Source organism: Pseudonocardia kujensis (genome assembly GCF_021283305.1).
Classification (GTDB): Bacteria; Actinomycetota; Actinomycetes; order Mycobacteriales; family Pseudonocardiaceae; genus Pseudonocardia; species Pseudonocardia kujensis.
This window is the reverse complement of record NZ_JAJSOK010000014.1, coordinates 1-57,671: the sequence shown is the minus strand read 5'-3', so window position 1 is coordinate 57,671 and position 57,671 is coordinate 1. Positions and strand designations below refer to the sequence as shown.

At 71.3% G+C, this 57,671-nt stretch carries 46 protein-coding genes; 25 read left to right on the top strand and 21 right to left on the bottom strand.

Going from position 1 to position 57,671, the window contains the following annotated elements; all coding sequences use genetic code 11:
* Nucleotides 1-159 precede the first annotated feature (159 nt).
* The 3 genes from LWC35_RS12575 to LWC35_RS12565 form a co-directional block, all read right to left on the bottom strand.
* Nucleotides 160-429: a hypothetical protein gene (locus tag LWC35_RS12575; protein WP_232870264.1), complete on the bottom strand. Its 270-nt coding sequence runs from the start codon at nucleotides 427-429 to the stop codon at nucleotides 160-162.
* Between the two features lie 164 nt (nucleotides 430-593).
* Nucleotides 594-1,238, bottom strand: coding sequence for a polyphosphate kinase 2 family protein (locus LWC35_RS39170; protein WP_308194533.1), 645 nt, complete (start codon nucleotides 1,236-1,238; stop codon nucleotides 594-596).
* 58 nt (nucleotides 1,239-1,296) lie between these two features.
* Complete coding sequence (locus LWC35_RS12565) at nucleotides 1,297-2,208, bottom strand: MerR family transcriptional regulator (RefSeq protein WP_232870263.1); 912 nt, start codon at nucleotides 2,206-2,208, stop codon at nucleotides 1,297-1,299.
* Between the two features lie 429 nt (nucleotides 2,209-2,637).
* Between LWC35_RS12565 and ppdK the strand changes: the two genes are divergently transcribed.
* The gene (gene ppdK / locus LWC35_RS12560) at nucleotides 2,638-5,358 is read left to right on the top strand and encodes a pyruvate, phosphate dikinase (protein ID WP_232870262.1); all 2,721 of its coding nucleotides are present in this window, start codon (nucleotides 2,638-2,640) and stop codon (nucleotides 5,356-5,358) included.
* Nucleotides 5,359-5,367: 9 nt separating this feature from the next.
* Here ppdK and LWC35_RS12555 read toward each other — a convergent pair whose 3' ends face one another.
* From LWC35_RS12555 to LWC35_RS12545, 3 genes are read right to left on the bottom strand one after another with little or no spacing between them, the layout of a single operon-like run.
* On the bottom strand, nucleotides 5,368-6,171 hold the full coding sequence (locus LWC35_RS12555) for an alpha/beta fold hydrolase (protein WP_232870261.1): 804 nt from the start codon (nucleotides 6,169-6,171) through the stop codon (nucleotides 5,368-5,370).
* 31 nt (nucleotides 6,172-6,202) lie between these two features.
* The gene (gene glgX, locus LWC35_RS12550) at nucleotides 6,203-8,332 is read right to left on the bottom strand and encodes a glycogen debranching protein GlgX (protein ID WP_232870260.1); all 2,130 of its coding nucleotides are present in this window, start codon (nucleotides 8,330-8,332) and stop codon (nucleotides 6,203-6,205) included.
* Nucleotides 8,329-11,022 carry an MGH1-like glycoside hydrolase domain-containing protein gene (locus tag LWC35_RS12545; RefSeq protein ID WP_232870259.1) on the bottom strand — a complete coding sequence of 898 codons (2,694 nt, stop codon included), beginning with the start codon at nucleotides 11,020-11,022 and terminating at the stop codon, nucleotides 8,329-8,331. Before LWC35_RS12545 ends, glgX begins: the two co-directional genes overlap by 4 nt.
* Nucleotides 11,023-11,169: 147 nt before the next feature.
* On the opposite strand from LWC35_RS12545, the gene LWC35_RS12540 reads away from it, so the two are divergent.
* From LWC35_RS12540 to LWC35_RS12525, 4 genes are all read left to right on the top strand, one after another.
* Nucleotides 11,170-11,604, top strand: a complete 435-nt coding sequence (locus LWC35_RS12540; protein ID WP_232870258.1) for a DUF7144 family membrane protein — start codon at nucleotides 11,170-11,172, stop codon at nucleotides 11,602-11,604.
* Between the two features lie 76 nt (nucleotides 11,605-11,680).
* Nucleotides 11,681-12,112 (top strand): SHOCT domain-containing protein, encoded by a 432-nt coding sequence (locus LWC35_RS12535; protein ID WP_232870257.1) that lies wholly within the window; start codon nucleotides 11,681-11,683, stop codon nucleotides 12,110-12,112.
* Nucleotides 12,113-12,133: 21 nt separating this feature from the next.
* Complete coding sequence (locus tag LWC35_RS12530; RefSeq protein WP_232870256.1) at nucleotides 12,134-13,729, top strand: MFS transporter; 1,596 nt, start codon at nucleotides 12,134-12,136, stop codon at nucleotides 13,727-13,729.
* Between the two features lie 120 nt (nucleotides 13,730-13,849).
* Nucleotides 13,850-14,230 (top strand): hypothetical protein, encoded by a 381-nt coding sequence (locus tag LWC35_RS12525; protein ID WP_232870255.1) that lies wholly within the window; start codon nucleotides 13,850-13,852, stop codon nucleotides 14,228-14,230.
* Here the strand turns inward: LWC35_RS12525 and LWC35_RS12520 are convergent.
* Nucleotides 14,191-15,933 (bottom strand): chloride channel protein, encoded by a 1,743-nt coding sequence (locus LWC35_RS12520; protein WP_232870254.1) that lies wholly within the window; start codon nucleotides 15,931-15,933, stop codon nucleotides 14,191-14,193. The genes LWC35_RS12525 and LWC35_RS12520 overlap by 40 nt on opposite strands.
* Nucleotides 15,930-16,394, bottom strand: a complete 465-nt coding sequence (locus LWC35_RS12515) for a MarR family winged helix-turn-helix transcriptional regulator (RefSeq protein ID WP_232870253.1) — start codon at nucleotides 16,392-16,394, stop codon at nucleotides 15,930-15,932. The genes LWC35_RS12520 and LWC35_RS12515 overlap by 4 nt, the downstream gene beginning before the upstream one ends.
* 48 nt (nucleotides 16,395-16,442) lie before the next feature.
* On the opposite strand from LWC35_RS12515, the gene LWC35_RS12510 reads away from it, so the two are divergent.
* From LWC35_RS12510 to LWC35_RS12490, 5 genes are all read left to right on the top strand, one after another.
* Complete coding sequence (locus LWC35_RS12510) at nucleotides 16,443-16,805, top strand: DUF1330 domain-containing protein (RefSeq protein ID WP_232870252.1); 363 nt, start codon at nucleotides 16,443-16,445, stop codon at nucleotides 16,803-16,805.
* 87 nt (nucleotides 16,806-16,892) lie between these two features.
* On the top strand, nucleotides 16,893-18,191 hold the full coding sequence (locus LWC35_RS12505) for an Nramp family divalent metal transporter (RefSeq protein WP_232870251.1): 1,299 nt from the start codon (nucleotides 16,893-16,895) through the stop codon (nucleotides 18,189-18,191).
* 186 nt (nucleotides 18,192-18,377) lie between these two features.
* Nucleotides 18,378-19,574: a cytochrome P450 gene (locus LWC35_RS12500; RefSeq protein ID WP_232870250.1), complete on the top strand. Its 1,197-nt coding sequence runs from the start codon at nucleotides 18,378-18,380 to the stop codon at nucleotides 19,572-19,574.
* A gap of 201 nt (nucleotides 19,575-19,775) precedes the next feature.
* The gene (locus LWC35_RS12495) at nucleotides 19,776-20,678 is read left to right on the top strand and encodes an MBL fold metallo-hydrolase (protein ID WP_232870249.1); all 903 of its coding nucleotides are present in this window, start codon (nucleotides 19,776-19,778) and stop codon (nucleotides 20,676-20,678) included.
* 456 nt (nucleotides 20,679-21,134) lie between these two features.
* Entirely contained in the window at nucleotides 21,135-22,448 is a 1,314-nt protein-coding gene (locus LWC35_RS12490) for an alpha/beta hydrolase (RefSeq protein ID WP_232870248.1), read from the top strand.
* Between the two features lie 603 nt (nucleotides 22,449-23,051).
* Here LWC35_RS12490 and LWC35_RS12485 read toward each other — a convergent pair.
* Nucleotides 23,052-24,581, bottom strand: coding sequence for a PucR family transcriptional regulator (locus LWC35_RS12485; RefSeq protein ID WP_308194536.1), 1,530 nt, complete (start codon nucleotides 24,579-24,581; stop codon nucleotides 23,052-23,054).
* Between the two features lie 100 nt (nucleotides 24,582-24,681).
* Here LWC35_RS12485 and LWC35_RS12480 point away from each other — a divergent pair, with 100 nt between their 5' ends.
* The 4 genes from LWC35_RS12480 to LWC35_RS12465 all read left to right on the top strand — a co-directional run bounded on the left by LWC35_RS12480 (nucleotide 24,682) and on the right by LWC35_RS12465 (nucleotide 29,544).
* Nucleotides 24,682-26,214: a CoA-acylating methylmalonate-semialdehyde dehydrogenase gene (locus LWC35_RS12480; RefSeq protein WP_232870247.1), complete on the top strand. Its 1,533-nt coding sequence runs from the start codon at nucleotides 24,682-24,684 to the stop codon at nucleotides 26,212-26,214.
* Nucleotides 26,215-26,237: 23 nt separating this feature from the next.
* A complete protein-coding gene (locus tag LWC35_RS12475; protein WP_232870246.1) occupies nucleotides 26,238-27,641 on the top strand; it encodes an aspartate aminotransferase family protein in 1,404 nt (467 codons plus the stop codon).
* Between the two features lie 448 nt (nucleotides 27,642-28,089).
* The gene (gene ald / locus LWC35_RS12470) at nucleotides 28,090-29,208 is read left to right on the top strand and encodes an alanine dehydrogenase (protein WP_232870245.1); all 1,119 of its coding nucleotides are present in this window, start codon (nucleotides 28,090-28,092) and stop codon (nucleotides 29,206-29,208) included.
* A gap of 168 nt (nucleotides 29,209-29,376) precedes the next feature.
* On the top strand, nucleotides 29,377-29,544 hold the full coding sequence (locus tag LWC35_RS12465) for a hypothetical protein (RefSeq protein ID WP_232870244.1): 168 nt from the start codon (nucleotides 29,377-29,379) through the stop codon (nucleotides 29,542-29,544).
* A 433-nt stretch (nucleotides 29,545-29,977) separates the two neighbouring features.
* Here the strand turns inward: LWC35_RS12465 and LWC35_RS12460 are convergent, their stop codons facing one another.
* Nucleotides 29,978-31,078 (bottom strand): serine hydrolase domain-containing protein, encoded by a 1,101-nt coding sequence (locus LWC35_RS12460; protein WP_232870243.1) that lies wholly within the window; start codon nucleotides 31,076-31,078, stop codon nucleotides 29,978-29,980.
* A 459-nt stretch (nucleotides 31,079-31,537) separates the two neighbouring features.
* On the opposite strand from LWC35_RS12460, the gene LWC35_RS12455 reads away from it, so the two are divergent.
* A complete protein-coding gene (locus LWC35_RS12455) occupies nucleotides 31,538-33,235 on the top strand; it encodes a PucR family transcriptional regulator (RefSeq protein ID WP_232870242.1) in 1,698 nt (565 codons plus the stop codon).
* A 25-nt stretch (nucleotides 33,236-33,260) separates the two neighbouring features.
* On the opposite strand, the gene LWC35_RS12450 is transcribed toward LWC35_RS12455, so the two are convergent.
* On the bottom strand, nucleotides 33,261-34,451 hold the full coding sequence (locus LWC35_RS12450; RefSeq protein WP_269804027.1) for an FAD-dependent oxidoreductase: 1,191 nt from the start codon (nucleotides 34,449-34,451) through the stop codon (nucleotides 33,261-33,263).
* 238 nt (nucleotides 34,452-34,689) lie between these two features.
* The gene (locus LWC35_RS12445) at nucleotides 34,690-36,159 is read right to left on the bottom strand and encodes an APC family permease (protein WP_232870240.1); all 1,470 of its coding nucleotides are present in this window, start codon (nucleotides 36,157-36,159) and stop codon (nucleotides 34,690-34,692) included.
* Nucleotides 36,160-38,175: 2,016 nt separating this feature from the next.
* Here LWC35_RS12445 and LWC35_RS12440 point away from each other — a divergent pair.
* From LWC35_RS12440 to LWC35_RS12425, 4 genes are all read left to right on the top strand, one after another.
* Nucleotides 38,176-39,522, top strand: coding sequence for a CitMHS family transporter (locus LWC35_RS12440; protein ID WP_232870342.1), 1,347 nt, complete (start codon nucleotides 38,176-38,178; stop codon nucleotides 39,520-39,522).
* Nucleotides 39,523-39,570: 48 nt separating this feature from the next.
* Nucleotides 39,571-40,245 (top strand): GntR family transcriptional regulator, encoded by a 675-nt coding sequence (locus tag LWC35_RS12435; RefSeq protein ID WP_232870239.1) that lies wholly within the window; start codon nucleotides 39,571-39,573, stop codon nucleotides 40,243-40,245.
* A 74-nt stretch (nucleotides 40,246-40,319) separates the two neighbouring features.
* Complete coding sequence (locus LWC35_RS12430; RefSeq protein ID WP_232870238.1) at nucleotides 40,320-41,699, top strand: acyclic terpene utilization AtuA family protein; 1,380 nt, start codon at nucleotides 40,320-40,322, stop codon at nucleotides 41,697-41,699.
* A 1-nt stretch (nucleotide 41,700) separates the two neighbouring features.
* Complete coding sequence (locus LWC35_RS12425) at nucleotides 41,701-42,012, top strand: DUF4387 domain-containing protein (RefSeq protein ID WP_232870237.1); 312 nt, start codon at nucleotides 41,701-41,703, stop codon at nucleotides 42,010-42,012.
* Nucleotides 42,013-42,050: 38 nt separating this feature from the next.
* On the opposite strand, the gene LWC35_RS12420 is transcribed toward LWC35_RS12425, so the two are convergent.
* From LWC35_RS12420 to LWC35_RS12385, 8 genes are read right to left on the bottom strand one after another with little or no spacing between them, the layout of a single operon-like run.
* Complete coding sequence (locus tag LWC35_RS12420; RefSeq protein WP_232870236.1) at nucleotides 42,051-43,481, bottom strand: MmgE/PrpD family protein; 1,431 nt, start codon at nucleotides 43,479-43,481, stop codon at nucleotides 42,051-42,053.
* A complete protein-coding gene (locus LWC35_RS12415; protein ID WP_232870235.1) occupies nucleotides 43,478-43,981 on the bottom strand; it encodes a LeuD/DmdB family oxidoreductase small subunit in 504 nt (167 codons plus the stop codon). Before LWC35_RS12415 ends, LWC35_RS12420 begins: the two co-directional genes overlap by 4 nt.
* Nucleotides 43,978-45,246, bottom strand: coding sequence for an aconitase/3-isopropylmalate dehydratase large subunit family protein (locus LWC35_RS12410; protein ID WP_232870234.1), 1,269 nt, complete (start codon nucleotides 45,244-45,246; stop codon nucleotides 43,978-43,980). The genes LWC35_RS12415 and LWC35_RS12410 overlap by 4 nt, the downstream gene beginning before the upstream one ends.
* Nucleotides 45,243-46,103: an isocitrate lyase/PEP mutase family protein gene (locus LWC35_RS12405; RefSeq protein ID WP_232870233.1), complete on the bottom strand. Its 861-nt coding sequence runs from the start codon at nucleotides 46,101-46,103 to the stop codon at nucleotides 45,243-45,245. Before LWC35_RS12405 ends, LWC35_RS12410 begins: the two co-directional genes overlap by 4 nt.
* Nucleotides 46,100-46,918: an ABC transporter permease gene (locus LWC35_RS12400; RefSeq protein ID WP_232870232.1), complete on the bottom strand. Its 819-nt coding sequence runs from the start codon at nucleotides 46,916-46,918 to the stop codon at nucleotides 46,100-46,102. Before LWC35_RS12400 ends, LWC35_RS12405 begins: the two co-directional genes overlap by 4 nt.
* Nucleotides 46,915-47,712 carry an ABC transporter permease gene (locus LWC35_RS12395; protein WP_232870231.1) on the bottom strand — a complete coding sequence of 266 codons (798 nt, stop codon included), beginning with the start codon at nucleotides 47,710-47,712 and terminating at the stop codon, nucleotides 46,915-46,917. Before LWC35_RS12395 ends, LWC35_RS12400 begins: the two co-directional genes overlap by 4 nt.
* The gene (locus LWC35_RS12390; protein WP_232870230.1) at nucleotides 47,709-48,488 is read right to left on the bottom strand and encodes an ABC transporter ATP-binding protein; all 780 of its coding nucleotides are present in this window, start codon (nucleotides 48,486-48,488) and stop codon (nucleotides 47,709-47,711) included. Before LWC35_RS12390 ends, LWC35_RS12395 begins: the two co-directional genes overlap by 4 nt.
* Nucleotides 48,485-49,492 carry an ABC transporter substrate-binding protein gene (locus LWC35_RS12385; protein ID WP_232870229.1) on the bottom strand — a complete coding sequence of 336 codons (1,008 nt, stop codon included), beginning with the start codon at nucleotides 49,490-49,492 and terminating at the stop codon, nucleotides 48,485-48,487. The genes LWC35_RS12390 and LWC35_RS12385 overlap by 4 nt, the downstream gene beginning before the upstream one ends.
* 189 nt (nucleotides 49,493-49,681) lie before the next feature.
* On the opposite strand from LWC35_RS12385, the gene LWC35_RS12380 reads away from it, so the two are divergent.
* The gene (locus LWC35_RS12380; protein WP_232870228.1) at nucleotides 49,682-50,440 is read left to right on the top strand and encodes an IclR family transcriptional regulator; all 759 of its coding nucleotides are present in this window, start codon (nucleotides 49,682-49,684) and stop codon (nucleotides 50,438-50,440) included.
* Between the two features lie 26 nt (nucleotides 50,441-50,466).
* Here the strand turns inward: LWC35_RS12380 and LWC35_RS12375 are convergent, their stop codons facing one another.
* Nucleotides 50,467-51,396, bottom strand: coding sequence for an IclR family transcriptional regulator (locus LWC35_RS12375; protein ID WP_232870227.1), 930 nt, complete (start codon nucleotides 51,394-51,396; stop codon nucleotides 50,467-50,469).
* A 92-nt stretch (nucleotides 51,397-51,488) separates the two neighbouring features.
* Between LWC35_RS12375 and LWC35_RS12370 the strand changes: the two genes are divergently transcribed.
* The 5 genes from LWC35_RS12370 to LWC35_RS12350 are packed head-to-tail and all read left to right on the top strand — an operon-like array spanning nucleotide 51,489 to nucleotide 57,349.
* Entirely contained in the window at nucleotides 51,489-52,850 is a 1,362-nt protein-coding gene (locus LWC35_RS12370) for an LLM class flavin-dependent oxidoreductase (protein ID WP_232870226.1), read from the top strand.
* Nucleotides 52,847-54,199, top strand: coding sequence for an acyclic terpene utilization AtuA family protein (locus LWC35_RS12365; RefSeq protein ID WP_232870225.1), 1,353 nt, complete (start codon nucleotides 52,847-52,849; stop codon nucleotides 54,197-54,199). The genes LWC35_RS12370 and LWC35_RS12365 overlap by 4 nt, the downstream gene beginning before the upstream one ends.
* Nucleotides 54,196-54,510, top strand: coding sequence for a DUF4387 domain-containing protein (locus tag LWC35_RS12360; RefSeq protein WP_232870224.1), 315 nt, complete (start codon nucleotides 54,196-54,198; stop codon nucleotides 54,508-54,510). The genes LWC35_RS12365 and LWC35_RS12360 overlap by 4 nt, the downstream gene beginning before the upstream one ends.
* Nucleotides 54,511-54,554: 44 nt before the next feature.
* Complete coding sequence (locus LWC35_RS12355) at nucleotides 54,555-55,955, top strand: MFS transporter (protein WP_232870223.1); 1,401 nt, start codon at nucleotides 54,555-54,557, stop codon at nucleotides 55,953-55,955.
* Nucleotides 55,952-57,349: an MmgE/PrpD family protein gene (locus LWC35_RS12350; protein ID WP_232870222.1), complete on the top strand. Its 1,398-nt coding sequence runs from the start codon at nucleotides 55,952-55,954 to the stop codon at nucleotides 57,347-57,349. Before LWC35_RS12355 ends, LWC35_RS12350 begins: the two co-directional genes overlap by 4 nt.
* Nucleotides 57,350-57,671: the final 322 nt, after the last annotated feature.

The window sequence follows — 57,671 nt, the reverse complement described above, 5'->3', positions numbered from 1 at the left end:
TGGTGGCGCACATCGTCAGCCACGAGGAGCTCGGGCGCCTCCAGCTGGTGGGCCGGTTCCTGCGCCGCGGGCCGGGGCGGGCGGGACGCCGGGCGTCTGGCGGATCCCCCGGTCCCCCGGTGCCACCGCCGCCGGGCTCGGCCCGGTCCCAGCCTGTCCCTACGCAGCGACCCGCTCGGAGACCCGTGCGGCCAGGTCGTCGGCGTGCACGCGGACGGGGTGGCGGGTGTGCCGGTAGCCGCACCACACGCAGCCGGGCCGCCGGCCCGCGCCACTGCGGCGGCGTTCGCCCCGCACCGCACGGGCGATCTCGGCGCCGACCCACGCGACCGCGACCGACGCGGTGAGGCCGCCGACGACAAGGGCACCGACCAGGCGGGCCCAGGCCCTCACGAGCCGCAGGCCCACGCCGGATCCCCGGACGGTCACGTCGGCCTCCACACCTGGGTCGGGCTCGGGCCGGTGGTCGGACGAGCTGCCGGCCGGAGAGTAGGCGCCGGGCCCGCGGGGGAGGTGGCTGCGAGCCGACCTCGCGGTGAACAGCCGGCCAGGGCTTCGCTCAGCCGTGGCGCGGCTGCTCCGTCCGGGGTTGACTACGGCTCCGTCGTCATCCGGACGGCGGTCGTCGACAGGAGGGGAAAGGTGGCGCTCGTGCCGAGGAGGTGGATCTCGCCGGCCCGGCGGCAGGCGGCCCTGGCGGCGGTGACCGACGTGATCCGCGACCTGATCCCGTTCGTCCAGACGGCGGTCAAGGCCGCCGACGAGCTGTGCGACCGGGCCGCCCGTACCCTGCGCCGACGGGCGGGCGGCCGTCGAGAGCTCCCGACTCGACGCGGTGGGTGGCCGGCCAGCGGCGGGAAGACCGCCCGGCCCTCGCCCGCCTCGAAGACCGACGCGGCGGGCCCGACGATCAACGGGTCGGGCGGGGCGGCCACCGTCAGGTCCTTGCCGGGATAGTCGAACAGCGCCAGCACGTGCCGAATGGCCTCCGGGCGGGCCCGCTTCTTGTCGTTGCTCTTGATCACCGTCCACGGGGCGTCCGCGGTGTCGGTGGGGAAGAACATCGCCTCCTTGGCCTCGGTGTAGTCGTCCCAGCGGTCGAGGGACGCGAGGTCCGTGGGCGAGAGCTTCCACTGGCGCACCGGGTCGACTCGGCGGATGAGGAAGCGGGTGCGCTGCTCGTTCTGCGACACCGAGAACCACAGCTTGACCAGGTGGATCCCGGAGCGAAGTACCACTTCTTCTTCGCGTGTCCGGCCTTCGCGGTGGCCTGAGCCCGGTCCGGGACCGAGCCGGTCACCCCGGCTCGTCGACCGAGCGTCGGACCAGGAACTCCTCGAGGATGCCTGCCGCTTCCCGGTGGCTCTCGCCGAGGTAGCAGCCGGGCACCCGGCGACGTGCCGGGCGGGTCAGGAAGGCGTTCCCGGCGTAGAAGACCGGCGTGCCCAGCGCCGCCACGGCGGCGAGGGCGTCGACCGCCGGGCGCCGGGCCGAGGCCAGGTGGGAGACCACCACGACCGCGGCCGGCTCCAGCGTGTGCACCGCGCTCGTCAGGGCCGGGACGGGGGTACGGGCACCGAGGACCCTGCAGGCCCGTCCGTTCGAGGCGAGGAGCATGCCGAACGCCTCGAGCCCCAGCGAGTGCAGGTCGCGCGGCCCGCAGGCGAGCAGGACCCCTCCACCGGGGCGCGGCTCGGGGGCGAACGCGACGAGCCGGGCGAGCCAGGTCCGCGCGGCCTCGGTGGCCAGGTGCTCGTGGCCGACGTCGCAGGTCCCGATCTCCCACCAGTGCCCGATCCGGCGCATGGCGGGCACGAGCACGAGGTCGACGGTGGCGCCCAGGCCCAGCTGCCGGGCGGCGTCGTCGAGGCAGGAGCGGATCCCGCCCTGGTCCATGGCGTGCGCCGCGTCCAGGAACCGGTTCACCAGCTCGCGGCCGGGCTCGGCGGACTCGACCAGGAGGCGGGCGGTGGTCGCCGCGTCGCCGGCGCGCCGGCCGCGGGCGATCTCGTCGCGGATGATCCGCAGCTCGTCGATCGCCCGCGCGGGGTAGCGGCGGTGCCCGCCCCGGGTGCGGACGATGCCGGGCACCGCGTAGCGGTACTCCCAGGTGCGCAGTGTGGAGATCGGCACCGCCAACAGCGCGCTCACCTGCTGGATCGTCAGCTGGCGATCCGGACGGTCGTGGGTGGCGGCGGCGACGGGCACGGGATCAGCGTGCGCCTCCCGGGCCGCGGCGCCGCCCGGCGTCGAGGTTTCGGATGCGTAGGTTCGGCCGTTGCCCGGCGGGGACCCCGCGCCGCACCCTGGAGAAGGGCCGGCCCGGTGCGCCACCGGTTGCCACCCCCGCGGAGGCGGACCGGGCCCGCGCCCACACGGCCGGGACCGACCCGGAGTGGCGCGCGACCCACCCCGGCCGCACGATCCGGTCCGCTCCCACCGCGGCGCCCGCACGGGACGTCGCCGCGCGTGGCCCGCCTCCTTCCGCACAGGAGCGAGGCGGGCCGCCTGCGCTGCGCGACCGGGGGTGTTCCCGCGTTCGGGTCTGGCCCCCACCCCCCGCGGCGCGGCAGCATCGGAGACCCCGGTTCGACCGCGGGGTGTGGACCTCCTGCCCGACGACGTGTGAGGTGGCCGATGGAGAAGTACGTCTACGAGTTCACCGAGGGCGGCAAGGACGAGAAGGACCTGCTGGGCGGCAAGGGCGCCAACCTCGCGGAGATGACCCGGCTGGGGTTGCCGGTCCCGCCGGGGTTCACGGTCACCACCCAGGCGTGCCGGCGCTACCTGGCCGACGGCGTGGTGCCGGCCGAGCTGCGGGTCCAGGTGACCCGCGCGCTGCGGGCGCTCGAGGACCGGATCGGCCGCCAGCTCGGCGACCCCGAGGACCCGCTGCTCGTCTCGGTGCGGTCGGGGGCCAAGTTCTCGATGCCCGGGATGATGGAGACGGTCCTCAACATCGGGCTCAACGACGCGTCGGTCCGTGGGCTGGCCGCCGTGGCCGGGGACGAGCGCTTCGCCTGGGACTCCTACCGGCGGCTGATCGCCATGTTCGGCAAGACGGTGCTCGGCATCGACGGCGAGCAGTTCGCCGACGCGTTGGACGGGATGAAGCGCGAGCGCGGCGTCACGCAGGACGTCGACCTCTCGGCGGGCGACCTCGAGGAGCTGGTCGAGGCCTACAAGAAGGTGGTGCAGCAGGAGACCGGCCGGCCGTTCCCGCAGCACCCCCGCGAGCAGCTCGACCTCGCGATCAAGGCCGTGTTCGACTCGTGGAACACCGAGCGGGCCCGCCTCTACCGGCGCCGGGAGCGGATCCCGCACGACCTCGGCACCGCGGTGAACATCTGCACCATGGTGTTCGGCAACCTCGGCGCGGACTCCGGCACCGGCGTGTGCTTCACCCGCGACCCCGCGACCGGCAAGCAGGGCGTCTACGGCGACTACCTGCCGAACGCGCAGGGCGAGGACGTCGTCGCCGGCATCCGCAACACCCTCACCCTGGCCGACCTCGCCGAGCGCGACCGGGCGTCGGCGAACCAGCTCTACGCGGTGATGCGCCGGCTGGAGACGCACTACCGCGATCTCTGCGACATCGAGTTCACGATCGAGCGCGGGAAGCTGTGGATGCTGCAGACCCGCGTCGGCAAGCGCACCGCCGCCGCGGCGTTCCGGATCGCCGCCCAGCTCGTCGACGAGCAGCTGATCACGCTCGACGAGGCGCTGCACCGGGTCACGGGCGAGCAGCTCGCGCGGTTGATGTTCCCGCAGTTCGACCCGGCCGCCGACCGCACGCGGCTGGCGACGGGCCTGGCGGCCTCGCCGGGGGCCGCGGTCGGGGCGGCGGTGTTCGACTCGGCCGCCGCCGTCGAGCGGCACGCGGCGGGCGAGCCCGTGATCCTGGTCCGCCGCGAGACCAACCCCGACGACCTCGCGGGCATGATCGCCGCGGCCGGCGTGCTGACCAGCCGCGGCGGTAAGACCTCCCACGCCGCCGTCGTCGCCCGGGGGATGGGCCGCACGTGCGTGTGCGGGGCCGAGGCGATCGACGTCGACGCGGCGGCCCGGACCGCCCGGGTCGGCGACATCGTGGTGCGCGAGGGCGACGTCGTGGCGATCGACGGCTCGACCGGCGAGGTCTTCCTCGGCGACGTCCCGGTGATCCCCTCGCCCGTCGCCCGGTACCTCGAGGAGGGGCTCGACGCCGTCCTGGACGGGGCGGACGAGGACACCGAGGAGCTGGTGCTCGCGGTGCACCGCATCCTGTCCCACGCCGACGCCACCCGCTCGCTGCGGGTGCGGGCGAACGCCGACACCGGTGCGGACGCGGCCCGGGCCCGCCGGCTCGGGGCGCAGGGGATCGGCCTGTGCCGCACCGAGCACATGTTCCTGGGCGAGCGACGCGCCCTGATCGAGCGGCTCGTCCTGGCGGACACGCCCGAGAGCCGCGCCGGTGCGCTCGACGCGCTGCGGCCGTTGCAGCGTGCCGACTTCGTCGAGCTGTTCGAGGCGATGGACGGCCTGCCGGTCACGGTGCGGCTGCTCGACCCGCCGCTGCACGAGTTCCTGCCCGACCGCACCGAGCTCGCGGTGCGCGTGGCCGTGGCCCGCGAACGCGGCGAGGACCCCGCCGCCGACGAGGCCCTGCTCGCCGCGGTGGAGCGGCTGCACGAGTCGAACCCGATGCTGGGACTGCGGGGCGTGCGGCTGGGCCTGGTGGTGCCCGGGCTGTTCGCGATGCAGGTGCGGGCCGTCGCCGAGGCCGCCGCCGAGCGGATCACGGCGGGCGGCAGGCCGGACGTGGAGATCATGGTGCCGCTCGTCGGCTCGGTGATGGAGCTGCACCTGATCCGCGACGAGACCGACGGCATCCTCGCCGAGGTCGCCGAGCGGGTGGGCGTCACGCTCGACATCCCGGTCGGGACGATGATCGAGCTGCCGCGGGCCGCGCTGACGGCCGGGCGGATCGCCGAGGCCGCGGACTTCTTCTCGTTCGGCACCAACGACCTGACCCAGACGGCGTGGGGGTTCTCCCGCGACGACGTCGAGGCCGCGTTCTTCGCGCTCTACCTGGACAAGGGCGTGTTCACCGTGTCGCCCTTCGAGACTCTCGACGAGATCGGCGTCGGCCGGCTGGTCCGCCTGGCCGTGGAGGAGGGCAGGCGGGCCCGGCCCGGGCTGAAGATGGGGGTGTGCGGGGAGCACGGCGGCGACCCCGACTCGGTGCACTTCTTCCACCACATCGGGCTGGACTACGTCTCGTGCAGCCCGTTCCGGGTCCCGGTCGCCCGGCTCGAGGCCGGCCGGGCCGCGGTCACGCTCGACGACACCGCCGCCGGGCTCGCCGGGCCGCGCTGAGGGGGGCGGTCAGCGCGGCGCGACCCGGGCGAGCAGGGCCTCGGCGACGACCGCGGGTGCTTCGTCGAGCGCGCCGTGGCCCTGCCCCGCCAGGCCGACGACCGTCGCGCGCGGGAGCGCGGCGGCGATCGCCGTCGTGGCCCGCCGCAGGGGGCCGGGGCTGCGGTCGCCCAGCAGGAGGAGCACGGGCACGTCGACACCGGCCAGGGCGTCGATCCGCGGGAGTCGGTCGACCTCCCGCATCTCGCGGGTCCAGGTGTGCACCAGGGCGACCCGTTCGGGCCAGGTGGGCAGGACGCGCATGCCGGCCACGGCGTCGGCCGGGACGCCGACGACCTCGGTGAGGGCTCGCGCGACCGCGCCGGCGCGGTCGCCGTCGGTGATCATCACGTCGAGGGCGTCGATCGTCGCCGGCGGCGTCAGCGGGCCGTCGACCGGCCACGGCGGCTCGTAGAGGAACAGCTCGGCGGCCGGCAGGCCGCCGGCCGCCGCGGCACCGAGGACCACGGAGGCGCCGCTGGAGTTCGCGCCCACGCTCAACGGGCCCAGGCTCGCCAGGCGCCCGGCCGCGGCCCGGACGTCCTCGAACTCCCGGGCGAACGCGTAGGGCAGGGTGTCGCCGGAGTCGCCCTTGCCGCGCCGGTCCATCAGCCAGCAGGCGTACTGGCCGTCGAGCAGGGCCGCGGTGCGGGCCCAGCGCCCCCGGCCCGCGGGGCCGCCCGGGACCAGCAGCAGCCGGCGGGGTCCGTCGGTCACCTGCTCGAGGGCGATCTCGGTGCCGTCGGCCGAACGGACGCGTTCGAGGACCGTCATGCGGCCATGGTCGCAGCGGATCTCCGCGGGGTTACTCAGGTCGATCCGGCGGCGGACCGTCCGAGGAGGCCCGCAGCACGACGACCGAGCGCGGCCGCACCCGCACGACGTCGCCCGCCCCCGGCTTGCCGTGCGCCGCGAGCTCGCCGGGGGCGAACGTGTCGATCTCGGGCGCCCAGACCTGGCCTTCGCGGAGGGCCGGCACGGTGAACCGCACGGGCTCCCACCACGCGTTGACCAGGACGAGGAAGTCGTCGTCGAGCAGCTCGCGGCCCTCGGCGTCCCGGTCGGGGGCGTCCCCGCCGTCGAGGTAGGTCGCGACGCTGCGGGCGGCCGGGTCGGCCCACTCGGCACCCGTGACGATCGTGCCGGCCGGGGTGTACCAGCGCAGGTTCCGCCAGTCGACACCGGAGAGGAAGCGCCGGCGCCGGAACACCGGATGCTGCCGCCGCAGGGCGATCAGCGTGCGGGTGAAGGCGAGCAGCTCCTCGTCGACGTGCGCCCAGTCGAACCAGGTCAGCTCGTCGTCCTGGCAGTAGGCGTTGTTGTTGCCCCGCTGGGTGCGGCCGAGCTCGTCCCCGCCCAGCAGCATCGGGACGCCGAACGAGAGCAGCAGCGTGGTGAGCAGGGCCCGCTGCTGCCGGCCCCGCAGAGCCCGTACCTCGGGATCGTCGGTCGGCCCTTCGACGCCGCAGTTCCACGACCGGTTGTCGTCCGTCCCGTCCCGGTTGTCGTCGCCGTTGGCCTCGTTGTGCTTGCGGTCGTAGGCGACCAGGTCGGCGAGGGTGAACCCGTCGTGCGCGGTGACGAAGTTGACCGAGGCGGTCGGCCGCCGGCCGCGGCCGCCGTAGAGGTCGGCGGAGCCTGCGAAGCGGGTCGCGAACTCGCCGAGCAGGCCGTCGTGGCTGCGCCAGAAGTCGCGGACCGTGTCGCGGTAGCGGCCGTTCCACTCCCGCCACAGCGGCGGGAAGCGGCCGAGGTCGTAGCTGTCCGCCCGCCCGACGTCCCACGGCTCGGCGATCAGCTTCGCCCGCGACACCACCGGGTCCTGCGAGACGAGGTCGAAGAACGCGGCGAGGCGGTCGAACCCGCCGTCGTCGCGGGCGAGGGTGGGGGCCAGGTCGAAGCGGAAGCCGTCGACACCCATCACGGTCAGCCAGTACCGCAGCGAGTCCATGACCAGCTGCAGCGTGAACGGGTCCGCCGTGTTCAGGGAGTTGCCGCAGCCGGTGGTGTCGAGGTAGCGGCTCGGGTCGGCGGGGTCGAGCCGGTAGTAGCCGGCGTTGTCGAGGCCGCGGTGGCACAGCGTGGGCCCGTGCGGGTCGCCCTCGCCGGTGTGGTTGAAGACGACGTCGAGCACGACCTCCAGGCCCGCCCGGTGCAGGGCGTCGACCATCGCCCGGAACTCCGCGACCTCCCCGCCCGGCCGTCCGCGCCGCACCTCAGCGGAGTAGCCGGGGTGCGGGGCGAGGTAGCCGATCGTGTTGTAGCCCCAGTAGTTCGTGAGGCCCCGCTCGGGGAGGAACGCCTCGGACACGTGGTGGTGCACCGGGAGCAGCTCGACGGTGGTCACGCCCAGCCCGACGAGGTGGGCCACGGCGGCGTCGTGCCCCAGCCCGGCGTAGGTGCCGCGCAGTTCGGGCGGCACGCCGGGGTGCGCCGCGGTGAACCCCTTGACGTGGATCTCGTAGACCACGGTGTCGGCGTAGGAGTGGCGCGGCGCCGGTTCGGACAGCGTCGGCGGCGGGCCGACGACCAGGCTGCGCGGCACGTGCGCCGCCGAGTCCAGCGTGCTCGGCCTCCCGGGGTCGTCCGGGTCGTGCCCGAGCACCTCCGGGCCGAACCGGACCCCACCTGCCACCGCCCGCGCGTACGGGTCGAGCAGGAGCTTGGCCGGGATGTAGAGCAGGCCGCGGGCGGGCTCGTAGGGCCCGTGGGCGCGGTAGCCGTAGGCCCGCCCGGGCCCGGCGCCCGGCACGAAACCGTGCCAGATCCCGGCGTCGTACTCCGGCAGCTCGAGCCGGACCTCGTCCGGCCCGTCGAAGAGGCAGAGCTCGACCGCGTCCGCCCGCGAGGCCACGGCGAAGTTCGTGCCGCCCGCGCGCACGGTCGCCCCCAGCGGGGCGACGGCGCCGGGCAGCACCCGCACCGGCGCGCTCACCGCTCGGGCTCCTGCTCACGCAGCCTGCGCAGCACGTCCCCGACGGGGTCGACCGCGCCGTGCCGGCGGCGGATCACGTCCGCGACCAGACCGGTCCAGCCGGTCTGGTGCGACGCTCCCAGCCCCGCGCCGTCGTCGCCGTGGAAGTACTCGTTGAAGAGCAGGTTGTCCTTCCACCGGGGATCGCGCTGCAGCCGCTCGACCCCGCCGAAACAGGGCCTGCGGCCGTGGTCGCCGACCAGGAACAACGACACCAGCCGCTCCCACAGGTCCGCCACGACCTCGTCGAGCCGCAGCCGCTTCCCGGACCCGGTCGGGTACTCGACGGTGTGGTCGTCGCCGAAGAAGCGGTGGTAGCGCTCGAGCGAGTTCACCACGAGGTGGTTGACCGGGAACCAGACGGGCCCGCGCCAGTTGGAGTTGCCGCCGAACATCGCGACTGTCGACTCGGCCGGCTCGTAGTCGATCTCGGCGTGCAGGCCGGGCGCGTCGAGCACGTACGGATGGTCGCGGTGGTAGGCCGAGACCGACCGCAGCCCGTGGGGCGAGAGGAACTCGGCCGGGTCGAACAGCTGGGCGAGGAGCCGGTCGAGCTTCTCGACGCCGACCACGCCGAGCAGCAGCTGGCGGTCCCCGGGGCCGCCGCGCAGCAGCCCGCGTGCGGCGAGCCCGTCCTCGTCCTCGAGGCCGTTCCGCCCGAACAGGGCGGCGACGTTCTTGCCCCCGGCCGCCGCCCGCCGCAGGGTCGTCTCGTCGGCGACCCCGGCGGCGAGCATCGGGATCACGCCGACCATCGAGCGCACCGCCACGGGCACGGCGGTGCCGTCGGGGGCCACGAGCCGATCGGCGAAGAGCCCGGTCTCCGGGTCCCAGAGCCCCTCCGACTCGACCGCGGTGCGAATGGCGGCGATGTGCTCGAGGAACTTGCGCACCAGATCGTTCGCGGGCCGGCCGGCGTTGCGCAGCACGGCGGCGATGGCGCCCATGGCCAGCGCGTACGAGGCCATCCAGCCGGTCGCGTCGGACTGCTCGAGCAGGTAGCCCGGCGGCAGGTGCGAGCGGTCGATCGGGCCGATGTTGTCCAGGCCGAGGAAGCCGCCCTCGAAGACGTTCGAGCCGTCCGAGTCCTCCAGGTTGACCCACCAGGTGAAGTTGAGCAGGAGCTTGTCGAAGACCCGGGAGAGGAACTCGACGTCGCGGGCGCCGTCGAGGGCGAACACCTCGAGCGCGGCCCAGGCCTGCACCGGCGGGTTGACGTCGCCGAAGTCCCACTCGTAGGCGGGCAGGGCACCGTTCGGGTGCTGGAACCACTCGCGGCACACCAGCAGCAGCTGGTACTTGGCGAAGGCCGGGTCGACGTGCGCGAGCGCGACGCAGTGGAAGGCGAGGTCCCAGGAGGCGAACCACGGGTACTCCCACTTGTCCGGCATCGACATCACGTCGAAGGAGTTGAAGGTCCGCCACCGGGCGTTGCGTCCGTGCTCCCGTGACGCGGGCGGCCGCGGCTGGCCCGGGTCGCCGTCGAGCCAGCGGGCGACGTCGTAGTAGTAGAACTGCTTGCTCCACAGCAGCCCGGCGAAGGCCTGGCGCATCACGTTCGCCTCGTCCGCGGAGGCCGCCGAGGGCGTGAGCTCCTCGTAGAACTCGTCCGCCTCCGCGCGCCGTCGGTCGCGGACCCGGGCGAAGTCCTCGCCCAGGTCGCCCGGCCGGTCCGCGGGTCGCAGGCGCAGCCGCAGCTCCACGGTCGCGCCGGGGTCGACCGTCACCCGGTACCGGACGGCGCACTTGGTCCCGGTGCCGTCCGGGTTCACGGTGTCCGTGCCGTCGACGACGTGGTCGTTGATCCCGTCCTTCGGGTACCGCGGTCCCGGTCGGCCGTAGAGGCGCTGCAGGTTGGTCTCGTTGTCGCAGAACAACAACTCCGGCGCGGCGCCGTCGGGACCCGAGGCCGCGACGAGCTCCAGGTCGCCGAGGAAGGGGTGCGGCACCGCGACCGCCGCCGGGCCGGTCGCGCGCAGGACCGGCGCCGTGGCGTCCGGGTCCCACGACCAGGTGTTGCGGAACCAGAGCGTCGGCAGGACGTGGAGCTCGGCCTGCTCGGGACCGGCGTTCGTGACCTCGACGGTGACCAGCAGGTCGTCCGGGTCCGCCTTGGCGTAGTGCACCTCGACCACCCAGTACCGGTCGTCGTCGAAGGCACCGGTGTCGAGCAGCTCGTACTCCGGGTCGCTGCGGCCGCGGGAGCCGTTGGTCGCCACCAGGTCCTCGTACGGGAAGGCCCGCTGCGGGTAGTGGTACCGCCAGCGGTTCCAGGCGTGCGACGGGACGGCGTCGAGGTACCACCAGTACTCCTTGGCGTCCTCGCCGTGGTTCCCCTGCGGCCCGGTGAGCCCGAAGATCCGCTCCTTGAGGATCGGGTCCTGCCCGTTCCACAGCGCCAGGCCGAGGCAGAGCCGCTGCTCGACGTCGGAGAAGCCGGCCAGACCGTCCTCGCCCCACCGGTAGGCCTGGGACCGGGCGCGGTCGTGCGGCAGGTAGGTCCACGCCTCGCCGTCGGGGCTGTAGTCCTCGCGGACCGTGCCCCACTGCCGCTCGCTGAGGTACGGGCCCCAGCGGTACCAGGGATCTCCCGTCCGCAGTCCGTCGTCGAGGCTGTCGAACCCCTGCACCCGCTCGCTCTCCGCGCCCACCGCGCGCCTCCTCCGTCGCCGTCGTCCACCCGGAGCGGAGTCTGCGGGGGCTCGGGCGGCGCGGATTCACCCGTCGCGGATGGGGCCGGAGGCAGGACGAAAGGTCAACCTGCTGTCGGAGATCGGGTCCGCCGAAGGGAGTCCACGATGAGTACGGACGCCACACGCCCGGCCGAGTCCGGTGGAGCGGCGACGCCCGGCGGCAGGGCGGAGTTCACCACGACCTTCGCCCTGTACGCCGCCATCCTGATGCTGCTGGGCGGGGCCGTCGGCATCCTCACCGGCATCGTGTCGATCGCCCAGAGCGAGGTCGTGGTGCGGACGCCGCAGTACACCTACGCGCTCGACGTCGGCACGTGGGGCTGGATCCATCTGGTGCTGGCCGTGCTGCTCGGCGTGGCGGGCTTCGGGGTGCTGCGGGGCGCGAGCTGGGCGCGTGCCCTGGGCATCACGGCCGCCGCGCTGAACATCGTGGCGCACTTCGCGTTCCTGCCGCACTTCCCGATCTGGGGCCTGATGCTCATCGCGCTCAACCTGATCGTGATCTGGGCGCTCGTCCCGTACCGGGCCGAGAAGGCCTGACGGCCCGGACCGGCTCCGGCCCCGCACACGGCACGCCCGACGGGCGGACCGGCACACCCGAGAGAAGGGGTTGGACATGTTGCTCGCACAAAGTGGCTACCCGCTGCTGGACCTGTTCTGGACGATGCTGGTGTTCTTCGGCTTCGTCGTGTGGTTCTGGCTGCTGTTCGTGATCTTCGGTGACATCTTCCGGCGCGACGACATCGGAGGTTGGGGTAAGGCCGGCTGGACGGTGGTGATCATCATCCTGCCGATCGTGGGCTCGCTGGTGTACCTGATCGCCGAGGGCCGGAAGATGGGCGAGCGGAGGCAGGCGGACGCCGCGGCGGCCCGCAAGGCCTACGAGCACGACGTGCGCCGGATCGCCGCCGTGAACGGCGACACCGGCGGACCCACGGCCCAGATCTCCGAGGCGAAGCGCCTGCTCGACCAGGGCGCGATCACCCCGGAGGAGTACGAGTCCCTGAAGGCCAAGGCGCTCGGCCGCGCGGTCGGCGAGCCGGCCTGACCGGCGCCGGAGCGGGGACGGGTGAGTACCGACGGGGCCGCCGCGCCCGTGCCGAACGGGAGCCAGAGCCGGGTTCTCGGGCTCCTCCTCGCGATGGCGATGTTCGTGCTGGTGGTCGACACCTCGCTGATGAACGTGTCGATCTCCGCGGTGGTGCACGACCTGGGCACGACCGTCAGCGGGGTGCAGTCCGCCATCGCGCTCGAGGCGCTCGTCTCCGCCGCGTTCATCCTGATCGGCGGCAAGGTCGGCGACCTCGTCGGGCGCAAGCGCGCCTACGTGCTCGGCCTGCTCGGCTACGCCGTGGGCGCGGCCGCCATGGCGCTGGCGCAGGGCCTCACGGCGGTCATCGTGTTCTGGGCGGTGATCGGCGGGATCGGCGCGTCGCTGCTGCTGCCCGCCATGCAGTCGCTGATCCACGGCAACTTCGACGGGGCGGCGCGCAAGAAGGTCTACGCCCTGGTGGGTGCCGCGGCGGCGATCGCCGCCGCCGTGGGCCCGCTGCTCGGCGGTTTCATCACGACCTTCCTGTCCTGGCGGGTCGGGTTCGTGCTCGAGGTCGTCGTGATCGCGGTGGTGCTGGGCGGGGCGAAGCTCGTGCGCGACGTCCCCTACACCGGTCCCCGGGGCGTCGACGTCGTCGGTGCGGTGCTCTCGGTCGTCGGAATGGGTGCGCTCGTCCTCGGCATCCTGGTGTGGCAGGAGGGCGGCGAGCGGGTCGGCCTGGTCCTGGCGATCGGCGTCGCCGGCCTGGTGGGCCTGGTGTTCTGGCTGCGCCGGCGGGCGCGCCGCGCGGAGCCGGCCCTCCTGGACCCGGCGCTGTTCACCTCGGCGCACTTCCGGGTCGGCGTGTCCCAGCAGCTGCTGCAGCAGGTCGCGCTGGGCGGCGTCATGATCGTGCTCCCGATCTTCCTGCAGATGGTGCTCGAGTACAATGCGATGCAGGCCGGCCTGACGATCGCGCCGTTGTCGCTCAGCATGTTCGGGCTGGCCCTGCTGGCGGGGAGGCGGAGCGGGCACCGGCGGCCGAGCACGGTCGTCGGCGTGGGGTTCGCGCTCGTGGTGATCGGGATCGTGATCCTGCTGCCGCTGGTCCCGCGCGCCGGGACGGGGTGGGTGCTCATCGGTCCGCTCGCGATCGCCGGCGCGGGGCTCGGCCTGCTGGTCTCGCAGCTGAACAACTACACGCTCTCCCCGGTCCCGGAGGAACGGGTCAGCGAGGCGGCCGGGGTCAACTCGGCGGCCGGGTCGTTCGGCCTCTCCTTCGGCCTCGCCTTCGCCGGCGCGATCATGCTCGCCGCCCTCGCCGCCACGTTCACGGCGGAGACGGACGCGAGCACGGTGCTGCCACCGGCCGAGAAGCAGCAGGTCGCCCAGGTGCTGGAGGAGGACGCCGAGCTGATGAGCAACACCAAGCTCGCAGGGCTGCTCGTCGGCCAGCCCGAGGAGATCCGGTCGGAGATCATCCGGATCAACACCGAGGCCCGCCCGTTCGCCCTGCAGGTCGGCCTGCTCGTGCCGCTGCTCGCCGCCGCGGTCGGCCTCGCCAACTCCCTGCGGATGCGGCGGCTCCCGGACCCGGAGCCCTCCGGCGCCGCGGAGACGACGCTGGGGTGAGGGTCGCGGTGTCCGGCAACGCGTCCGAGCCGGCCCGCGGCGTGCCGACGGGACCTTGCGGTGCCGTGAAGAGTCTTCCGGCCCCTCGTCCCGGTCACGGATCCGTCGCACCATGTTCGGATGCCGTCCATCGGGCTCGGAGCAGGCGGGGCGACCGACCAGCACGAGGGTTTCGTCGCCGGTCGCTACCGCAACGGTGCGTTGTCCGACAACTGGACCGACGTGACCCGCTGCGCCCCCGGCACGTTCACCGCGTTCGTCCCGGCGTGCGGGTGCGGCTGGCGGGGGACACCGCAACGGCCCGACCGGAGGGGGCTCGAGCGGTGCCGGGACTCGTGGTCGACCGACCACGTCGCGTGCCTCGCCGCGCCCGCGCCCGCGCCCGGTGGTGCCCGGCGGGGCACGGTCCGGTCCGGGGCGGGCCGGGCCGGGCCGCGGGTGCCGCGGCGGCGCCCGGTGCGCTACGGCACCGCGGGCGTCGAGGACCCGGCCCGGCCGTAGGCGGCGAGCACGTCGCGGTGGTCGAGCCAGCCGAGGAGCGGCCCGTCGGGCCCGGCGCGGACCGGGAGCCCGGTGTCCTCGTGGTCGACCAGGATGCGCAGGGCCGCGTGCAGCGACGTCCCCGGGGCGAGCTCCGGCAACGGCGCCGCGACGTCCCCCGCCGACCTGCCGTCGCGTCCGGACAGGTCGAGGCCGGCGGCGGTGACCGCGCCGCGGTAACGGCCGTCGTCGTCGCGGACCGGCAGTGCGCCGTACCGGGCCGTGCCGAGCCGGGCGGCCAGGTCGTCGAGCAAGGTGCCCGCGGGAACCGGGTCGGGCGGGGTCCGCATGGCCTGGGCGACGGTGAGCCGCCGGACGAGCGCCTCGGCGCGGCTGTCGGCGTCGACGTCGATCCCGCGGCGCAGCAGCTTCAGTGTGTAGATGTTGTCGCGGGAGATCAGGTGTGACACCCCGGTGGCCAGGGCGACGGCCGCCATCAGGGGCAGGATGACCGAGTACTGTCCGGTCAGCTCGAACACGATGAGCACTGCGGCGATCGGGGCGTGGGAGGCGGCGGCGAACACCGCTGCCATGCCGACCAGACCGAACGCGCCGGGCGAGAGGTCCAGGCCCGGGAACAGCGCCTGCGCCGCGAACCCGAAGGCGGTGCCCGCCATGCCGCCGACGAACAACGACGGCGCGAACACCCCGCCCGAGCCACCGATGCCGATCGTCAGGCTGGTGGCCAGCATCTTCCCGAGCATCAGGACGATCAGGAACCTGACGGCGTACTTCCCGGCGATGCCGGCCTCGAGGACCGGATAACCGACCCCGTACATCTGCGGCAGGGCCAGCAGCACACCGCCGAGGAGCAGTCCGCCGACGGCGGGGCGCAGCCACTCGGGCCCCCGCCACACGTGGTCGCACAGGTCCTCGATCAGGTACAGGATCCGGGCGAACCCCCAGCCGACCACCCCCGCGAGCAGGCCGAGCACGGCGTAGAGCGGGAACTCGGTCGCCGAGCCCAACGAGTAGGCGGGCAGCTCGATGATGTGGTCGTTCCCGACGACCGCGCGGGCGACCACGTTGGCGGTCACCGAGGAGATCACCACGACGCCGAACGCCTCGGCGGTGAAGGCGCGCAGGATGATCTCGAGCGCGAAGAACACCCCGGCGATCGGGGCGTCGAAGGTCGCGGAGATCCCCCCGGCGGCGCCGCAGGCGACCATCAGTCGCAGACGGTGGTCCGGCACGCGCAGCCACTGCCCGATGGACGAGCCGAGCGCGGACCCGATCTGGACGATCGGCCCCTCGCGACCGACGGACCCGCCGGTGCCGATGCACAGGGCCGAGGCGAGCGACTTGACGGCGGCGACGCGGGCCGGAATGCGTCCGCCGTTGCGGGCCACGGCGACCATCACCTCGGGGACGCCGTGCCCGCGGGCCTCGGGGGCGAACCGGTTGACCAGCGGGCCGTAGACCAGCCCGCCGACCACCGGCGCGAGCAGGAGGAACCACGGGCCGAGGGCCGGCAGGTGCAGGCTCGCGACGCGACCGGCGGCGCTGTAGTCGTCCCGCCCGGTGACCAGGTTCGTGATCCCGATGATCAGGAAGCGGAACACCACGGCGCCGAGCCCGGCCCCGGCGCCGACGACCAGGGCCAGGCCGACCAAGCCGGACGGCGTCCCGACCAGCCATCCGTGCGCCCGGCGCAGGGCGCTCACGGGAGCATCGCCCACTCGGGTTCGGGCACCTCGCCGGCCGCGGCGGCGAAGGTGCGCAGGGCCTCGACGACCGCGGTGCGGGACTCGGCGGGCAGGCCGCCCAGCAAGGTGGCCAGCTCGGCCCGGCGGCGCCGGGTGACCTCCTCGACCAGTGCCCGCCCGCGCTCGCTCAACGCCACCCGGACCTCCCGGCGGTCCTCGCCGGTCCGGTCGCGCTCGATCAGCCCCTTGGCCACCAGTCGGTCGCACATCCGCGTCGCCGACGACGGCGAGACGTCGAGCGCCCCGGCCAGGTCGGCCGGACGGCGCGCACCGTGCTGGGCGAGCACGATGAGCGCCCGGTACTGCGGCAGCGTCACGTCCTCCTCGACCGCGGCGAGCGAGCGGGCCGCCACGGCCACCAGCGCCCGGCTCGCCGACATCACGGCGTCCACCACCTCGTCCGGTGTGGGTTCTTGCACCAGGACATCATTGCACAGAGCAATTATTAGCCATGGCAGACTGCGGGGATGGCGATCGATCCCACCGGTGCGGACATGAAGGCCTTCCTCGCCGCGGCTCCGGACGAGCCGGTCACGATGCTCAACCTGCTGCGGTTCGTCGAGGGCGGGCGCGCCCGCTACGACGAGTACATCGCGCACTTCCGTCGCACGTCGGAACCCTTCGGTGCCCGGGTCGTCTACTACGGGTACGGCGGCGCCCCCGTCGTGGCCGAGCAGGGCCAGGACTGGGACGCCGTGCTGCTCGTGCACTACCCGAGCCGGCGGGCGTTCTCGGACATGGTCCGCGATCCCGAGTACCAGAAGGGCACCCACCTGCGCTCGGAGGCGCTGGTCGAGGCGGTACTGCAACCGACCACGCCGGCGGGGTGACGGAGCGGCCCGGGGCGTCCGCGTCGCTGTCGTCTCAGAATGAAGCGATGGCTATCGCTTCGTGTTAGCCGCCTCTACCCTCGCGGCATGAACCCTCCTGCCGGCCCCTCCGCGTCGTCGGCCCTGTCGTCGACCGAGGGGCCGGAGCGCGGTGACGGTCAGCGCCTCCTGGGCACGGGGCTGCGGGCCCGGCTGGCGATCGCGGGCCCGGCGTTCGTGGCGGCGATCGCCTACATCGACCCCGGCAACTTCGCGACGAACTTCGCGGCGGGCTCGCGGTACGGCTACCTGCTGCTCTGGGTGATCGTCGGGGCGAACCTGCTGGCCATGCTGGTGCAGACGCTGTCGGCGAAGCTCGGCCTGGCCACCGGGCGCAATCTCGCCGAGCTGTGCCGCGAACGGTTCCCGCGCCCGGTGAGCCGGGGCATGTGGGTCCAGGCGGAGGCGGTCGCCGTCGCCACCGACCTGGCGGAGGTGCTCGGCGGGGCGATCGCGCTGCAGCTGCTGTTCGGGATCCCGCTGTTCGTCGGCGGCCTCGTCACCGGCGTGGTGGCGTTCGGGCTGCTCGCCCTGCAGACCCGTGGGCACCGGCCGTTCGAGCGCGCGATCGTCGTGCTGTTCCTGGTGGTGCTCGTGGGGCTCTTCGCCACGGTGTTCCGGGTCGACGTCGACGGCGCCGGCGCGGTCGGCGGGCTGGTGCCGCAGTTCGCAGGCACCGACAGCCTGCTGCTCGCGACCGGGATCCTCGGCGCGACCGTGATGCCCCACGTGATCTACCTGCACTCGGCCCTGACGCAGCGCCGGCTGCGGGCGGAGGGGCCGGAGCAGCAGCGGTTCATCCTGCGCACCACCCGGGTCGACGTCCTGGTGGGGATGGGCACCGCCGGGTTGATCAACGCGTCGATGCTGCTCATCGCCGCCGCGGTCTTCGCCGGCTCGGCGCTCTCCGGGACCGACAGCCTCGACGGCGTCTACACGGGGCTCGAGGTCGCGGTCGACAAGTGGGCCGCGCTCGCCTTCGCGATCGCGCTGCTGGCCTCCGGCTTCGCCTCCTCGGGCGTCGGGACATACGCCGGACAGGTGGTCATGCAGGGCTTCCTCCGCCGGCGCATCCCGCTGCTCCTGCGGCGCGCGCTGACCCTGGCCCCCGCCCTCGTGGTCCTCGCCGTGGGTGTGGACCCCACCCAGGCCCTGGTGTGGTCCCAGGTCGTGCTGTCCTTCGGGATCCCGTTCGCACTCGTGCCGCTCGTGCTGTTCACCCGCCGGCGCGACGTCATGGGGTCCCTGGTCAACCATCGGCTGACCACCGCCGCGGCGGTCGTCGTCGCGGCCCTGATCATCGCGCTGAACCTCTTCCTGCTGGCCGACTTCGCCACCGCGGGCTGACCCGGCCGGCCCCGGCGAGGACCACGAGGGCGGGGCGTGCGGGGACGCCGCCCGTCGCGGCCGGGCACGCGGCCGGCCCGCCCGCGGGGTGAGCGCGTAGCCGCGATGAAGGCGCCGTGAAACCGGCGGCCCCGACGCTCCTGGTCGACGCGGCAGGCGCCGCCGGGAAGGGAAGACAGAACGACCATGGACCACACCGTCACGACGCTGCCGACCACGCGTCCGTCCGGCTGCCCGTTCGACCCGCCGCCGGAGCTGCTCCACGCCCGGGAGCACGGCCCGATCAGCCGCTACACCTTCCCCGGGGGCGAGCCCGGCTGGCTGGTCACCGGGTTCGACCTGGTCAGGGCGGTCCTGGCGGACCCACGGTTCAGCTCGCGCAAGGAGCTCATGCGCCACCCGACCCTCGACATCACCGGCCTGGAGATCCCTCCGGCGCCGCCCGGCGAGTTCCTCCTCATGGACGAGCCGCAGCACGGGCGCTACCGCAGGCCGCTGGTGGGCCGGTTCACCGTGCGGCGGATGCGACTGCTCACCGAGCGCCTGGAGAAGATCACCGCGGACCACCTGGACGCCATGGAGCAGGCCGGGCCGCCCGCGGACCTGGTGACCGCGTTCGCGACGCCCGTCCCGGCCGTCATGATCTGCGAGCTGCTGGGGGTGCCGTACGAGGACCGGGGTGCCTTCCAGAAGCAGGTCGAGCGGTTCACGAGCGGGGAGACGAGCGACGAGGACCTCGTCGCGGCCTACACCGCGACCCAGCAGTACCTCGCGGGGCTGGTGGCCGCCAAGCGCGCGAACCCCACCGACGATCTGCTCAGCGACCTCACGGACAGCGATCTGACCGACGAGGAGCTGAAGGGGATGGGTCTGCTCCTGCTGGCAGCCGGCCTCGACACGACCGCGAACATGCTGGCGCTGGGCACCTTCGCGCTGCTGCGCAACCCGCCACAGCTGGCTGCCCTGCGTGCCGAGCCCGCGCTCGTCGACGGGGCCGTGGAGGAGCTGCTGCGGTACCTGAGCGTCGCCAAGACGTTCATGAGGACGGCGCTCGAGGACGTCGAGCTGGGCGGGCGGACCATCGAGGCCGGGACGACGGTGATCCTCTCGTACCACACCGCCAACCGGGACCCCGAGCGCTTCGCCGACCCGCACGTGCTCGACATCCGGAGGCAGGACGGCGGTCACCTGGCCTTCGGCCACGGCATCCACCAGTGCCTGGGGCAGCAGCTGGCCCGCGTCGAGATGCGGGTCGCGTTCCCCGCGCTGCTCGACCGCTTCCCCACGCTGCGCCTCGCCGTCCCGGCCGACGAGGTCGCCCTGCGCCCGGAGACCGCGGACATCTACGGGGTGAAGCGCCTCCCGGTCACCTGGGACGCGTGACCGCGCGTCCGTCCCCGTCCAGGACGTCGAGGTCGCGCTCGGCGTAGGGGCGTGCTGCCACTCCCCGTGGAGCACCGTGCGCAGGCACTCCGCGACCGGGTGGCGGCCCGGCGGGGCGCGACCCGGCCCGAGCCGATTGACGTGGGCCGCGGCCACAAGGCAGAACTACGGGAAGCCGATGGTGCGCGACGGGAGGCGTCGATGGGGACGACGGGCTGGACACCCGAGGAGTACGGGCAGGTCACGCTGCTGCGGGCGGCGAACGGCGGCGGCTACCCCTACGGGAACTCGCTGCTGGTCCGCGGGAGCGCGGGCACACTCCTCGTGGACCCGTCGCTCGCGTTGATCGAGCAGGACGCGCTCCCGGAGGCCGACGCCGTCGTCGTCAGCCATGCCCACGAGGACCACCTCGTGGCGATCGAGGCGTTCGACGCCCCGGTCCACGTGCACACCGCCGACCTGCCCGCGGTCCGCGACACGCAGGTGCTGCTCGCGGCCTACGGCCTGCCGGCGGAGGCCACGGCGGAGCTCGCGGAGTCCCTGACCGCCGACTTCCGCCTCGGCAGCCGCCCCGATGCCGTGGGCGTGCCGGACGGTCACCGGTTCGACCTCGGCGACCGCACGGCGACCGTCGTGCACCTTCCCGGGCACACCGTGGGGCACTCCGGGCTGCTGATCGAGCCGGACGGATTCCTCTACATCGCCGACATCGACCTCACCTCGTTCGGGCCCTACTACGGGGACCGGGTGAGCAGCCTCGAGGGCTTCGAGCGGTCGATCGAGGTCTGCGGCTCCGTCGACGCGCGCTGGTTCGGCACGTTCCACCAGAAGGGCGTGGTCGAAGGGGCCGAGGAGTTCCGGCGCAGGCTGCGCGCGTACCGGGAGGTGATCGGGCGGCGGGACGAGGCGTTGACCGAGTTCCTCGCCGAGCCGCGGACCCTCGCCGAGGTCGTCGACCACCGCTTCGTCTACCGGCCGCACGTCGAGGCCCCGCACGTCGAGAGCGTCGAGGCGCGCACCGCGGAACAACACATCGCCCGGCTCGTCCGCACGGGGGTCGTCGCCGAGGTGGAGCCGGGTCGTTACCGCGCCGTGGCGGGCTGACCGGGGGGCCGCCCCGCCCCGGTCCGGCTCTCCGCACCGGGGCGGTCTTCGCCCTCTCCGGGTTCCGTCCGACCACGGCCACGCGTGCGCCGAGCTCGGCGAACCGACGCGCGATGCCGAGGTCGATGCCGCACGTGCCGCCCGCCACGAACACCGTGCGATCCGCCATGAGGCCGTCGCTGAACGCGCTCATCGTCAGGTCCTCTCCGCCGGGTCTCCGGGGCCACCACGGGGTGCTGAACGCGCGTTGAGTCCGGTCTCGATGGGTGATCTCGACCACCGCCGGTCACACCCGCGACCCGCTCACGGCGCTCATACCCCGCCGTGGACGAGGATGGCCGGGTGTCGTCAAGCCCCGGCGCCGTCACGCGCGTCGTCCGTGACCACCCGTGCCCTTCGCGGCCGGGTGCGGGTGCCTCCTCGCCCGGTCGCGCCGGGATCACCGGGTAGCGGCCGATGGACCTGTCGCGGCTGCTGGACGCCCCGCTGATCGCGGGGCCGTTGCCGACGACCGTCACCGTGGTCGGTGCGGTGGCGGGGGTGGCGCTGCTGGTCGGGCGCGGGCGGCGCTGGTGGCTCTGGTCCGTGCCGGTCGCCGCGATGGCGGGGGCGGTCGCGGTGGGGCTCGTCCTGCTGGTCATGGCGGTGTTCCGGCCGTTCCCCGATCCGTTGCCGCCGCGCGTCCTGGTCTGGATCGGCGTGGTCGTCGCGGCGTTCGCGCTGGCGGCGCCCACGCTGCGGCGGCGGTGGTGGCGGGCCGGCACGGCCGTGCTGGCCGCACTCCTCGTGCTCGCGACGGGCGCGATCAAGGTCAACGCGGTGTACGGCTACCGGCCGACGCTGAACGCGGCCCTCGGCCTGCCGTTCAGCAACCAGGTGGACCTGGCGGACGTCCCGGCCGCGCCGCTGCTGGCGGCCTCCCCGGCCGGCCCGCTGGCATCGGCCTGGACGCCCCCGGCCGACATGCCGCGCCGCGGGAGGATCAGCGAGGTCACGGTGCCCGGCACCGTCTCGGGCTTCGCCGCCCGGCCCGCCTGGGTGTACCTGCCTCCCGCCTATCTGACCTCGCCCCGTCCGCGGCTGCCCGTGCTGGAGCTCGTCGCCGGCCAGCCCGGCGGACCCGAGGACTGGCTGCTGGCCGGGAGGCTGGCCGAGGTGATGGACTCCTTCGCCGCCGCGCACGCGGGGCTCGCCCCGGTCGTGGTCGTCCCCGACGCCACCGGGTCCGACCTCGCCAACACGCTCTGCCTGGACTCGCGGCTCGGGAACGCCGAGACCTACCTCGCCCGCGACGTCCCCGACTGGGCCGCGGCCAACCTGCAGGTCGCACCCGGGCCCCTGGCGATCGGCGGGTTCTCCTTCGGCGGGACGTGCGCACTGCAGCTCGCCCTGCGCCACCCGGACACCTTCCCGACCTTCCTCGACGTCTCCGGTCAGGCCGAACCCACCCTCGGCGACCGCCCGTCGACGGTCGCCGCGGCCTTCGGCGGCGACGACGGCGCGTTCGACCAGGTCACCCCGCTGTCCGAGCTGCGCCGGCGGACCTACCCGGCCCTGCACGGCACGCTGATCGTCGGGCGCGACGACGACACCTACCGTCCGCAGGCCGAGCAGGTCGCCGCGGCGAGCCGCGCCGCGGGCGCCACACTCGCGCTCGTCGAGCTTCCTGCCGGGCACAGCTGGAGCCTGGCCTCGCAGGCGCTCGGTGCGGCACTGCCCTGGCTCGCCGGGCGCCTCGGGATCCTCGCCCCGGTGCCGCCGCCCTCCTGACGCCCGGCCGACGGTCCCGGTCAGCGGCCGAGGAGGGCGCGGGCGAGGGCGGCGGCTTGGGTGGGGCGCAGGTCGGGCAGGTAGGCGCGGCCGAGGGCGTTGCCGATCGCGGGCAGCGCCCCTCGGGCCTCGAATCCAGCGCGGACGCCGTCGCGGGCAGCGTGGCGAGCGGCGTGGTGAAGACGATGAGGGTGAGGAAGGTCGCCGCGGAGGCGACGATGACCGTGGCCCGGTCCGTCTGCCGCATCCACACACTCCCCGTCGGCGCCGCGCGCTCCGCGGCCGGCCGTCGCCACGCGACGATGCGCCCCCTCGTCCGTTGCCGCACGTCGCCGTGCTGGTTGATCGTCTCGTAGGTGAGGGTGACGCCACCGCGGCCGGGGCGCGAACCGGAGTAGGTGATCGTGCCGACGGAGATCTCCAGGTGCAGGTCAGCTCGGCGCGGATGTGCTCCTCGCGTTCGACGAGCTCGCCATCGCGCCGCTCGCGGACCTCGGCAGTGATCCGCGCGTCGTGGGCAGCTCGGCGCGTTCGCCCACGTAGCGCCCAGCTCGGCGGTCAGGGTGCGACCTGGTTGGCGTGGCCCCCGGCACGGCGACGAGCTCAGTGGCCGTCGCCGCTCATCACCAGTCCGAGGAGAGCGGCGGCCAAGGAGAACCGGACCATCGGCTCGCGGACATCTCGACCGAGAGTCTCGGAGAGTCTGTTCACCCTGCCGTAGGCCGCTGCCCTGCTCACCCCTATCCGCTCGGCGAAGCCGGCCACGACTCCGTCCGCCTCGATGAAGGCGCGGACGTCGGCGAGGAGCTCGCGGCGGCGCTTCGACTCCAGGCACTGGATGGGGGCGAGTTCCTCGTCGACGTAGGTCAGCAGCCGTGCGTCACTGCGAAGGTGCCAAAACAGACCGCGAGCGCCTAGATCAGCTGCCCGCCAGGGTCGGCGGGCCGCTGGGTCGAGGCTCGCGGCGGCCGCCCGCACAGTTAGTCCCGCCTCCGCCACCGCGTCCGCGAGTGCGACGACTGTGGTTGCTCTAGCGGTGGACGACGCCTCGACGAGCTCCTCCGGGACACACCCGAGAATGTCGTCCCGGGTCCCGCCCAGGGCGTCACCCAGTACAACCACGACGCCGTCGGGGAGCGACCCCACCACTGCCGGCGACCGGACCGAGTCAGCAGCCCTGCGTAGCGCACGCTGCTTCCCGCGCTGAGGCAGGAAAGCCATCACGTCGAATGGTCCCTCCTTGGAGAAGCCGAGCGCCCGTAGCCGGGCGTGAACCTCCGTATGCCCCGCCCGAGGTGCACCGAGGAGGAGGTCGGCGATCAGCTTGTCGTAGGCCTCCGAGACCGGCCCGGCAGGTTCCGCGTGCAGCAACGCGGAGAGCGTGACCGCATCGCCCGCATGATCGAGCACCATCTGAGCCCGGGTGGCGTCCTCCGCGCGGACGGGGACGATCAACCGGCCCCAGCGCGACTCCCGTCGCCCGACCGCGACCGAAGCCCAGCCTTCGGGGCCGCCACCGTCGAGGGCGCCTGTGGTCGGCGTCCTGCGCGACCGGCTGATCCAGTCCCGCAGGACCTCCTTGGCCGCTCCGCCGGCGTACGCGAGCACGCGGTGGGCGGCGTCCTCCAGCACGACAGGCAGGCCCAGCAGGGCCGCCGCCTCCGTGACGACCCGCTCAGCGCTGGCCCCCTCGACGGCGAACCCACGGAACGTCTCGGCAACGCGGTCCGCGAACCTCAGCCGGTCGTACTGTGCCGTCACAATGTGCGCGTGGACAGCCTCGGTGACCTCGACGAACCGGACTGTTCGGCGGAGCTCGACGAGCGGGAAATCCATCGCCCGCGCCGTCTGCACCCAAGCGTCGGGCAGGGACCGCAGGTGCTGCCCCAGCTCGACGACGAGGCCGACCGCACCGGCCTCGCGCAAGGCGGCGAAGTAGGTCGACGGGTCGACGGCCGGGTCGGCCACGGCCACGCCGATCGACAGCAAGAGCACCCCGCTCGTCAACGTTCCCGAAGGATCACGTTGCTCGCTGACGTGCACCCAACGAACGGGCGCTCTCAACGCAGAGCGCCCTGCGCGCACAGCTGGGCGACCGGCCGCCAGCGCCGGTAGCCCGAGGACCTCATCCACTGTCAGGTACACGCCACAGTGTGACAGAACGTCGGAGTCAGCGGAAATGCCATACACAATGCAACCTGAGACACGCGAGTCCTGTGTCGAGACTTGGCCCATGTCCGCGACCACCACGCACGACACCGCTATCACCACGCTCACTCACTGGTCAGGGGGTGCCCCAGTCGCGGGGACCTCTGGCCGGTTCTCGGACGTGACCAATCCGGCGACGGGAGAGGTCACCGCGTCGCTGCCGTTGGCGTCGGAGGAGGAGGCCGCGGAGGTGATCGCGGCGGCGAAGGCGGCGTTCCCGGGCTGGCGCGACACCTCGCTGGCGAAGCGGACGCGGATCCTGTTCACGTTCCGGGAGCTGCTCGACGAGCGTGCGTCGGAGCTGGCGGCGATCATCACCTCCGAGCACGGCAAGGTGCTCTCCGACGCGGCGGGTGAGGTGGCGCGTGGCCAGGAGGTCGTGGAGTTCGCGTGTGGCGCCCCGCACCTGTTGAAGGGTTCGGCGACGGAGAACGCCTCGACCGGTGTGGACGTGGCCTCGATTCGCCAGCCGTTGGGCGTGGTGGGGATCATCTCGCCGTTCAACTTTCCGGCGATGGTGCCGATGTGGTTCTTCCCGGTCGCGATCGCCGCGGGCAACACTGTGGTGCTCAAGCCGTCGGAGAAGGTCCCGAGCGCGGCGCTGTGGTTGGCCGAGCTGTGGCGCGAGGCGGGGCTGCCCGACGGCGTGTTCAACGTCGTCAACGGCGACAAGACCGCGGTGGACGCCCTGCTGACCAGCCCGGACGTCAAGTCGATCTCGTTCGTGGGGTCGACGCCGATCGCGCGGTACGTGTATGAGACCGGGACCGCGCACGGTAAGCGGGTGCAGGCGCTGGGTGGGGCGAAGAACCACATGGTGGTGCTGCCCGATGCCGATCTCGACCTGGCCGCGGACCAGGCGGTCAATGCGGGGTTCGGGTCTGCCGGGGAGCGGTGCATGGCGATCTCGGCGCTGGTCGCGGTGGGCGACATCGCCGACGAGCTCGTCGGGAAGATCAAGTCGCGGGCCGAGGCGCTGCGCACCGGGGACGGGCGGCGGGGCTGCGACATGGGGCCCCTGGTGACCTCGGCGGCGCGGGAGCGGGTGTCGGGCTACATCGACGCGGGTGAGTCCGCCGGGGCGACGCTGGTGGTGGACGGGCGGCAGGGCTCGTTCGACGCGGATGGGTCCGGGTTCTTCGTGGGCCCGACGCTGTTCGACAACGTCGCCACGGACATGTCGATCTACACCGACGAGATCTTCGGACCGGTGCTGTCGGTGGTGCGGGTGGACTCCTACGCCGACGCCGTGGAGCTGATCAACGCCAACCCGTACGGGAACGGGACGGCGATCTTCACCAACGACGGCGGCGCGGCGCGCAAGTTCCAGAACGAGGTCGAGGTCGGGATGATCGGCGTCAACGTGCCGGTGCCGGTCCCGATGGCCTACTACTCCTTCGGGGGCTGGAAGAACTCGCTGTTCGGCGACACCCACGCCCACGGCGTCGAGGGCTTTCACTTCTTCACCCGCGGCAAGGTCGTGACCACCCGCTGGCTCGACCCCGCCGATCGCGCTGAGGACGGCGGTATCGACCTCGGCTTCCCCCAGAACGCTTGACCACGACAGCAGCAGAGGATCCGATGAGCACCACCATCGACCACACGGCCGCCCCGTCGGGGGCGGCCACGCCCACAGCCGAGGCCGCAGCTCGACACCTCTGGATGCACTTCGCGCGCATGGGCGGGCGAGGACCGGAGAACCCGATCCCGGTCATCACGCGGGGCGAGGGCGTCCACATCTGGGACGAACGCGGTCGACGAATCATCGACGGCCTTTCCGGCCTGTTCGTTGTGCAGGTCGGGCACAGCCGCCGTGAGCTGGCCGAGGTCGCGGCCAAGCAGGCGGCCGAGCTCGCGTACTTCCCCGTCTGGGGGTACGCCACCCGGCCAGCAGCCGAGCTGGCCGAGCGGCTGGCGCATCTCGCGCCTGGCGATCTCAATCGAGTCTTCTTCACCACCGGCGGCGGTGAGGCGGTCGAGTCCGCGTGGAAGGTGGCCAAGCAGTACTTCAAGCTCCGCAGCAAGCCGGGAAAACACAAGGTGATCAGCCGCTCGGTCGCCTATCACGGCACTCCGCACGGAGCGCTTTCCATCACCGGTCTGCCTGCGATGAAGAAGGACTTCGAGCCGCTGACGCCCGGTGGGTTTCGAGTGCCCAACACCAACCTCTACCGGCACCCGGAGTTCGCCGACGATCCCGAGGCCTTTGGCCGCTGGGCGGCCGACCGTATCGAAGAGGCCATTCTGTTCGAAGGCGCCGACACGGTTGCCGCCGTGGTGCTCGAGCCGGTGCAGAATTCCGGTGGCTGCCTCACTCCTCCTCCGGGCTACTTCGCCCGGGTTCGCGAGATCTGTGACCGCCACGACGTGCTCATGGTCTCGGACGAGGTCATCTGCGCCTTCGGTCGGCACGGCCATACGTTCGCCTGCGAGAAGTTCGGCTACGTCCCGGACCTGATTACCTGTGCTAAGGGCATGACGTCGGGCTACGGCCCGCTCGGCGCACTGATCGCCTCGGACAGGGTCATGGAGCCCTTCCTTGCCCCCGGCGTTGCCTTCCCGCACGGCTACACCTGGGGCGGGCATCCGATGTCGGCTGCGGTCGCGATCGCCAACCTCGACCTTATGGAGCGCGAGGGCCTGAACCAGCGCGTCCTGGACAACCAGCAGGCCTTCGGGGACACCCTGCGCAAGCTCCTTGACCTGCCCATCGTTGGCGACGTTCGCGGCGACGGCTACTTCTGGGCCGTTGAGCTGGTCAAGGATAAGACCTCCCGAGAGACCTTCGACCCAGCCGAACGCGAGCGACTCGTCCGCGGCTTCCTCCCCGGCGCGCTGTTCGACGCCGGTCTGTACTGCCGCCCCGACGACCGCGGCGATGTCGTCGTGCAGCTCGCTCCGCCACTCATCGCTGGTCAGGCGGAGTTCGACGAGATCGAGTCGATCCTCAGGGCGACGCTGACCGAGGCCGCGCAGGTTGTGTGAGGGCTTGCCGCGCCGCGCGCATGAACGAAGTGCTTCGACCAGCTCGCGCATTTGAGCGGGCCGAAGAGAATCTTGTGGACTTTTTGGTCCGCGTGGACTCGATTCGCGCTTACAAGGCTCCCTGAGCAGCAATGACAGAGTTGGTGGCGCGTGGGCGCGTGGGCGCGCGCGAGAGCGCGAGCTGATGGCTGAAAACGTCATCAGTCACTTTGGCGCATTCCCGGTACCCGGCCGAACATCGGATCGGTCCGCCCTAGACGCGGGGGTCCGATAGACGCTGTCCAGCCTTCCGATCAGGCCCTACGCCACCACAAGGTCACCGCGCTCAGGACGGACCCGGTGATTCGGATCCTGCCGGTGAGATCTGACCGAGCGCGCCCACTCCCGTGTCCGAGCTCTCCTACCCCATCGCCATCACCCCGGCCGTGGCCGGAAGAAGGAGCTACTCATGCGCATCGGTGTTCCGCGCGAGGTGAAGGACAACGAGTTCCGGGTCGCCCTGACGCCGGCGGGCGTGCACGAGCTGGTGCGGCGCGGTCACGAGGTCGTCGTCGAGCAGGGGGCGGGCCTGGGCTCGTCCATTTCTGATGATGACTTCAAGGCCGCGGGTGCGCAGCTGCTCGCCGACGCCGACGCCGTCTGGGACGCCGCCGAGCTGCTGCTCAAGGTCAAGGAGCCGGTGCAGAGCGAGTACCACCGGCTGCGCGGCGACCTGACGCTGTTCACCTACCTGCACCTGGCCGCGTCCCGGCCGTGCACGGACGCGCTGCTCGCCGCGGGCACCACCGCGATCGCCTACGAGACCGTGCGCACCGCGGACGGGAAGCTGCCGCTGCTCGCCCCGATGAGCGAGGTGGCGGGCCGGCTCGCGCCGCAGGTCGGCGCGTACCACCTGATGAGCGCGGCCGGCGGGCGCGGCGTGCTGATGGGCGGCGTGCCCGGCGCGCCGCGGGCCCACGTCGTGGTGCTCGGGGCCGGGGTGTCCGGCTCGCACGCCACGCAGATCGCCGTCGGGATGGGCGCGCGGGTGAGCGTGCTGGACCTCGACGTCGACAAGCTGCGCGCGCTCGACGCCCGCTACGGCGGCCGGGTCGAGACCGTGCACTCCACCGCCTACGCGGTCGAGCACGCGGTGCTCGACGCCGACCTGGTGATCGGCGCGGTGCTGGTGCCGGGCGCGAAGGCGCCGACGCTGGTGTCGAACGAGCTGGTGGCGCGGATGAAGCCGGGCGCGGTGCTCGTCGACGTCGCCGTGGACCAGGGCGGCTGCTTCGCCGACACCCGCCCGACCACGCACGCCGACCCGACGTTCCGGGTGCACGAGACCGTGTTCTACTGCGTGGCCAACATGCCCGGTGCAGTGCCGCACACCTCCACCCACGCCCTCACCAGCGTCACCCTGCCCTACATCACCCGGCTGGCCGACCACGGCTGGCGCGAGGCGCTGCGCGCCGACCCCACCCTCGCCCAAGGCCTGTCCACCCACGCCGGGGAGCTGACCAACCCCGAGGTCGCCCACGCCCACAACCTGCCCTCCCGCCAGACCGGAGCAGTCCTGACCTCCTGAAACCACATCGATCCTGCGCTGCAGGGTGTCATCATCGGGTCGGGGCGTCCTGCACTTCGTGGGCTGCACCAAAGACAGCATTCACGTCGGCGGCGTGAACGTGGCCCGCCGACGTCGAGGCACGCTGCACCGCCACCCCGCCGTGTGCGGCAGGCCGCCGTGTCCGGGATGCCGGACGAGCGGCTGGTCGAGGTGCCGTTCGCCTTCGTCGTCCTCACAGGGCCGGGAACCGCGCCGCCGGAGGAGATCCTCGACTGCGCCGGCGATCGCCCGCTGCCCGGCCTCGAGCTGCCCAAACACCGAGTGTCGTCGCGAGTTTCGCGCCCATCGGCATGACCGTGAGCTCGACGATGAAGAAGAACGAGCCCGCCGACCACGCCCGCAGCCTGCTCGAGCAGGTCGCGCGCTTATGTACACCGGGTCACCGTGCTGCTCGGTACCGAGCTGCCGATCTGCAGGCCGGGATGCCGGGGGCGTCGTCGTCCTCGGCGCTGCCGCTCGCGGTGAGCGGGGCAGGTGGGCTCGGCGTGGTCGCGGCGGCCCGGTGCGCTGCCGGACCACACCCGGATGCCCGACGAGACGGCCTCGGCACCGATCGCCGTGGACGATCAACCTGCCGCTCTACCGCTCGCCGACGAGGTCATCGAACCTGCTCCTGTCGCGCCGCCCTCCGGTGCTGATCGCCTCGCAGGGCGGTCCGCGCCGCCTACCTCGACCGCTTCCGCGCTGTCGGCACGAGGTAACTCGATCTTTGCGGCGATGCTGCCTCCTACTTGCGACCGAGAGCCCGGTAAATCGCCGTAATGTAGGACCCGGCCCGGTCCGAACCGATTATGTCGTCTCCCATCTTGTTCATCACATACGAGATCGTGAGACCTTGTCCCGGATGCGTCAGGACCATCGAGCCGCCCCAACCACCCCAGAAGGCGATCCTGTCGTCTGGGATGTACGGCAAAGTGGCCGGTTCCGGCAGGCCGAATCCGATACCCCACCGGACGGGGATTCCGAGGACCAGGTCAACGTTGCGCGCCTGCTCCTCAAAGATCAAGTCGATCGTTGACGGGCTGAGGAGACGAACACCATCGACCACCCCAGCACGCGAGATCGGCGACAGAATGCGGGCGACCGACCTGGCGTTCCCGTGACCGTTCGCCGCGCCGAGCTCGCTCCGGCGCCAGTCGATCGTGTTGGCCTCAGATGCGTCCAAGATCGTTGAGCTGAACGTCTTGCGCATCGGGTCGTCCTCGGCGAGCTCATTGATGTCGAACTCTATGGGCGGAGGCGGAATGATCTCGGCGATGCGTCCACGGTCGGACTCCCGAGCCCCGATCTGGAAGTCGGCGCCGAGCGGCTCCGCGAGTTCGGTCCGTACGAACTCGGTGAGCGACTTCCCTGACACCCGACGGATCAGCTCGCCCACGAGGTGGCCGAGACTCTGGTCGTGATACCCGCTCGCGGTGCCTGGTTCCCACCATGGAGCCTGTGTAGCGAGCTGGTTCGTGGCGCGCTCACGGTCATAGATCTGGTGGGGCTCCCAGGGCTGGTCCCAGCCCGAGACCCCCGAGGTGTGTGACATCACGTGCTTCACCAGCACGGATTCTTTGCCGTTCGCCGCGAACTCGGGCCAGTACGTCGCTACCGGAACGTTGAGGTCAAGAAGTCCGCGGTCGACCAGAACGAGCGCCGCCAGATTGGTGACCGTCTTGGTGATCGACCAGACGTTGACGATGGTGTCGCGCGCCCACTTCTCTTCACGGTTGGCGTCCGCGTGACCTCCCCATACGTCAAGCAAGGTCTCACCGTCGAGATCCACAACGATCGACGCGCCTAGCTCGGCGCCACTCTCGATGTTGGACGCGAGTTCGGTCACCACCTCCTCGAAGCGAGAATCAGCGTGTCCGTGAACTAGTGTGGCCATGGTCCTCCTCGTGTCACTTATGCGCATGCTGCCATGCGATCGTCCCGGGACTGGACCTGGTCGCAACGAAACCCTCGTCGCCGACCGAAGCTCCGCTTGCAGCGCATTCCGCCGCGGGCCATCATGCGCTGGCCGAGATCGAAGGAACGCGGCAACTTGTACCCGCGAGAGGGTCGTCGCCGGCCCTGTAGCGGTCCCGGATCCCGACCTGGTGGCGGCCATCGACGGCACCGGAGCAGTCACGACGCCAGAGTCTGGACCCGGTGGGGAGCGCGTCGCCACGAGCGAAGTGTCAAAACTTCGTGGGCTCGGCGTGCTGACTGTCAAGACGGGCCGCGAGCGTGGACTCGTACCCGAGATACAGGCGACCATCATGTTGATCGCCTTACGTCGAGAGCACATACTCGACATGTGGTGAGAGGAGCCGGTAGGGCGCTGGACGGGGCCATCACGGTCGGCGATGCCCTCACGCTTCCCGAGCTCGCCCGGGGCAGCCCCAGAGTGCTGTCGGGCGACGCCAATCTCACCAACGAGATCCGTTGGGTGCATGTGGTCGAGGGTCGGTATCTCGCCTCCCTGATCCATGGGGGCGAGCTGCTGCTCACTCACGGTATGTCACTCGGTTGCGGGGATGCCGAGCTCGACACCTTCAGCAACGAACTGGCCGAGCGTCGCGTAGCCGGTCTCGTGATCGAACTAGGCCCGGTGTTGAAGGCCACGCCCCCAGGACTGATCAAGGCGTGCCTGCGCAACGCCATTCCGCTCGTCGAGCTCAGCGCGCCAGTGCGCTTTGTGGACATCACCGAGGCGATCCACACCTCCATCGTCAATTACGACTACGACGCGACGCGCCGAATCCTGGCATTCCAGGAGGCGCTGACCGCCAGCTTGGCACGAGGGGCGGGGCACCGCGAACTCCTGATGACCGCGGCGCACGAACTAGGCAGGCCCGTTTTCCTGGAGCACGATGGAGGCGGCATCGACTACGGCTTCCCGCCCTCCTGCACCGAGCGTGAGGCGCGTTTTGCCTGGCAGGCCTACACGCATCAGTCCGATGGCGAGGTCACGGCGACCGAAGCCGAGGTCGAAGCGCGAGACGGCTCCCCGGCAGGCCGGCTCGTCGTCCTCAACACAGCGGGTATGCCGTTGCAGAGTGATCGAGTCGCGCTCAAGGCCCTGGCTACTCACGTCGCCATCGTTGATTCGCGAAACCCACTTGAGCATTCACACCAGAGGCCTCGCGACGGAGGCATCCTTGCCGCGCTTGTCGACGGCAGGCTCGATGCCACCGACGCACTGGAGTTCGACCTGTCACTGCAGCTGTCTTCGGAGGCAAGCCTGGGCGTCCCCGTAGTCATCCGGCGCGCTCGACGTTCTCAGGGAAATCCAGTCGCGGAGGAGGACCGCGCGTGGCAATCTCTTTGGCGTGACGTTGTCCGCGAGCTTCGCAGCCATCGCACCAACGTACTGATTGGGCCCGACCGGCTGACCGCGCCCACGTATGCGGTCCTCGGGATGCGAAGCCCAGACGAGCGCGCGCCCGCCGCCGAAGAATTCTCGGAGATCATCGCCGCAGCGGCGGAGAGACGCATGGGCGACTCGGGGGCGGCAGTCGTGTGTGTCGGCCCGCCAGCATACACATGGGACGGCATCATCAGCGGTCTACGCACGGCGCTCGACGTCATGCCCGGGGCGCTTAGCGGGCCGGCGAAGCTGTGGCACGACGCTATGCTGCTTGACCTCGAGCACTTGTTCTGGGTCGTGAGGGATCATCCAAAGTACGTGCGATTCGCTCACCACCGGGTCTCGGCACTTCGAGTTTATGACGCCACGAATAACACGCGCCTCTTCGAGACGTTGTGCGAGTTCCTCCGATGCGGGGGCCACAAATCAGTCACCGCGCGCGCGTTAAAAATAGAGCGCCAGTCACTCTATTACCGAATCTCACGAATCGAATCCGTGCTGGGCGTGGATCTCGCGGACGCCGAAACTCTGCTTGGCCTAAATATCGCTGTAAGAGTCGCCGCCTACATCGACGACTCCGAGGCCGAGAAGTTCATGGTCGGCAACGGCCCGACCCTGAGGAACTGGGCCGCACGCGCTCGGTAGCCATCGACTCGAACTCGGGAATGGGCTACATTGGACGGTTGAACCTGCCGGGGCTCATGTGCGAGATGTCGTATGGAGTGGTCCCCGACGTCGCCAAGTCGGCAACGATGCTGCCGATCACCGGACAGATCTTGAATCCGTACCCCGAGAACGACGTGGCGACGATGACGCGCTCATCGTCCTTCCAGTGCCCGACGATGGCGGTGTCGTCATGTGAGGTCGACTCAATCCACACTCCTGTTCTAGCGGGGGTCGGGTCGAGTCCGCGAACAATTTGTGGCAGGTGCCGGCGACCGGGAGCGAGATCGGCAGTTGCAACAGTCCGGTCGAGTTGGTCGACCTTCTCCGAGTGACCCCAAACTTCGCTGTATGCGCCGGATATCTTGACCATGCTGCCCTCGAGAGTCGGCCCTCCGAAAGAAAACTCTCCGTGATGAGTTCTTGTGAAGGAAGGGAAGCGATCCGGCCCAAACAGTGCGGCGTCCTCTGCGGTCCGGGGCGTGTACCAGGCCATTACGACCCGCTGGGCGTCGGCCTTTAGGCCGGGCAGCAACTCTGTAGCCCAGCCGCCTGGGGAGACCACGAGTTTGCGTACGCGGTATTCAGCCCCAGCGGTCCTGACCGTCACGCCGGTTCGGTCGCTGTCCCAACCGGTGACTTCTGTGTTGGTCAGGACTTTTGCGCCACGCGCAGTCGAGAGTCGGACGGCGGCCGCCACAGCCAGCTCGGGACGGAGCCACCCGCCTCGCGGATCGAAGACGATCCGGTCCTCCGGGTACAGAACGAACTGTGGGTATCGCACGCGCATTTCCTCGTGGCTCAGCTGCTCTGCACGGATGGCTCCCGCCGAAACGAGACCGAGGAGCCTGTCGATCGCTGCCGACCCGGCAGGCTCGATCACCAGGCCGCCGCATTCCACCAGCAACTGGTGCCCGGTTGCCGATTCCAGTTGCCGCCAAGCGGCATAGCTGTCGGCAGCGATCCGCACGTCGCCGGCTCCCAGCTCCAGAACAGGGATCGAGCGGTAGAGGCGGCTCTCTCCTCCGTAGGCCGACTGGTCGTGGGGCACTCCCCAGTAGCGTTCGAAGCCTAGAACGCTGCAGCCGCGCCGGGTCAGCTCCATCATGGCCATGCTGCCGACGGTCCCGACCCCGACAACCCCGACCTCAGCGTCAAACTCGGTCAACGAAGCCTCCCGGAAAACTGGAAAGTGCATCTACGTCGACGGTGAGGCAGGTGATCGCCTGCGTGCTCCGCAGCCCGGCGATCGACATCTCCGGGTCAAGGACGTATACGGGTGCTCCGGCCGCGACCATTGCGGCGGTCGTCGCTCCTGATCCGGAAGCGTCGCGCCTGACGACTATCGAAGGGCTATGAAGGTACATTGGCGACTTTCTGTCGTTAGTGGATTTTGTTCGGAGGTCGCCTCTACGGCGACCACCGGGGCGGTCGGTCTACTGCCGCCCGATTCGCTCGAAAACGTCCGGCTTGGTGCGCCGAAAGACGGATGCAACGGCGAACCCAAGAACGAAGGATCCATAAACGATCACCATCAGGATTACTATAACCGAAGTGCCCGCTCCTATCAGGAGCTCAATGTTGTCGGTCGCCAGGTACAGCGCTATCGCCATTCCAGCAAGCGCCAGGACTGGAGCGACAATGCGGTGCCACACCGTCACGCTGGCTGGCCGAACGCGGTTCAGGTATACCGGGATCGCGAGCCCAGTGCAGGCGAGCAGAAGCACGAATGAGTAGCCGAAGGCACCCGAGAGTTTGGCGTACAGGGTCGCCGGGGTGTCATCGAAGATCATGAACGGCAGTAGCCCGATGAACGCGACGATGCTGACGGTGACTGAGGCACGGTGGGGAGATTTGTGCCGCCGATGCGCCTTTCCGACAGCGCCTGGGAGGATTCCGTCCACCCCGAGACTGAACAGGTACCGGCTCAGGATGTTGTGCGACGAGACCAGGGCGGCCAAGATGCTCGTGGCCAGCAGGACCGAGACAAGGTCCAATCCGACCGCACCGAGGTAGATCCGAACGGTTCCCAATAAGGAACCGACGGGATCGGTCGCGGTCGCCGCCACGGCACTCCTATCTCCCAGCGCTTGCGTGACAGCCCAAGCGGTGATGCCGAAGAGCACGGCGACCGTCGCGATGAATCCGTAGGCAGCGCGCGGAATCGTCCGCTCGGGGGCGCGCACCTCCTGCCGGAATATGACCGTCGCCTCGAAGCCCGCCATACAAAGCATGGCGAAGAGCAGAGCGAGGCCAGCCGACCCGGAGGTGATGTTCGAGGACATTAGGAAGCTCGCCGTGAGTCTTTCCGACCCGCCGCTGGCTACGACGGCTGCGTCGTAGGCGATGATGATCAGTACTTCACCCGCCATCAGCACCATCAAGAATCGTGCGGAGATATCGAGGCGGAAGTACCCGAGAACGCCGACCGTGAGCTGGGCGACCAGTGCCCAGACCCACCACGAGATCGATGGACCGTGCAACGTGTCGCGCACGACCGATTCGACGGTGATACCGATGAACGCGTAACTGGCGAGGAGGACCAGATAGTAGCAGACAAGAGCGAGAAAGGAAGCACCCAAGCCGGCGCGGCGTCCCAGGCCTAGTGCGACGAAGGAGTAGAACCCCCCGGGGTTTTCGACGTGCCGAGCCATCTTGGTGAAGCCGGCGGCGAAAGTTGCCACGACGAGGGCCGCCACGAGGTAAGCGACGGGCGCACCCAACCCGTTTCCGTATCCGATGACGAGCGGGACGATGCCCACTACGACCGTCAGCGGTCCATTGAAAGCCAGGATGGTGAAAAGTAGTTGGACAACACCGAGGTTGCCACCCAAGGCCGCGCCGGACGACGCGTCGGTCGTCTGTGCAGGCTTGTCCGAATCTGTGGTGGATGGTGTTTCTCTCATGAGGGCCTTCTCTCGGGACTGTCAGCAGTCAATTGGCTGGTTGGATCTCGTTCCTCTGAGTGGCATCTAAGCCGAGTCCTCGAGATAGCTTCGAGACCGCTTCGGTCATCTCTCGCCCGCAACCGCATTGCTCGAATCAGCTTCGCTGAGGGAAGAACGCAAATCGGTAGTCGTCATGTCACCATCCGTTTGACATGGCGTCGCTACTGACGCTTGACTCATGATTCATGTGGTGCCAGCGCTTGTGCTACGGGCAAATCGTCAAGACTGCCGACCGCTTTGCCTGACCGGTGTCAAAACCCGGAGGCAGCGACCGCCGGATCGCGGGGTGATGTTCCGACTTGGATGAGAGCACCGGTCCCAGCCGAGCTACTCGATCGCATGGCGCTCGACGCATGGTCGTACACACGACCCGTGACTGACGGGGCACTGCTCCGCATCGAGTGGGCCGCGCTCGACCCCGAAGAACGCCGGATCTGGCATCGGTGCGCGTCGGGGATGTGCCGCCACCTTGGGCGCAACGCTGGCCCTATGCCGTGATCAGGAGCAGCTGGGTGACGAGCGCTCCGTGCAACGACGCAGCGTCTGCACTCCTCTTTAGGTTAGCTGGCAAGGCGACGTATTCGTCGGGGACGGATCGTCGCTGGTGAAGGCTGGTGCTGACGTAGCGCGCCCAGTCCGCGCCCGCTCGTTGTGCGTGCTTCATGGCCATGGCGGGGCTGATGTTGAGGGCGTCGGCGAGAACCTGGGGCGGTGCTTCTCGGACGAGTTGTTGCCAGGTGGTATTCCGGGCGGCGCGAACCGGGATCCCGGCCGCCACGCCGGGCGGCGAGCTGGGTCGTGCGGCTGAGGTGCTCGCCGGGGACCTGACCGGGGAACAGCCATCGAGACTGCGCATTGGCTGCGGTGTTGGTGTTGGCGCGGTGCTTGAGGTGAAGGCGGATCAGCGCTGCGAGCTGCTCGGGAACGGGTATCCATTGCTTGCCAAGGCGTAGTCGTAGCTCCGGTGAGAAGGCGTCGGACTCGGCCAGGTCGGCGAGGGTTAGGGCGACGACCTCCCCGGCGGGCTGCCCGAAGAGAGTGATCAAGCAGCCGGCGATGCGGTAGGGGAGTGTTGCCCAGCTCGTCGTGGAGCAGCAGCGAGCGGATGATCTCCAGATCGGGCGTGTTCACCGATCAGCTGCGGGTTGTCGTTGTCGCGGCGCGGGAGTTCGACCTTGCCGGTGAGCCGCTGCCCGCGACACCAGTAGAGGAACCGCTGGACATGTTCACGGGTGCCCGGGCCGCCGGCGTGCCAGTCTCACGTGCGACTCCTGACGGATCGTCCGCCGCAGGCTCTCCCAGGTGCCGCAGGGTCGGGGCACCCTGGCGGATCTCGCCGTCGAAGAGAACCGGAGGGCCGGCGCCCACCTGCGCAAGGACCGCAAGGCGATCACCGCAGACGTGCGACGTTGGTTCGACACCGACCCCCGGCTAGCCGAGCGACGCCGGCAGAAGGCGGGGCTCCTCTCCGGGGGCGAGCAGCTCGGGGAGCTGCGGGAGGTGGGCGAGACTCGCTACGGGTGGCGGATCCTGCTGCGCCACCAGCGCACCCCGTTCTACCTGAGCACTTCGGCCTGGGACGGGCTGCGGCGCGCGCATCCGCACGTGTTCGCCGAGCAGCTCCCCGACGGAGCCCGCCAGGTCCTGCTCGTGATCGTGGACCGTACCGGCGCCGGGAACCTGACTGGGGCGCCTGCACCAGCGACTGGGCCGACTTCACCGCCTGGTGTACCACCCGCGCCATGCCACCGCTGCCTCATCGCCGTGCCGCGAAATATCCTTCCTCGCACTTGCCCATCTCTGATGCCCACTGGTGATTGGGACACGGATGAGCCAGACGGCCGGCTGTCGTGGCCCGGATTGCCGCGCACCGCCAGGCTCCGGCGAGCATGCGCCGTTCGAAGGTGCGATTGCTATTGCGCGTTTGCTATGGCAGATTGCGGTGCATCTTCTTCCATCGTCGGGAGTGTGCTCATGCTTGCCGTGCTTGGTTACGCCATGGTGGCGGTCTTCATCGGCCTGATCATGGCAAGGCGCTTGTCGCCGGTCGTCGGTCTGATCGTGCTCCCGCTCGCGGCGGGCATCATCGCAGGTCAGGCGGCGAATCTTGGTGGGTACGTGGTCGACGGGGTCAAGTCCCTCGCGCCGACCGCGCTGCTCCTCGTCTTCGCGATCATGTTCTTCAGCCTGATGATCGAAGTCGGCCTGTTCGACCCGGTCGTGCGGGCCATCCTGCGCTTCTCGAAGGCCGATCCGGTGCGGATCACCCTTGGTACGGTCGCGCTGACCCTCGTTGTGTCGCTCGACGGCGACGGCTCGTCCACGATCCTCATCGTCGCCGCAGCGTTCTTGGCCCTCTACAACCAGCTCGGCATGTCCCGCGTGGTGCTGGCGGTACTGCTCGTGCTCGCGGTGGCCTGCACAAACCTCACCCCGTGGGGCGGCCCGGTCACGCGGGCAGCGGCCGCGCTCGATCTCGATCCCGCGACGCTGTTCCTTCCGATGATCCCATCGATGATCGTGGGTGCGGTGGCGTTGTTCGGCGTCGCGTACCTGCTGGGGCGCCGGGAGCGCCGCCGGCTGCGCACTGCCGTGCCGGTCGGCGCGGGCGTCGGGAGTGGGGGCTCCGGTACCGGACCCGACGCGGTGAGCGGTGATGACGGGCGGATCATTGCCGGCATCCTGCCCGAGCGGGCGCCGCGGCACCGGAGGATCATCTGGTTCAACGCCCTGCTGACCGTGCTGCTGATGGTCGGTGTGGTGCTCGAGGTCTGGCCGCTGGCGGTGCTCTTTGCGGCCGGCTTCGCGATCGCGCTGCTGGTCAACTTCCCGAGCCCGAAAGCGCAGGGCGAGCAGGTCGCCGGCTTCGCGCCTGCAGTCATCCCGGTCGTCACGATGGTGTTCGCGGCAGCGGTGTTCGTCGGCGTGCTCGCGGGGACCGGGATGGTCGACGCAATGGGCCAGGCACTCGTCGCGGTCATGCCGGCCAGTTGGGGCGGCGCGTATGGCCTGCTCGTCGGGATCGTGAGCCTGCCGCTGACCTTCGTACTGTCCAACGATGCCTACTACTTCGGGGTCCTGCCCGTGCTCGCCGAGGCGGGCGCCGCGCACGGGCTCACGCCGGCGGAGGTTGGGCGAGCGGCGCTCGTCGGTGGTCCGGTGCACGTCCTGAGTCCACTGGTGCCCGCCCTGTATCTGCTGGTCGGGCGACTCGACGTGAGCCTGGCCGACCTGCAGCGCAAGGGCCTGCCCTGGGCGGTGCTTGTCTCCCTGCTGATGTTGATGACCGCGGTGGTTACCGGTGTCGTCCCGCTAGGCTGAGGCTTGGGCTATGCTATAGCAAGTTGTGAGGTGTCGTGAGGAGTCCGCATGAGCGTCCCCAGGGACCTGCAGAAGCTCGAACAGCCTGAATCGCTGGCCGAGCGCGCGTACGCGTCCCTGCGCGAGGGGATCGCCACCGGGCTGTTCACACCGGGGGAGCGGGTGACCGAGCGAGGTCTGGCCGCCCGGCTGGGGGTGTCGCCGACACCCATCCGCGAGGCCCTGCGGAGGCTGGAGCACGAGGGGCTGATCGTCCGGCTCGGTCCGCGTCGGCTCGCCGTCGCCGAGCACTCCGATCGCGCACTGCGCGAACTCATGCACGTGGAGGTCGTCCTGCGGGCCGCCCAGGCCCGCTTCGCGACCACCCGGCTCACGGACGCCACCCTCGACCGACTCGCGGAGATCGTGGAGCAGATCGCGAACCCGGTCGGCGAGGATCCCGCTGCTCAGCAGCGCGCCGCGCACCGTTTCGACGAGATCCTCGCCGAGGCAGCGGGCAACGCCGTGGTCGACGGATTGATCGGCAGCGTCTCGCTGTTCGGCGCCGAGCGCCGGGCGCGATCGCTGCAGCAGATGCAGCAACGACCGGACGTGTTCGCCGAGCGCGTCGCGGCGCACCGCGAGGTGCTCGCGGCGCTGCGCCGCCGAGACCCGGACACGGTCGAGACCGCGATGCGGGCCCACCTCCTGCGGGTCGTCGACTTCCTACTCGAGATCGACTGACCACCCGCTCACCCTAATCCCGGACCGCAACTGGGCTGTGCGGCCGGTCCGACGTGCCCTGAGGAGGCAATTCCATGAGTGACGAGGTGCGGAATCCGGTCCGGGTACTGGTCCCGGTCGGCATGCTGGGGGCCGGATTCCCCAGCGACACGGTCAAGCGCGGTATCGCCATGGGTGCGGACGCGATCGCCGTCGACGGCGGTTCGACCGACTCCGGCCCCTACTACCTGGGCGCCGCCACGCCCAAGACCGCGCGGGCCGCGGTGCGCCGGGACCTGCAGGCGATCCTGGCCCCCGCCGCGGAGGCCGGGATACCGGTGATCGTCGGCTCGTGCGGGACCTCGGGGACCGACGCTGGAGTGGACTGGGTGCACGAGATGGTCTGCGAGATCCTGCATCAGGACCGGATCCCGGGACGGACCGTCGCCCGAATCTACAGCGAGCTCGCGCCCACGGCCCTGCACGACAAGCTGGCCGCCGGGGACGTCCGCCCGCTCGCACCGGCTGGACCGCTGACCCGCGAGGTGCTCGACGGATGCGCGCACGTCGTCGGGCTGATGGGGCACGAGCCCATCGCCGCGGCCCTGTCGGCAGGCGCGAACATCGTGCTCGCGGGCCGGGCCACGGACTGTGCGCTGATCGCCGCGGTGCCGCTGATGCGCGGTAAGCCCTTCGGCCCGGCCTGGCACGCCGCCAAGATCGCCGAATGCGGCAACCTTTGCACCACCGGCTCCGGCCTCGGCGGCGTCGTGGTCCACGTCGGAGACGACGGGTTCGTCGTCGAGCCCGTCGACGAGACCGACCGCTGCACCCCCTTCAGCGTCTCGGCGCACATGCTCTACGAGAACGCCGACCCCTTCCGGCTGCGGGAGCCGGCGGGCACACTCGTCGCCACGAACGCGCAGTACACCGCACTCGATGAGCGCCGGGTGCTGGTCCGCGGCTCGGAGTTCGAGTTCGCCGAGGACCACACGATCAAGCTGGAGGGCTCGGCCCCGGCAGGCGCCCAGACGGTGAGCATCGTGGGCATCCGCGAGCCGGAGGTGCTACTCCGGCTCGACGAGTGGCTGGACTCGCTGCGCGCCTACCTCCACAATCGCATCCCGGAAGTGCTCGGCATCGAGCCGGGCGACTACGACATCGACCTGCGCCCGTACGGCGCCAACGCCGTCCTCGGGTCGGCGGACCCGGACCGCACCCCGCCTCGGGAGGTCGGCGTCGTCTTCTGCGCCACCGCCGCGGACCAGCCGACCGCGACGACGATCGCCAAGTTCGCCAATCCCTACCTGCTGCACCACCCGCTGCCCGGCGCAGACTCGATCCCAAGCTGGTCGTTCATGTCCTCACCTGCCGAGATGGAGCGTGGCACGCTGTTCTCCTTCGTCCTGCAGCACGCCGTCCGGGTCGACGATCCCCTCGACCTCGTCCGCATCGTGGTCGAGGAGGTGGCCTGAGATGGCCCCGACCACTCTTGGCGCACTCGCCTCGAAGATCCGCTCCAAGAACGCGGGCCCGTTCTGGGTCACCATCGACGTGTTCCTGCCGGACGACGAGGCCTTCACCCGTGCCGCGGCGGCGCCCTGCCTCACCGCAGACCGCATCGCGGGGATCTATGGCGCGAACCCGAGCATGGTGAAGATCTTCCGCATCTCCGAGCTGCGCACGATCAAGGTCTCGTTCCCTCGGTCGGTCCCGCAAGGTTCGACCGGGGACCGTGACGTGCACTCCGCGCAGCAGTACATCCCGCTGGCCGCCCAACCTGCCTGAACCGCCCGGCCCGCCGGGCCGGGCAGCCCGCCCCGCACTCAGCCGAGTGCGGGGCGGACGGCGGGGGTGAGCAGCGACGCGAGCTCGGTGAGATCGGACTGCTCGGCCAGGCCGAGGACGGCGGCCTCGAGGGCGTGACGGCGGGCCGTGCCGATCAGCGGTGCCGTGAGCGTGCGGTACTTCGCCACGACATCCTCGTTGGACAGCGGACGGTTCCCGGTCCCGCGTGGATGGCGCACAGTGTGCTCGCGGCTCTGGCCACCGGTGAGGGTGAGCCGGACGCGCGTCGTCAGCTTCTCGGTGGGCCCGAGCTCGTCGATCCCCGGATCGTGCCGGGTCTCGGTGCGGTCGATCAGCCGCCAGACGTCGTCGGAGGCGATCCGCGCCTCGGTGAACTGGGCGAGCAGGGCGTCCCCGTCGAGCAACGCGACCGCCACTGCGTAGGCCAGGTTCATCTGCGCCCCGATGGTCTCCAGCGGGCGCTCGGCCCGCCAGCCGCCGTGGTGGTAGGCGGCCTCGCCGCAGCTGATCTCAATGCGCTCGACACGCTCCGGGTCGAGGTCGGCGCGGAGCGCGCGGGCCGCGTCGATGCCGGCGTGCAGTCCGCCCATCGCGGCATAGGCCTTGACGGCGATGCGCTCGGTCTCCCAGCGGCGGCCGAGTTCGTCGCCGATCTGGGTAGGGTCCGGCTCGTGCCCCTCGCCGAACACCGCGAGGTATCCGCCGTACTCGCGCTCGAACACCCGCTTGATGCCGACGTAGCCGCCCGCCGCGAGCGCCGCGGCGATCAGCCCGTTGCGGGCAGCGAAGCCGTGCTGCATCCGCTTGACCATCGACTCGAACTGGGCGGACATGAGACCGCCGGACTGGGTGGCGGCGATGCCGAGCGCGTCCTCGTAGCCCACGGCGTCGAGGCCGAGGACCGCGCCGGCGGCCACAGCGGCGGCGTGGGTGCCGAACACCGGCCCGGAGTGCCACCCGCGGGTCAGCATCTCGCTGCCGTGCAGGGCCAGCCCGACCCGTGGGCCGGTCTCGAACCCGAGGACCGCGCCGAGCAGGAAGCGGTCGCCGGTGATGTCGGCCGGCGGAGCCGCGGCGAGCATGGCGGGCAGCACGAGGGAGCCACTGTGCAGGGGGGCGAACGGGTGATAGTCGTCGAGCTCGAAGCCCTGGACGAAGCTCGAGTTCAGCATCGCCGCGGCGGCCGCCGAAGTGGTTCGACCGTTCCACCCGATGAGCATCCCGGCGCCGGGGCCCTCGAGCGCGGTGATGGCCTCGACGGCGCGCTCCGACACAGGCAGCCTGGCGCCGACGAGGGCGCAAGCGACGGCGTCGAGCAGCAGGTGTGCGGCCCGGTCGCGGACGTGGCCAGGCACGTCGTCGAGCGTGGTGGCGGCGAGCCAGGTCGCGAGCGTCCCGGTGGGGCCGGTGGGGTCGGTGGCGGAGCTGGTCGGGGTGAGCGTCGTCATGCGTCCTCCCGGGGGAGATAGCCCGCGGCGGCGAGCCGCGGGAGCAGACCACCGGCGTCGAGGATGTCGAGCACCATCGCCGGCAGCGGAGCGGCGTCGAGCCGACCCGCGGGCGTGTCGACCTGGCCGGTGGCGAGGTTCAGGGTGAGCACGTCGCCCTCGGACACAAACCGCCTGACGTCCGGGACGGCGAGGGCCGGCAGCCCGTTGTTGATGGCGTTGCGCAGGAACAGGGAGTTGAACTCCTCCGCGATCAGCGCGGCGATGCCGAGGTGGCGGAGCAGGGCGGCGACGGGTCTGCTGGAGCCGATCCCGAAGTTGCGGCCCGCCACGAGGATGTCACCGGCCTCGACCTGCTCGGTCCAGCCCGGCCGCAGGTCGTAGAGAACGTGCCGGGCGGCCTCCTCGACGGGGAGTTTCATGGCGAACCCCGGATACATCGCGTCCGTGTCGACGGAGTCACCGATCACCCATGTCCGGCCCGTGATCTCGTGGTTCATGCCAGCACCTCCCGCGGATCGGTGATGCGCCCGGTGACCGCCGAGGTCACGACGGTCGCGGTCGAGGCCATGTAGATCTCGGCATCGGGGCTGCCCATCCGACCCCGGAAGTTGCGGGTGCTGGCGGTCAGACAGACCTCGCCCGCGCCGAGCAGGCCCATGTGGTAGCCGAAGCAGGCGCCGCACGTGGAGTTGGTGACCACGGCCCCGGCATCGGCGATGTCCTGCACGTAGCCCAGCCGCACAGCGTCCCGGTAGACCTGCTGCGACGCCGGCGTGACGATGAGCCGGACGCCGTCGGCGACCCGCCGGCCGCGCAGCAGCTCCGCGCTGATGCGCAGGTCGTCGAGCTGCCCGTTCGCGCAGGAGCCCACGAAGCACTGCTGGACGGCGCGGTCCTCGACCTCGGTGACGGGGAAGGCGTTGCGGCTGACGGTGCCAGGCCGCGCGACGTGCGGGACCAGCGCGCCGAGGTCGACGTGCCGAACCACCGCGTAGTTGGCGTCCGGGCCGGGCTGGGCGGGGGTGTACTCGGCGGCGCCATGCGCGGCGAGGAACTCGCCGCAGCGGTCGTCGTACTCGAAGACCGTGAAGTCCGCGGACACCTCCGCGCCCTGGGTGGCGATGGTGCGCCGGTCGTTCATCGGCACCGACGCGAGGCCGGGGCCGCCGAACTCCAGGTTGTGGTTGGTGGCGTCGCCGTAGGTGCCGGCGATGTGCAGGAAGACGTCCTTCCCACCGATGCCCGGGGCCAGCTCGCCGTCGAGCTCATAGCGGATGGTGGGCGCGACGGTGTACCAGGTCTCGCCCGTGCACAGGATCCCGACGACCTCGGCGGGGCCGAGTCCGCGGGCGGCGGTGTTGTACGCCCCACCTGCGCAGGTGTGCGAGTCGGTGCAGGTGAGCACCTGCCCCGGGAGCGCGAGCGCGTTCTCGGCGATGACCTGGTGGCAGATCCCGTGGCGGCCGACGTCGAAGAAGCGCTTGATGCCGAACGCCTCGGCGAAGTGGCGGGCACGCACTCCGGCCTCGGCGTCGACGAGGGTGGGGGCGGGGACTGCGTGGTCCAGCACGATGGCGGTGCGATCGGGGTCCGCAATGCGCAGCGGGTCCACCCAGCGGGTGAACATGAGGTCGATCAGGACGTTCATGTCGACCCGCGTCACAACCGTGTCGCCGGGGCGGACCCGGTCGCGGCCTGCGGCCCGGGCGAGGATGGTCTCGATCACGGTCATTCCGCCATCGACGCCCTGCTCCGTGCTCATGCGAGAGCTCCTTCCAGCCGGTACCGCTCGCTCAGCTGCTGCCACTCGTCCAGGCCGACCAGACCGAAGAGTCCGGCCGGCCCCGGGGTCACGGCGGCGGTGCCGCCCATCGCGGTCAGCGCCGCCGCCATCGCGCCGGCGACGGGGGCGAGCAGGGCGCCCGGATAGATGGCCGCCCGGAAGCCGAGCCGCTCCAGCTCGTCGTCGCCGATCTCCGGGCTGCGGCCCGCCGGGACGACGTTGAACAGCAGGGGGGCGTCGATCTCGGCGGCGATGCGGGTGATCTCGGCCCGGGACTCGGGAGCCTCGACGAAGATCAGGTCCGCGCCGACCTCGGCGTAGCGGTGGGCCCGGGCGATGGCCTCGTCGAGGCCGAGTGGGCCGCGGGCGTCCGTGCGGGCGATCACGACGGTGTCGCCGCGCCGCGCCTCCAGGGCCGCGGTGAGGGTGCGGGCGAACTGCTCGGTGTCCACGACCTGCTTGTCCTGCAGGTGCCCGCACCTCTTGGGGAACACCTGGTCCTCGAGCTGGATCGCGGCCACCCCGGCGGACTCGTACGCGCGCACGGTGCGCACGGTGTGCAGCGCGGTGCCGTAGCCGGTGTCGGCGTCGGCGATCAGCGGGATCTCGCACGCCTCGGCGATCACCCGGACGCGTTCGACCATCTCGGTCTGGGTGATCAGCCCGATGTCCGGCAGCCCGAAGCCTGAGGCGGCGACTCCGGCGCCGGTGAGATAGGCCGCGCGGAAACCCGCGCGTCGGACGAGGTGGGCACTGAGCCCGTCGAACACCCCGGGAGCCCGAAGGAGTTCCGGGGCGTCCAGCAGGGTGCGAAGGGTGGTGGCATGGCCGGTCATCGGCCATCTCCTTCCGTGGTGGTACCGAATCGAGCCCTGACCCGTGTCTCCAGCGTTCGCAGGCCGATGGCCGGGGCGAGCGCGATGAGGATCACGAGCACGACCTCGCCGACGATGTCGCCCATACGGACGAGCGGCACGTTGCGGAGCAGCTCGTAGCCCAGGCCGGAGACTCCGGTGAACATCTCGGCGATGAGCAGTCCGAGGAAGGTCAGCCCGAAGGTCAGCCGCAGGGCGCCGGCGAAGGCGGGCAGGATGCTCGGCAGGACGATCTTCGTGATGACCGCGGGCGTGCTCATCCGTAGGCTCGCGGCCAGTTTCAGGGGCAACGGTGGCACCGCGGCGGCCGCCGCCGAGACGAGCAGGACCATGGGCAGCACGCCGGAGAAGAAGGCGAACCCGACCTGGCTCGCGTCGCCGAGACCGAGGAACAGCAGGAACAGCGGGAACAGGACGATCTTGGGGACGCTGTAGACGGCGTAGAGCAGGGGAGAGACCGCGGCGGCCCAGAACCTGGCCAGGCCCAGCAGGAAGCCGGTCACCGCCCCCACGACCGCGACGCCTACATATGCGGTGAGCAGGCGCAGCACGGTGTCGGCCGCGCTGTCGAGGAAACGGGTGCTCTGCAGGTTCACCAGCAGGCGCTCGACCGCGGTCACCGGGGTGGGCATCACCGCGCTGTCGACGAGCGCGGCGATGGCCCACCAGGCGGCCAGCAGGCCGATCCCGAGCACCAGCGGTGGCGGCACCCCCCGGGAGGCGGGACGGGCCGGAGCAACGGGCGTGTCGGCGAGGGCCGAGTCCGACAGTGTCATCGCCTCCTCCAGTCCAGGCGGTCGAGAACAGCGCCGACAGCGATGTTGAGCGCGAGCGCGAGCAGGCAGATCAGCAAGATCCCTGCGTACATGTCCGCTGTCCGGAAGGTGTGGTAGGCGTCCGCGATCTCGTGGCCGAGGCCACGGGTGGACAGGATGAACTCGGTCGCCAGCACCCCGATCGTGGCGTACACCAGCCCGAGCCGCAGCCCGCTCGCGATGTCCGGCAGCGCGGCCGGGAGCAGGATCGCGGTCAGGTAGCGGCGGGTGCCCAAGTTGCGGGAGCGCGCGAGCTTGCGCACCGGCTCAGGCACGGAGTCGAATCCCAGCAGGCTGTTGGTGACCACGACGACGGCGCCGAAGGCCGCGGACAGCAGGACGATGGGCACGCCCCCCGTCCCGAGCAGCACGACCAGGATCGGGTAGACCGCGAAGATGGGGATCGCGTAGTAGACGTTCAGGTAGGGCTGCAACGCCAGCCGCCACCAGGGCGAGCGCCACATGGTGTAGGCCAGGCCCACGCCCGCCACCCCGGCGAGCGCGAAGGCCGCCGCGATCAGCCCCAGGCTGGGCAGGACCTGACCGGTGACGAACCCCGCCGTGCCCAGGAGCTCCGCGGTCCGGACGACCATCGTGGTCGGCGGGACCAGGTCGATCGGGTCGACCACGGTCCGGGCCAGCACCTCCAGCGCGGCGAGCGCGAGCACGGCGAGCACGCCGGTCCAGACGGCCGGAGTGAGCCCGAGCAGCCGGTCCGGCCTCGGCCGGGCGTAGCGGGGGAGCGCGGCGGTCACGACGCCCCCTGCATGGCGACTTGCGCCTCGCGGCGGATGAGCGCCCAGATCCGGCTCACGCACTCCGCGGCCGCGGTCGAGGACAGCACCTCCGAGGTGCGGGGACGTTCCAACGGGACGGTGATCTCGTCGACGATGCGCCCCGGGCGGGCGCTCATCACCAGGATGCGGTCGGACAGCAGCACCGCTTCCTGAATGCTGTGCGTGATGAACAGGACCCCGCAGCCGAGGCGGTCGACCACGGCGAGCAGCTCGTCGGACATGAGCAGCCGGGTCTGCTCGTCGAGTGCACCGAACGGCTCGTCGGCGAGGATCAGGTCCGGCTCGGTGACCAGAGCGCGGGCCAGTGCCACCCGCTGTCGCATGCCACCGGAGAGCTGGGCCGGATAGTGCGCGGCGAAGGCTGCGAGGCCGACCGTCTCGAGGCCCCGGCGGGCGATGTCGCGCCGCTCGTCGCGGGCGACGCCCCGGGCCTCGAGCGAGAACGCCACGTTGTCCAGCACGGTGCGCCAGGGCAGGGTCGCCGAGTCCTGGAACACGATCGCCGTCTCGTCACGCGGGCCTTCGAGCGGGACACCCGCGACGAACACCGAACCGGAGTCCGGCCGCTGCAGCCCGCCCACGATCTCGAGCATGGTCGACTTCCCGCATCCGCTGGGTCCGACGATCGACACGAACTCCCCGCGCGCACCGTGCAGCGACAACGGACCGAGCGCCTCGACGGCGCCGAAGCGGCGGGTCACGTCGTGGCTACGGATCAGCGGCTGGGCGCTCACTGGGCCGCCGCGCATTCGAGCGGGAGGTCACGGGGCACGTCCTCGGGCAGATGGCTCGGATCCACCAGATCGCACCAGGGCACCGTGCCGGTGAAGCCGCCTGCGCTCATCGCGCGCACGGCGTTGTCCAGCGCAGGCCGGTCGAATCCCGCGGACCAGTTCTGCGCCTTCAGCGCCGCGTCGACGACGAGCCGCGCCTGGTCCGGGCCGACTCCGATGTAGTCGGCGTAGATCTCCGCGGCCCGCTGCGGGTCCTGCTCGATCCGGTGCACGGCGTCCTGGTAGCCGGCCACGACTCCGGAGATCACCCGGGGATGTGCGGCGAGGTAGTCGTCGCGGACCGTCATCACACTCTGCTCGAACGCCGGCACGTAGTCCGCGCTGGAGGCGATGAGGCGGAAGCGCTGCGGGTCCTTCGCGACGAGTGACGTGGGTACCAGCGCCACGTCGACCTCGCCCGCCTCGAGCAGCGCGACCCCTTCCCCGATCCCGCCCGCGCCCACGCGTTCCACGGCGTCCGGAGCCAGACCTGCGGCTTCGGGAACCAGGTGCGTGAGTGACTCGCTCACCGATCCTGGGCTGCTGAACGCCCACCGGCGGGCATCGGCGATGGTCTGCACCGGGCCGGAGGCAAGGGCGTAGAAGTCCAGGCCGTAGACGCTGCGGGTGGCGCCGCCCACCACCGTCACCGGGGTGCCGGCGAGCTTCGCGTCGATGACGGCGGGCAGGCTGACCTCGCCGACGGCCAGGTCACCGGACATGAGGTTGCGCAGGGTCGTGCTCCCGCCCTGGCCCGCCACGATCTCGTCCACCGCCACCCCGTGGGCCTCGAACAGGCCCTCCTGGTCGCCGACGAGCCAGGGGATGACGTAGGGCTCCGTGGCGTTGCTGACGGTCACCCGGATCTTCTCCGGGGTGGGCGCGCCTTCGGTGGCGGAGCTTCCGCAGGCGGTGGTGGCGGTGCAGAGGACGGCGAGGGCCAGGAGCCCGAGTCGTCGAGGCATCGCGATCTTCCCCTCTTGGGTGTACCGGCGCCGTCGCCGGTGGAACATCGGTGTTCGAGTTTCACATTGTGAGGAGGCTAGTTCTACAGTGCGCAGAGCGTGGCACCGTGTGGACCGGTGCGTCAAGGCCGCCTCGGTGCCGCATGTGAGTGGGAGAGCCCGCGGTTGCACACTGTGGGAGGAGGCGGGATGAGTGAGGTGGACGCGGGCGCCAAGGGCGCGAGCGGGGCGGAGACGGCACGGCGCACCGTTCGACTGCTGGAGGCGCTGGCCCGGCATCAGCCGGTCAAGCTCGACGCGCTCGGCGATCTGGTCGGGCTGACCAAGAGCACGAGCTATCGGCTGATGAGAGTCCTGCAGGAGGAGGGGTTCGCCGAGCGCATGCAGGGCGGCGGCTACCGCATCGGCCCGGCCCTGACCGGCCTGGCAGCGCTGATCTCGCCCCAGGCCTACCTCTACGAGTCCACCCGCCCGATCCTGCGCACGCTCGCCGACCGGACCACGGAGACCGTCACCCTGCACCGCAGAGCCGGGGACCTCGGCCTCATCGTGTTCGGCGTCGAGAGCGACGCGCACGCACTACGCCAGCTGGCACTGGTCGGCGAGGCGGTGCCGCTGGTGCAGGGATGCAGCGGTCGTGCCATCCTCGCCGGGCTCGACGAGCCCACCGTCACCGCGGTCGCCGAGCGTGCCGGGCACCCGGCCGACTCCCTGCGCGCGGCCGTGGCCCAGGTCGTGGAGCGCGGGTACGCACTGTCCCACGGCGAGAACCACCCCGGGGTGCGGGGCATCGCGGTCCCGGTCCCCGGCAGCTACGAGACTCCACTTGCGCTCACCATCTCCGGCCCCGACGCCCGCTGGACCGAGGATCGCGCCCTCGCGGCCCGGGACATGCTCACCGAGGCCGCGGCCGACGTCGCCCGGCACCTGGCGTCGACGGCGACATAGCAGCGCTCGCGACAGGTCGGAGGTCTTCAGTCGCCGACGACCTCCTTGCGCGAGGCCCGACCCGGGTGCCGCTGGGGGCCGAGGAAATCCTGGATCGTCACATCGAGCGACTCCAGGCGCACGGAGGAGCTCGGCCCCAACACGGTGGCCAGACGAGGCGCGAGCTCGGCGCACGCCGCGAGCAGGGGAGTGGCCAGCCGAAGCAGGGTCGGCTCGGGCAGCCGGATCTCCTGACCCGCGATCGCGATCGAGCCGAGTGCGTGCCCAGTGTCGGGGTCGAGCAGCGGCGCTGCGATGCCGTTCATGCCGGAGTGGTTGGCGGACCGCGAGGTGGCGTAGCCCTCACGGCGGACCCGATCGAGCTGCTCGGCCAGGTCGGGACGCAGCGCGGAACCGGCCTGGGTCCGGATCACGTCGTCAACCTCGGAGGGCGGCAGGAACGCCAGGATCGCCGTTCCGCCGCAGCCTGAGGAAAGCGGGGAGCGTTCGCCGATCGTCGCGATCCGCCTGGCGGAATTGCCGGGCGGCTCCGCGCCGAGCACCAGGACCCGGTGGGCGCCGCTGCGCAGATGCAGCGTCGCGGTCTCGGCGGACTGTGCGGCGAGCCGCGCGAGGACCGGCTGGGCGCGCTGCAGCAGCGCCGGGCGCGGCCCGATGAGCGACGCCAGCGCGACGGCCCGGCTGCCGATCCGGTAGCCGCTGCGTCCCACATGGTCGACGTATCCGTGGCTCTGCAGGTCACGCAGCGCCCGGTACGTCTTCGTCTTGGGCAGCCCGGACCGCTCGGCAACCGCCATGAGTGCCGCCGGCTGCTGCATCCCGGCGAGGGTCTCCAGTACCCGTAGGGCACGGACGTGTCCGTCCTCAGCCACCTGACCAGCCCTTTCCCGCGTTGGTTTCAGATGCTGCACCTTGCGTTGTCGACGGTAGCGGCTCGACCGCAGGATGGTCCGCACGGAGGCGCCGCGGACGGCGCGCTCCGCAACCCGAGACCCACGACCCCGGCGTGTGCGCCGACGCATGCCCCGAGCCGGACGAGGACTGTCCAATGTCGACGAATCGCAGGATGGCGCTGGTCGCCTTCCTTCAGGCGCAGAACTGTTCCAACTATGTCGGCTCGTGGCGGGCGATGACGTCGAAGGAGGACTTCCTCACCGCGGAGTACTTCGCCCGAATCGCCCGCACACTCGAGGACGGCCGGTTCGACATGGCGTTCTTCGACGACCGGCTGGCCATGCCGGACCTCTACGGCGGCAACCACGATCTCGCGGTCCGGCACGGGATCCGCTCGGTGAAGATGGACCCGACGGTCGTGCTGATGGCGATGGCCTCCGCCACTCGCCACCTCGGCCTCGGCGCGACGTACTCGACCACCTACTACGAGCCGTTCCATGTCGCGCGACACTTCGCCACGCTGGATCTCATGACCGGCGGGCGGGTCGCGTGGAACATCGTGACCTCGCTCAACGACTCCGAGGCGGCGAACTTCGGCCGGGTCGCCCACCTCGAGCACGACGAGCGGTATGACCGGGCCGACGAGTTCGTCGACGTCGTCACGAGGATGTGGGGGACCTGGGACCCCGATGCCTTGCTGGTGGACAAGCGGACCGGCGAGTTCGCCGATCCGGCCAAGGTGCACCGCCTCGACCACGACGGCCGGTTCTTCGCCAGCCACGGCACGTTCCCGGTTCCGCGTTCGCCGCAGGGGCAGCCGGTTCTGCTGCAGGCGGGGATGAGCGGGCGTGGGATGGCCTTCGCCGGCCGGTGGGCCGACGTCATCTTCACCAGCTACCGGGACCGGCGCAGCGGCGAGTCCAGCTACCGGGCGTTGCGCCAGGCCGTGGCGGCGGCCGGCCGCGACCCCGAGAGCGTGGTCGTCGCGCCGGCGGTCACGGTGATCACTGCGGAGACCCCGGAACTGGCCGCCGAGAAGCATCGGCTGCTGTCCGGGCTGGCCCGCACCGAAGACGGGCTCGCCCTGCTGTGCGAGGTCCTCAACACCGACTTCTCCGGGCGGCCGATCGACGAGCCGTTCACCGACGCCGAGCTTGCCGCGATGTCCTGGCACAGCCTGCGGGATAGGGTGATCGCCGCCAGCGGGCAGCCCAACCCGTCCGTCCGGGACTTCGTCGAATGTTCGGGGCGGGGCACACTGGCCGAGGGCTCGACGATCGTGGGCAGCCCGGAGCAGGTCGCGGACACGCTGGAGGAGTGGTTCGGGACCTGCTGCGACGGCTTCGTCCTCGCCGCGGCGAGCGTACCGGCGAGCTATGACGACTTCTCCCGCCTCGTGGTGCCCGAGCTGCAGCGGCGCGGGCTCGTGCGGCGCGAGTACGAGGGCACCACGCTGCGGGGACACCTCGGCCTGCCCGTGCCCGAGCCCGCCCGCTCGCTGCCGGTGACCGCATGAGCGAGACCCGGATCCTGACGCCGACCGGAATGCTGGGCTACGGCTACCCGCACGCGGACTTCCGGGCGACCGTCGAGGCTGGCGTCGACGCCATCGTGGTGGACTCCGGCTCGACCGACCCGGGGCCGTCGATGCTCGGGCTGGGGGACACGCTCGTCACCGAGGAGTCCTACGCCCGTGACCTGCGACCGATGCTTCGGGCCGTGCACGAGTTCGGTGTCCCCCTGCTGATCGGCTCGGCCGGTGGCGCAGGGACGAACGCCCAGGTCGACGGCATGGTCGAGCTCATCGACCGGCTCGCCGCCGAGGAGGGGGTCGTGCTGCGGGTCGCTGCCGTTTACGCCGACGTCCCCGCCGACGTGGTCCACGACCGGCTTCACCTAGTCCAGCCGAACCCGCGCGGTGAGGTGCCCACCGCCGCCGACGTCGACGCCTGCACTGCGATCGTCGCCCAAATGGGAGCCGAGCCGTTCGCGGCGATCCTCGCCGGGCCCGACCCGGTCGACGTGATCGTCGCCGGCCGGGCGTACGACCCGGCCCCGTACGCCGCGTTCCTGGAGCGCCGCGGCGTGGACGCCGGCGTTGCCTGGCACGTCGGGAAGATCCTCGAGTGCGGCGGAGCCTGCGCCGAACCGAAGGGTGGAGGCGTCCTGGCCACGGTTCGCGCTGACTCCTTCGACCTCACCCCCATGAGCCCCGGCCAGGCCTGCACCCCGCTGTCGGTGGCCGCGCACACGCTCTACGAGAAGTCCCGTCCCGACCTGCTGCCCGGACCAGCCGGAATGCTCGACCTGCGAGACTGCACCTACACCGCGCTCGACGACCGCACGGTGCGGGTGGCGGGCAGCAGGCACGAGCCCGCCGAGCGGGCGACCGTGAAGCTGGAGGGCGCGGCGGTCGTCGGGCATCGCTGCGTGTTCATCGGCGGTGTGCGCGACCCGCTCCTCATCGGCCAGCTGGACGAGTTCCTGACCCGGGTCGAGGCGCACGCGGGCGAGCTGCACCCCGAGCTGGCGGCGGGGGACGCCACCGTGACCTTCCACGTCTACGGCCGCGACGCCGTCATGGGGGAGCGAGAGCCGAACCGCGACACCCCGCACGAGGTCGGGATCCTCGGCGAGATCGTCGCCCCGACCCCCGCACTGGCGAAGGCGATCTGCGCGAGCGTGCGGATCGGGGTGCTGCACCTGTCCTACCCGGGCCAGAAGGCGACGGCGGGCAACCTCGCCCTCCCCCTGAACCCGCTGGACAACCCGATCGGTCCCGCGTGCGTGTTCGCGCTCTTCCACGTCATCGACGCCGAGGGGCTCGACCTGTTCCCGGTCGTGCATCGGAAGGTGGGCGCATGACGACGCTGGCCGAGCTCGCAACGGTCGTGCGCAGCAAGAACGCCGGCCCCTACGAGATCACCTTCGACGTGCTGTTCGACGATCCCGCGGTCTACGCCCGCGTCCGCGACAGCGGCGTGCTGACGGTGGCCCGACTTGCCGAGCTGTACCGCGCACCCGAGAGCGACATCCGGATCTGCACGTTCTTCGAGCCCGCGCTCGCCTTCAAGTTCACGATCCTCCGACGCGGCTTCCAGGGCGGCCCCGGCGAACGCGACACGTTCGGCGCCGCGCAGCACGCCCCGTTGCTCGACATCCCGATCCCCGACTGAGACACCTCGCCAAACACCTCACCACCGGCTCGAAGGAGAGCACGATGGACGACACCCTCGACCCCGCAATCGACCGCCGGCCCGCTGACACACCTGCCGACGACACAGCCTCCGCAGGCGCGCTCGCGGCCCGGCTGGAACGACTGCCCCGCACGACGCGCTCCCATCGCGGATGGATGGTGCTGCTAGGCATCCTCTTCGCCTGCGACCTCGCCGACACCAACGCGCTGTCCTACGCCGCCCCGGCCATCCGCGCAGAGTGGGGGTTGTCGGTGGCCCAGATCGGGCAGCTGACCTCCTACAGCTTCATCGGCATGTTCGTCGGGGCCATCCTCGGTGGCAGGCTGTCGGACCGCTTCGGGCGCAAGCGCACCGTCGTCTGGGCGACCGTGTTCTACGCGCTGGCCTCCCTGTTGTCCGCGATCGCGCCCAACCTCGCCGTCCTCGGAGTGCTGCGCGTCCTCACCGGCCTCGGCATCCAGGCCGTGACCGGGGTGCTGATCGTCTACGTCGCCGAGATGTTCCCCGGCGCGAGCCGGGGGCGCTGCCAGGCCCTCATGCTGGGCATCGGCCTGCTCGGCGTCCCGTTGATCGCCGGCGCGGCCCGGCTGATCGTCCCGCTCGGTCCCGACGCGTGGCGCTGGCTGTTCGTGGTCGGCGCGATCGGCCTGGTGCCGGCCGTCGTCGCGCAGTTCCTGCTGCCGGAATCGGTCCGGTGGGCTGCCGTCAACAGGCGGGTAGCCGAGGCGCGGTCGACCGTCGAGCAGCTGGAGTCCCAGCTTCCCGGCCCGCTGCCCGAGATCGTCGAGCACCCGCAGGTCGAGGCACCGCACCGGCCCACCGACCTGTTCGCCGCCGGGATCCGTAAGCGCACGATCGTGGCCTCGTTGACGATGGTCTTCGGCATCCTCGGCTTCTACGGGTTCAACTCGTGGGTCCCGACCCTGCTGGTGGAGAAGGGCTACTCCACCACCGAGGCGCTGAGCATCACCACCATCTTCTCGGTAGCCCCCTTCATCGGGGCGCTGGGCGGGATGGCCCTGACCGACCGGTTCCAACGCAGGACGACCAGCCTCGTGCTGACGGCGGTGATCGCCGCTGCCATGCTCGTCTTCGCCTTCACCGGCGCGTACTGGCTGCTCGTGGCCAGTGGATTCCTGGTCACCCTGCTCCTGCAGACCAACACCGCTGTCGTCTACGCCTACCTGCCGGAGGTCTTCCCGACCGCGCTGCGCGGGCTCGGCGCGGGCTTCGCGAACGGCCTCGGCCGGCTGGCCGGCTTCGGTGGTGCCTTCCTGGTCGCCGCCATCGCGGGTGCTCTCGGCTTCGGCGGCGTGTTCACAGCCACCGCCGTGTTCGTCCTGCTCGGCGGGCTGACCGTCGGGCTCTTCGGTGAGCGCACCCGCGGTCGCCGCCTCGAGGAGATCGGAGGAGACCGCTCATGACCGCCACCCTCGCCGAGACCGCACGCGACACGGCGTCCGCACGCATCGCCCGCTGGACCACCGGACTCACCCTCGCGGACATCCCGGCGCCCGTGCGCGCCGTCGCCCGCGACCACCTGCTCGACGCGACCGGTACCGCCCTCGCCGCCGCGGGGACGGACTTCGGGCAAGCGGTCCACACGGCCGGGACCCGACTTGGCGCCGGCACCGAGGCGCACGCCCTCGGGTACGGCACCCCACTGCCCGCCGCCTCGGCCGCGCTGGTCAACGGCACGCTGATGCACGGGCTGGACTTCGACGACACCCACATCGGCGCGATCTACCACGCCAGCGGCCCGGCACTGGCGGCCGCGCTGGCGGTCGGTGAGGCCGAGGGCGCCTCCGGGGCCGCCGTGCTGACGGCGTACGTGATCGGGCTCGAGGTCGGCTGCAGGCTGGCGGCCGCGGGGGCGGGGGAGTTCCACGCCCGCGGGTTCCACCCGACCGGCATCGCAGGCACCTTCGCCGCCGCCTGCGTCGCCGCGCACCTGCGCGGCCTCGACCCCGACACATTGACCAGCGCGTTGGGGCTGTGCGGCAGCCAGGCCGCTGGAATCCTGGAGATCCAGGGCTCCTGGCTGAAGCGGATGCACCCCGGCTGGGCCGCGCACGCCGGGCTGGTTGCGGTGACGATGGCCGAGGCGGGTTTTCGGGGACCCGCCGCGGTGCTCGAAGGCAGCAAGGGCCTCTACGCCGCCCACCTCGGCCGTGTTCCGGAGGACCTCGGCCTCGACGACCTCGGCGAGCGGTGGTGGACCCCGGAGATCGCGCTCAAGCCCTACCCGTGCTGCCACTTCACCCACGCCTTCGCCGATGCGGCGTTCGCCGTGCTCGATGAGCTCGGCCGCGACCGGATCGGACCGGAGGAGGTGGTGAAGGTCGTCTGCCCGACCTCGGTGGCGCTGATCCCGGCGGTCGTCGAGCCGGTCGCGGCGAAGACCGCCCCGGCCACTACTTACGACGCCCTGTTCAGCGTCCAGTACGTGGCCGCGACCGCGCTGGTGCGCAGGCGGGTCGATCTCGCGGTGTTCTACGACGAGCCGCTCGACGACCCGGCCGTCCTCGCCATGGCCGCCAAGGTCGAGTGTCCACCCGACCCGCTGAGCGACTATCCGGCGCACTTCCCGGGCGAAGTGGAGCTGCACCTGGCCGACGGGCGGGTGGTCCGCCATCGGGTGCCTGCCAGTCACGGCACCCCCGAGTGGGCGCTCGGCTCGGACCAGGTACGACAGAAGTTCCTCGCCAACGCCAGGCGCCGCATCGGCGAACAGCAGGCGGTCGCCCTCGCCGAAGCCATCGACACGTTCGAGGCCCATTCCGCACTCGGCTCGCTCCTCGAGCTCACCTGGACGTGATGGACGGCAGGGCCACCCTGCGCGCGGCCCGTGTCATCTTCGGGGTGGCACGGGCCTGCGCGCCGCCCTGTCCACGGGAGGACGGCGCGCTCGCGGCGATCCGCCCTCCGCGCGCGCCGTCCGTCCACGGCGGCCCGTTCCGCGGGGGAATGCCGGCTTCTCCCGACCACGAACGAACTCGAATCCCGGAGAGTTGACGATGACCAACCTGGCCGCGAACCTCGTCGCGACCGCTCGCGAGCACGGCGACCGCCCCGCCGTGAAGCTCGACGAGTACGTGCTGACCTACGCGCAGCTGCACTCCGCGGCCGCGGCCGTCGCC

Coding starts and splice junctions, on each gene's coding strand:
- LWC35_RS12465 (WP_232870244.1), top strand. CDS start 29,377: ATGCCGGACGAGCGGCTGGTCGAGGTGCCGTTCGCCTTCGTCGTCCTC.
- LWC35_RS12410 (WP_232870234.1), bottom strand. CDS start 45,246: ATGAGCACGGAGCAGGGCGTCGATGGCGGAATGACCGTGATCGAGACC.
- LWC35_RS12495 (WP_232870249.1), top strand. CDS start 19,776: ATGGGGACGACGGGCTGGACACCCGAGGAGTACGGGCAGGTCACGCTG.
- LWC35_RS12450 (WP_269804027.1), bottom strand. CDS start 34,451: ATGCACTTTCCAGTTTTCCGGGAGGCTTCGTTGACCGAGTTTGACGCT.
- LWC35_RS12475 (WP_232870246.1), top strand. CDS start 26,238: ATGAGCACCACCATCGACCACACGGCCGCCCCGTCGGGGGCGGCCACG.
- LWC35_RS12415 (WP_232870235.1), bottom strand. CDS start 43,981: ATGAACCACGAGATCACGGGCCGGACATGGGTGATCGGTGACTCCGTC.
- LWC35_RS12445 (WP_232870240.1), bottom strand. CDS start 36,159: ATGAGAGAAACACCATCCACCACAGATTCGGACAAGCCTGCACAGACG.
- LWC35_RS12490 (WP_232870248.1), top strand. CDS start 21,135: ATGGACCTGTCGCGGCTGCTGGACGCCCCGCTGATCGCGGGGCCGTTG.
- LWC35_RS12535 (WP_232870257.1), top strand. CDS start 11,681: ATGTTGCTCGCACAAAGTGGCTACCCGCTGCTGGACCTGTTCTGGACG.
- LWC35_RS12440 (WP_232870342.1), top strand. CDS start 38,176: ATGCTTGCCGTGCTTGGTTACGCCATGGTGGCGGTCTTCATCGGCCTG.
- LWC35_RS12435 (WP_232870239.1), top strand. CDS start 39,571: ATGAGCGTCCCCAGGGACCTGCAGAAGCTCGAACAGCCTGAATCGCTG.
- LWC35_RS12400 (WP_232870232.1), bottom strand. CDS start 46,918: ATGACACTGTCGGACTCGGCCCTCGCCGACACGCCCGTTGCTCCGGCC.
- LWC35_RS12350 (WP_232870222.1), top strand. CDS start 55,952: ATGACCGCCACCCTCGCCGAGACCGCACGCGACACGGCGTCCGCACGC.
- LWC35_RS12425 (WP_232870237.1), top strand. CDS start 41,701: ATGGCCCCGACCACTCTTGGCGCACTCGCCTCGAAGATCCGCTCCAAG.
- LWC35_RS12365 (WP_232870225.1), top strand. CDS start 52,847: ATGAGCGAGACCCGGATCCTGACGCCGACCGGAATGCTGGGCTACGGC.
- LWC35_RS12500 (WP_232870250.1), top strand. CDS start 18,378: ATGGACCACACCGTCACGACGCTGCCGACCACGCGTCCGTCCGGCTGC.
- LWC35_RS12355 (WP_232870223.1), top strand. CDS start 54,555: ATGGACGACACCCTCGACCCCGCAATCGACCGCCGGCCCGCTGACACA.
- LWC35_RS12380 (WP_232870228.1), top strand. CDS start 49,682: ATGAGTGAGGTGGACGCGGGCGCCAAGGGCGCGAGCGGGGCGGAGACG.
- LWC35_RS12385 (WP_232870229.1), bottom strand. CDS start 49,492: ATGCCTCGACGACTCGGGCTCCTGGCCCTCGCCGTCCTCTGCACCGCC.
- LWC35_RS12480 (WP_232870247.1), top strand. CDS start 24,682: ATGTCCGCGACCACCACGCACGACACCGCTATCACCACGCTCACTCAC.
- LWC35_RS12405 (WP_232870233.1), bottom strand. CDS start 46,103: ATGACCGGCCATGCCACCACCCTTCGCACCCTGCTGGACGCCCCGGAA.
- ald (WP_232870245.1), top strand. CDS start 28,090: ATGCGCATCGGTGTTCCGCGCGAGGTGAAGGACAACGAGTTCCGGGTC.
- LWC35_RS12360 (WP_232870224.1), top strand. CDS start 54,196: ATGACGACGCTGGCCGAGCTCGCAACGGTCGTGCGCAGCAAGAACGCC.
- LWC35_RS12505 (WP_232870251.1), top strand. CDS start 16,893: ATGAACCCTCCTGCCGGCCCCTCCGCGTCGTCGGCCCTGTCGTCGACC.
- LWC35_RS12510 (WP_232870252.1), top strand. CDS start 16,443: ATGGCGATCGATCCCACCGGTGCGGACATGAAGGCCTTCCTCGCCGCG.
- LWC35_RS12430 (WP_232870238.1), top strand. CDS start 40,320: ATGAGTGACGAGGTGCGGAATCCGGTCCGGGTACTGGTCCCGGTCGGC.
- ppdK (WP_232870262.1), top strand. CDS start 2,638: ATGGAGAAGTACGTCTACGAGTTCACCGAGGGCGGCAAGGACGAGAAG.
- LWC35_RS12420 (WP_232870236.1), bottom strand. CDS start 43,481: ATGACGACGCTCACCCCGACCAGCTCCGCCACCGACCCCACCGGCCCC.
- LWC35_RS12555 (WP_232870261.1), bottom strand. CDS start 6,171: ATGACGGTCCTCGAACGCGTCCGTTCGGCCGACGGCACCGAGATCGCC.
- LWC35_RS12370 (WP_232870226.1), top strand. CDS start 51,489: ATGTCGACGAATCGCAGGATGGCGCTGGTCGCCTTCCTTCAGGCGCAG.
- LWC35_RS12525 (WP_232870255.1), top strand. CDS start 13,850: ATGCCGTCCATCGGGCTCGGAGCAGGCGGGGCGACCGACCAGCACGAG.
- LWC35_RS12540 (WP_232870258.1), top strand. CDS start 11,170: ATGAGTACGGACGCCACACGCCCGGCCGAGTCCGGTGGAGCGGCGACG.